Origin of the sequence: Streptomyces montanus (assembly GCF_005786655.1) — a bacterium.
GTDB classification, from domain to species: domain Bacteria; phylum Actinomycetota; class Actinomycetes; order Streptomycetales; family Streptomycetaceae; genus Streptomyces; species Streptomyces sporangiiformans.
Genome location: NZ_VBZC01000013.1, coordinates 1 through 57,671 on the forward strand (window position 1 = coordinate 1; position 57,671 = coordinate 57,671).

49 protein-coding genes and 1 tRNA gene (1 of these 50 running past the window's edge) are annotated in these 57,671 nt (G+C 69.4%); 26 read left to right on the plus strand and 24 right to left on the minus strand.

Going from position 1 to position 57,671, the window contains the following annotated elements:
- The 10 genes from FE633_RS13720 to FE633_RS13765 all read right to left on the minus strand — a co-directional run.
- Positions 1–1,426 (minus strand): sensor histidine kinase (locus FE633_RS13720; RefSeq protein WP_138045417.1); only part of this gene is annotated, 1,426 nt, incomplete at its 3' end.
- A 496-nt stretch (positions 1,427–1,922) separates the two neighbouring features.
- On the minus strand, positions 1,923–2,654 hold the full coding sequence (locus FE633_RS13725; protein WP_138045418.1) for a phosphotransferase family protein: 732 nt from the start codon (positions 2,652–2,654) through the stop codon (positions 1,923–1,925).
- A gap of 157 nt (positions 2,655–2,811) precedes the next feature.
- Positions 2,812–3,741: a carbohydrate ABC transporter permease gene (locus FE633_RS13730; RefSeq protein ID WP_138045419.1), complete on the minus strand. Its 930-nt coding sequence runs from the start codon at positions 3,739–3,741 to the stop codon at positions 2,812–2,814.
- Entirely contained in the window at positions 3,738–5,114 is a 1,377-nt protein-coding gene (locus FE633_RS13735; RefSeq protein ID WP_138045420.1) for a carbohydrate ABC transporter permease, read from the minus strand. The genes FE633_RS13730 and FE633_RS13735 overlap by 4 nt, the downstream gene beginning before the upstream one ends.
- A 10-nt stretch (positions 5,115–5,124) precedes the next feature.
- Positions 5,125–6,480, minus strand: a complete 1,356-nt coding sequence (locus FE633_RS13740) for an ABC transporter substrate-binding protein (protein WP_138045421.1) — start codon at positions 6,478–6,480, stop codon at positions 5,125–5,127.
- Between the two features lie 86 nt (positions 6,481–6,566).
- A complete protein-coding gene (locus FE633_RS13745) occupies positions 6,567–8,165 on the minus strand; it encodes a glycoside hydrolase family 13 protein (RefSeq protein ID WP_246113610.1) in 1,599 nt (532 codons plus the stop codon).
- 406 nt (positions 8,166–8,571) lie between these two features.
- Positions 8,572–9,543 carry an ROK family protein gene (locus FE633_RS13750; RefSeq protein WP_138045423.1) on the minus strand — a complete coding sequence of 324 codons (972 nt, stop codon included), beginning with the start codon at positions 9,541–9,543 and terminating at the stop codon, positions 8,572–8,574.
- Positions 9,544–9,710: 167 nt separating this feature from the next.
- Positions 9,711–11,063, minus strand: coding sequence for an FAD-dependent oxidoreductase (locus tag FE633_RS13755; RefSeq protein ID WP_212747215.1), 1,353 nt, complete (start codon positions 11,061–11,063; stop codon positions 9,711–9,713).
- Complete coding sequence (locus tag FE633_RS13760) at positions 11,060–11,752, minus strand: SDR family oxidoreductase (RefSeq protein WP_138045424.1); 693 nt, start codon at positions 11,750–11,752, stop codon at positions 11,060–11,062. Before FE633_RS13760 ends, FE633_RS13755 begins: the two co-directional genes overlap by 4 nt.
- On the minus strand, positions 11,749–12,528 hold the full coding sequence (locus FE633_RS13765; protein ID WP_212747216.1) for a sugar isomerase domain-containing protein: 780 nt from the start codon (positions 12,526–12,528) through the stop codon (positions 11,749–11,751). Before FE633_RS13765 ends, FE633_RS13760 begins: the two co-directional genes overlap by 4 nt.
- A 234-nt stretch (positions 12,529–12,762) precedes the next feature.
- Between FE633_RS13765 and FE633_RS13770 the strand changes: the two genes are divergently transcribed.
- The gene (locus FE633_RS13770; protein ID WP_171059941.1) at positions 12,763–13,467 is read left to right on the plus strand and encodes a GntR family transcriptional regulator; all 705 of its coding nucleotides are present in this window, start codon (positions 12,763–12,765) and stop codon (positions 13,465–13,467) included.
- Between the two features lie 36 nt (positions 13,468–13,503).
- Positions 13,504–14,454, plus strand: coding sequence for a phosphotriesterase family protein (locus tag FE633_RS13775; RefSeq protein ID WP_138045427.1), 951 nt, complete (start codon positions 13,504–13,506; stop codon positions 14,452–14,454).
- 95 nt (positions 14,455–14,549) lie between these two features.
- Here the strand turns inward: FE633_RS13775 and FE633_RS13780 are convergent.
- Positions 14,550–14,634, minus strand: a tRNA-Leu gene (locus tag FE633_RS13780).
- Between the two features lie 190 nt (positions 14,635–14,824).
- On the opposite strand from FE633_RS13780, the gene FE633_RS13785 reads away from it, so the two are divergent.
- The 3 genes from FE633_RS13785 to FE633_RS13795 all read left to right on the plus strand — a co-directional run bounded on the left by FE633_RS13785 (position 14,825) and on the right by FE633_RS13795 (position 17,460).
- Entirely contained in the window at positions 14,825–16,150 is a 1,326-nt protein-coding gene (locus FE633_RS13785; protein ID WP_138045428.1) for a M20/M25/M40 family metallo-hydrolase, read from the plus strand.
- A gap of 172 nt (positions 16,151–16,322) precedes the next feature.
- Positions 16,323–16,556 (plus strand): chaplin ChpH, encoded by a 234-nt coding sequence (gene chpH / locus FE633_RS13790; protein WP_138045429.1) that lies wholly within the window; start codon positions 16,323–16,325, stop codon positions 16,554–16,556.
- 151 nt (positions 16,557–16,707) lie between these two features.
- On the plus strand, positions 16,708–17,460 hold the full coding sequence (locus FE633_RS13795) for a chaplin (RefSeq protein WP_138045430.1): 753 nt from the start codon (positions 16,708–16,710) through the stop codon (positions 17,458–17,460).
- 73 nt (positions 17,461–17,533) lie between these two features.
- Here FE633_RS13795 and FE633_RS13800 read toward each other — a convergent pair whose 3' ends face one another.
- Complete coding sequence (locus FE633_RS13800; protein WP_033323315.1) at positions 17,534–17,722, minus strand: DUF5703 family protein; 189 nt, start codon at positions 17,720–17,722, stop codon at positions 17,534–17,536.
- Between the two features lie 47 nt (positions 17,723–17,769).
- On the opposite strand from FE633_RS13800, the gene FE633_RS13805 reads away from it, so the two are divergent.
- Positions 17,770–18,489 (plus strand): hypothetical protein, encoded by a 720-nt coding sequence (locus tag FE633_RS13805; RefSeq protein WP_138045431.1) that lies wholly within the window; start codon positions 17,770–17,772, stop codon positions 18,487–18,489.
- Positions 18,490–18,554: 65 nt separating this feature from the next.
- On the opposite strand, the gene FE633_RS13810 is transcribed toward FE633_RS13805, so the two are convergent.
- Together FE633_RS13810 and FE633_RS13815 are read right to left on the minus strand one after the other, a co-directional pair.
- Positions 18,555–20,831: a helix-hairpin-helix domain-containing protein gene (locus tag FE633_RS13810; protein ID WP_138045432.1), complete on the minus strand. Its 2,277-nt coding sequence runs from the start codon at positions 20,829–20,831 to the stop codon at positions 18,555–18,557.
- The gene (locus FE633_RS13815; protein WP_138045433.1) at positions 20,828–21,811 is read right to left on the minus strand and encodes an aldo/keto reductase; all 984 of its coding nucleotides are present in this window, start codon (positions 21,809–21,811) and stop codon (positions 20,828–20,830) included. The genes FE633_RS13810 and FE633_RS13815 overlap by 4 nt, the downstream gene beginning before the upstream one ends.
- A 153-nt stretch (positions 21,812–21,964) precedes the next feature.
- On the opposite strand from FE633_RS13815, the gene FE633_RS13820 reads away from it, so the two are divergent.
- Both FE633_RS13820 and FE633_RS13825 read left to right on the plus strand, forming a co-directional pair.
- Positions 21,965–23,029: an LLM class F420-dependent oxidoreductase gene (locus FE633_RS13820; protein ID WP_138045434.1), complete on the plus strand. Its 1,065-nt coding sequence runs from the start codon at positions 21,965–21,967 to the stop codon at positions 23,027–23,029.
- A gap of 223 nt (positions 23,030–23,252) precedes the next feature.
- Positions 23,253–24,041, plus strand: a complete 789-nt coding sequence (locus FE633_RS13825; RefSeq protein WP_138045435.1) for a ferritin-like domain-containing protein — start codon at positions 23,253–23,255, stop codon at positions 24,039–24,041.
- A gap of 82 nt (positions 24,042–24,123) precedes the next feature.
- On the opposite strand, the gene corA is transcribed toward FE633_RS13825, so the two are convergent.
- On the minus strand, positions 24,124–25,122 hold the full coding sequence (gene corA, locus FE633_RS13830) for a magnesium/cobalt transporter CorA (protein WP_171059942.1): 999 nt from the start codon (positions 25,120–25,122) through the stop codon (positions 24,124–24,126).
- 62 nt (positions 25,123–25,184) lie between these two features.
- Between corA and FE633_RS13835 the strand changes: the two genes are divergently transcribed.
- From FE633_RS13835 to FE633_RS13855, 5 genes are all read left to right on the plus strand, one after another.
- Positions 25,185–25,871 carry a histidine phosphatase family protein gene (locus FE633_RS13835; protein WP_138045437.1) on the plus strand — a complete coding sequence of 229 codons (687 nt, stop codon included), beginning with the start codon at positions 25,185–25,187 and terminating at the stop codon, positions 25,869–25,871.
- Between the two features lie 96 nt (positions 25,872–25,967).
- Positions 25,968–26,558 (plus strand): DUF3090 domain-containing protein, encoded by a 591-nt coding sequence (locus tag FE633_RS13840; protein ID WP_138045438.1) that lies wholly within the window; start codon positions 25,968–25,970, stop codon positions 26,556–26,558.
- Positions 26,522–27,334: an SCO1664 family protein gene (locus tag FE633_RS13845; RefSeq protein ID WP_171059943.1), complete on the plus strand. Its 813-nt coding sequence runs from the start codon at positions 26,522–26,524 to the stop codon at positions 27,332–27,334. Before FE633_RS13840 ends, FE633_RS13845 begins: the two co-directional genes overlap by 37 nt.
- A gap of 97 nt (positions 27,335–27,431) precedes the next feature.
- Positions 27,432–28,661 carry a cysteine--1-D-myo-inosityl 2-amino-2-deoxy-alpha-D-glucopyranoside ligase gene (gene mshC / locus FE633_RS13850; protein WP_138045440.1) on the plus strand — a complete coding sequence of 410 codons (1,230 nt, stop codon included), beginning with the start codon at positions 27,432–27,434 and terminating at the stop codon, positions 28,659–28,661.
- Between the two features lie 250 nt (positions 28,662–28,911).
- Positions 28,912–29,868, plus strand: a complete 957-nt coding sequence (locus FE633_RS13855) for an SMP-30/gluconolactonase/LRE family protein (protein ID WP_138045441.1) — start codon at positions 28,912–28,914, stop codon at positions 29,866–29,868.
- A 112-nt stretch (positions 29,869–29,980) separates the two neighbouring features.
- On the opposite strand, the gene FE633_RS13860 is transcribed toward FE633_RS13855, so the two are convergent.
- From FE633_RS13860 to FE633_RS13885, 6 genes are all read right to left on the minus strand, one after another.
- Entirely contained in the window at positions 29,981–30,985 is a 1,005-nt protein-coding gene (locus tag FE633_RS13860) for a PAC2 family protein (RefSeq protein ID WP_138045442.1), read from the minus strand.
- Between the two features lie 157 nt (positions 30,986–31,142).
- Positions 31,143–31,814, minus strand: coding sequence for a FadR/GntR family transcriptional regulator (locus FE633_RS13865; protein ID WP_138045443.1), 672 nt, complete (start codon positions 31,812–31,814; stop codon positions 31,143–31,145).
- A 187-nt stretch (positions 31,815–32,001) separates the two neighbouring features.
- Positions 32,002–33,636 (minus strand): glycerol-3-phosphate dehydrogenase/oxidase, encoded by a 1,635-nt coding sequence (locus FE633_RS13870; RefSeq protein ID WP_138045444.1) that lies wholly within the window; start codon positions 33,634–33,636, stop codon positions 32,002–32,004.
- A gap of 18 nt (positions 33,637–33,654) precedes the next feature.
- A complete protein-coding gene (glpK, locus tag FE633_RS13875; protein ID WP_138045445.1) occupies positions 33,655–35,193 on the minus strand; it encodes a glycerol kinase GlpK in 1,539 nt (512 codons plus the stop codon).
- Positions 35,194–35,322: 129 nt separating this feature from the next.
- Positions 35,323–36,111 (minus strand): MIP/aquaporin family protein, encoded by a 789-nt coding sequence (locus FE633_RS13880; protein WP_138045446.1) that lies wholly within the window; start codon positions 36,109–36,111, stop codon positions 35,323–35,325.
- Between the two features lie 279 nt (positions 36,112–36,390).
- Positions 36,391–37,155, minus strand: a complete 765-nt coding sequence (locus FE633_RS13885; RefSeq protein WP_138045447.1) for an IclR family transcriptional regulator — start codon at positions 37,153–37,155, stop codon at positions 36,391–36,393.
- A 325-nt stretch (positions 37,156–37,480) separates the two neighbouring features.
- On the opposite strand from FE633_RS13885, the gene metH reads away from it, so the two are divergent.
- The 4 genes from metH to FE633_RS13905 all read left to right on the plus strand — a co-directional run bounded on the left by metH (position 37,481) and on the right by FE633_RS13905 (position 45,599).
- Positions 37,481–40,996 carry a methionine synthase gene (metH, locus tag FE633_RS13890; RefSeq protein WP_138045448.1) on the plus strand — a complete coding sequence of 1,172 codons (3,516 nt, stop codon included), beginning with the start codon at positions 37,481–37,483 and terminating at the stop codon, positions 40,994–40,996.
- Positions 40,997–41,186: 190 nt separating this feature from the next.
- Positions 41,187–41,882 (plus strand): HAD family hydrolase, encoded by a 696-nt coding sequence (locus FE633_RS13895; protein ID WP_138045449.1) that lies wholly within the window; start codon positions 41,187–41,189, stop codon positions 41,880–41,882.
- Between the two features lie 472 nt (positions 41,883–42,354).
- On the plus strand, positions 42,355–43,959 hold the full coding sequence (locus tag FE633_RS13900; RefSeq protein WP_138045450.1) for an ABC transporter substrate-binding protein: 1,605 nt from the start codon (positions 42,355–42,357) through the stop codon (positions 43,957–43,959).
- 56 nt (positions 43,960–44,015) lie between these two features.
- On the plus strand, positions 44,016–45,599 hold the full coding sequence (locus FE633_RS13905; protein WP_138045451.1) for an ABC transporter substrate-binding protein: 1,584 nt from the start codon (positions 44,016–44,018) through the stop codon (positions 45,597–45,599).
- 75 nt (positions 45,600–45,674) lie between these two features.
- Here FE633_RS13905 and FE633_RS13910 read toward each other — a convergent pair whose 3' ends face one another.
- Together FE633_RS13910 and FE633_RS13915 are read right to left on the minus strand one after the other, a co-directional pair.
- A complete protein-coding gene (locus FE633_RS13910; RefSeq protein ID WP_030560260.1) occupies positions 45,675–46,346 on the minus strand; it encodes a response regulator in 672 nt (223 codons plus the stop codon).
- A gap of 14 nt (positions 46,347–46,360) precedes the next feature.
- Complete coding sequence (locus FE633_RS13915; protein ID WP_138045452.1) at positions 46,361–47,281, minus strand: RecB family exonuclease; 921 nt, start codon at positions 47,279–47,281, stop codon at positions 46,361–46,363.
- A gap of 215 nt (positions 47,282–47,496) precedes the next feature.
- On the opposite strand from FE633_RS13915, the gene FE633_RS13920 reads away from it, so the two are divergent.
- From FE633_RS13920 to FE633_RS13930, 3 genes are all read left to right on the plus strand, one after another.
- Complete coding sequence (locus tag FE633_RS13920) at positions 47,497–49,272, plus strand: site-2 protease family protein (RefSeq protein ID WP_138045453.1); 1,776 nt, start codon at positions 47,497–47,499, stop codon at positions 49,270–49,272.
- A 67-nt stretch (positions 49,273–49,339) separates the two neighbouring features.
- Positions 49,340–50,248 carry a tRNA (adenine-N1)-methyltransferase gene (locus FE633_RS13925; RefSeq protein ID WP_119101874.1) on the plus strand — a complete coding sequence of 303 codons (909 nt, stop codon included), beginning with the start codon at positions 49,340–49,342 and terminating at the stop codon, positions 50,246–50,248.
- Between the two features lie 196 nt (positions 50,249–50,444).
- Positions 50,445–51,023: a hypothetical protein gene (locus FE633_RS13930; protein WP_138045454.1), complete on the plus strand. Its 579-nt coding sequence runs from the start codon at positions 50,445–50,447 to the stop codon at positions 51,021–51,023.
- Positions 51,024–51,190: 167 nt separating this feature from the next.
- Here the strand turns inward: FE633_RS13930 and FE633_RS13935 are convergent, their stop codons facing one another.
- Positions 51,191–51,496, minus strand: coding sequence for a ferredoxin (locus tag FE633_RS13935; RefSeq protein ID WP_138045455.1), 306 nt, complete (start codon positions 51,494–51,496; stop codon positions 51,191–51,193).
- Between the two features lie 255 nt (positions 51,497–51,751).
- Here FE633_RS13935 and arc point away from each other — a divergent pair, with 255 nt between their 5' ends.
- From arc to prcA, 6 genes are all read left to right on the plus strand, one after another.
- The gene (gene arc / locus FE633_RS13940; protein WP_138045456.1) at positions 51,752–53,518 is read left to right on the plus strand and encodes a proteasome ATPase; all 1,767 of its coding nucleotides are present in this window, start codon (positions 51,752–51,754) and stop codon (positions 53,516–53,518) included.
- Between the two features lie 234 nt (positions 53,519–53,752).
- Positions 53,753–55,264 (plus strand): depupylase/deamidase Dop, encoded by a 1,512-nt coding sequence (dop, locus tag FE633_RS13945; RefSeq protein ID WP_138045457.1) that lies wholly within the window; start codon positions 53,753–53,755, stop codon positions 55,262–55,264.
- Between the two features lie 166 nt (positions 55,265–55,430).
- Positions 55,431–55,649, plus strand: a complete 219-nt coding sequence (locus FE633_RS13950; protein WP_138045458.1) for a ubiquitin-like protein Pup — start codon at positions 55,431–55,433, stop codon at positions 55,647–55,649.
- A 327-nt stretch (positions 55,650–55,976) separates the two neighbouring features.
- Positions 55,977–56,270 (plus strand): endonuclease VII domain-containing protein, encoded by a 294-nt coding sequence (locus tag FE633_RS49475; RefSeq protein ID WP_425473174.1) that lies wholly within the window; start codon positions 55,977–55,979, stop codon positions 56,268–56,270.
- The gene (gene prcB, locus FE633_RS13960; RefSeq protein ID WP_138045460.1) at positions 56,222–57,067 is read left to right on the plus strand and encodes a proteasome subunit beta; all 846 of its coding nucleotides are present in this window, start codon (positions 56,222–56,224) and stop codon (positions 57,065–57,067) included. The genes FE633_RS49475 and prcB overlap by 49 nt, the downstream gene beginning before the upstream one ends.
- Before the next feature lie 59 nt (positions 57,068–57,126).
- Positions 57,127–57,671, plus strand: partial view of a proteasome subunit alpha gene (gene prcA / locus FE633_RS13965; RefSeq protein ID WP_138045461.1) — the 5' portion only. Its footprint extends 238 nt past the window's final position; 545 of the gene's 783 nt are visible here — the first part of the coding sequence; its start codon is at positions 57,127–57,129; the stop codon falls past the right edge of the window.

The window sequence follows — 57,671 nt, forward strand, 5'->3', positions numbered from 1 at the left end:
GGGGCGACGGGGCGGGCTCGGCGGCGGCCACCGCACGCCCGCGCGGCGGCGCCGACGGCGCGTGGGCCGTCCGGTGAGGAGCCGTGCGCTGCTGGGCGAGCAGTTGGGCCGGCAGATGTACGACGACGCCCGTGCCACCGCGCGAGGAGGGGCGGTAACTGACGGAGATGCCGTACTTGACGGCGAGCCGCCCGACGACCGCCAGCCCCAGCCGAGTCCCCTGGAGGGAGGCGAGGTCGCTCATCGCACCCGAGACCGCCTCCTCGGCGCGACGCAGCGCGGCGTCGGCCATCTTCAGACCGCTGTCCTCGATGGTGACGACGATGCCGGCGGACCGTTCCTCCACGTAGACGTGGACCTGGTCGATCGGTGCGGAGAAGCTGGTCGCGTTGTCCATCAGCTCGGCCAGGAGGTGCATCACGCCCTCGGCCGCGAACCCGGACACCGCCGCGTTGCTGGAGCAGTTGATTCTGACCCTGCGGTACGCGGCGATCCGCCCCACGGCGCCACGCAGGACGCTCTCCATGGGGATCGGCTTGTTCCACGACCGGCTTGCCCGCCCGCCCATGAGCAGCGCCAGCCGGTCGGTGAGCAGGCCGAGCTGGGAGGTGCTGTGGTCCAGCTCGAGCAGGTCGCCCAGGACCGCCTCGCCGTGCCGGTCCTGCATCCCCCGCAAGTCCGCGAGGATGCTCACGGCCTGGGCCTGTACCCGGCTCAGCGCCTTCGCACTGGCGGCCTGGGCAGCCGCGGAACGCCGTTCGCTGACCGCGAGTTCCCGTACACCGGCCTCCACCAGTTCGCGCACATGGGCATTGGCGAACTGGGACAGCCGCATCTCCGCGCGGACCGTCTCCAGCGAGGCCCCCTCGCCCAGTCTCCGCACCGCCGTGGGCAGGGTCTGCGCCATGGCCTTCCGCAGATCGTCGGACATGCTCGCCAGGGCACGCACCGCCTGCCGGCGCTCCCCGTCCACCGCGGCCGCGCGCCGCTGCGCCACGCCCACGGCCTCCTCCACGGCGCGCTGCACGGCCATGAGCTGAGGTTCCGCGGGATGCCACGCACCGGCCGGTCCCCGCACGGCACCGGCCGCTCCCGGCGCGGCGGTCGTGGGGTCCTGCAGCGCCGCGGTCATTTCCGGCACCACCGCGCCGGCCAGGTACGCCGCCTCCGAGCGCTGCCGTGCCGACTCCGCCAGGGTCCTGTCCAGTTGAGCGGTGAGCCTGCGGTGCAGTCGCGCGGCCGCCGAGGCGAGCAGGACGAGACAGCCACCTGCCGCCGCCACGGTGCCCGCCACCCAGGGGCGTGCGGCGTCCGGTGCGGCGAGCACGACAGGCGTGCCGAGCGCAGCGGTCACCACCAGGGTGGCGATCGGCAGATGCCGCCACGCCGACTTCGGGCGCGGGCGGGACGCGTCGGGATGTGCCATTCCGCGATCCTCGATGCTTGTCGGAAGTGGTGTGCTTGCCGCGGACGCGGGGGCCCGCCGGGCTGTCCGGCCGTCCGTGCCTACGGTGGCCCAGGCGCACGCGTGCGCCCCAAGTCGCCTATGAGCAAAGGCGTTTGTCGTGCGAATCATGCTAACCACGCGTTCCTCGCCCGGAGCGCGAACTCCCCATCGCCGACACGCGCCGGAACACGTCGTCGCATAGTGGGCCGCGGTGGCGATGCCTGTGATACGCCCCGAGCTTCGATGAACGGCGGCCGAACCGCTGTCGAACCCCGCCGAACACCCCACAGGAAGGGGTGGAGCAGACGTTTTCGGCATGCCTCGACACCCGCGACAAATAAGCGGAATTCCGAGCGCGGGACGCCGCACGGCTCGGGGCGAATCCACCCACTGACGGGCGAACTTCAGCCATCTTGGCCGACTGAGGAGGAGTGCGTGGATGTGACGTGGGTGTCGCGTGGGTGTCGCTCGGACGTCAGCGCAGGGCGGCGGCGAAGGCATCCCGGTGGGCCTCGGTGTGGGCGTGTTCCCGCTCGGACCAGGCGACGCGGGCGAGGATCTGTCCACGGTCGGCGAGCTGAGGCCCGGGAGCGTCAAGCCGTCCCCGCCACCAACGGGCGTTACGGGCCTGCCGTTCGAGCATCGCGTCGACGATGCCCCGTCGGGTGGTGGCGTCGCTGTCATAGGCGTCGGCGAGGATGCGTACCTGGGCGGCTTGCGCGCGGACGGGCCGGGCGTCGGCCTTGGAGGAGACGCACCAGGTCCAGGCCATGTAGCCGAGGTCTTCCAGCGGGTCGCCCGGGGCAGCGGTGTCGAAGTCGATGAAGGCGACGGGTACGGCGTCGGAGAACACGGTGTTGTTCGGCCCCGGGTCGTGATGGCAGACGACGGGATGCCGGCCGGCCAGGCGGCAGCCACGGGTGGCGTCATGGAAGGCACGGAGCAAGGCGCCGGCGGCGGCGACCTGGGGATCGGTCCAGCGCTGGAAGCGTGCGGGCACCCAGCCGGGCAGGTAGCTGAGCACATCACGGCCGGCCACGTCGAGCCCCAGGTGGCGCGGGGCCCCGGTGAAGCCCTGACGCCCGAGGTGACCGAGCAACTCCGCGACGAACGGCGACGCCTGCGTGACCGGCCGCCGGACGGTACTGCCTACCCTGACCACGCCAGGGGTGATGCGCCCACCGGTCAACGGCACCTCGTTCTCCATGGCACAGGTTCCGTTTACCGCGTGTGGGGTCACCCCCTCAGTGTCCACGGTCACGTCCGCGAAGCAGGCTCGATCCGGTGGTCGTTGGGGTCGTCGTCGGGTGCCGCGGGCACCCCCGGTCGCGTGCCCGCGGCCGGGGGCCGCGCGGGGAGGGCGGCTACTTCAGGGCTCCTGCCATGACGCCGTTGACGAACTGCCGCTGGAAGGCGAAGAAGACCACCAGCGGGATGATCATGGAGAGAAAGGCGCCGGAGGACAGGACGTCGATATTGGTGCCGAACTGGCGGGTCTGCTGTTGCAGGGCCACAGTGAGCGGGGCCGAGTCCGGGTCGGCGAAGATGAGCGCGACGAGCATGTCGTTCCAGACCCACAGGAACTGGAAGATACCGAGCGAGGCTATCGCGGGCCCGCCCAGCGGAACCACCACTCGGAGGAAGAGCCACAACTCGCCCGCCCCGTCGAGACGGGCGGCCTCCAGCAGTTCGCGCGGGATTCCCGCGAAGAAGTTCCTGAGCAGGAAGATCGCGAACGGCAGGCCGAAAGCGACGTGGAAGAGGACGACGCTGACGATGCTGCCGAAGATCCCGATCTCCCCGAACAGACTGGTGATGGGCACCAGCGCGACCTGCAGGGGCACCACGAGCAGGCCGACGATGAGCAGGAACACCCAGTCCCGGCCCGGGAATTCGACCCACGCGAAGACATACCCGGCGAGAGAGCCGACGACCACGACCAACAGCGTGGCAGGAACAGTGATCAGCAGACTGTTCAGGAACGAATGTGTGATCGTCGAGTTGTCCAGCAGGCTGGTGTAGTTGTGCAGGGTCAGCTGCGCGGGCTTGGTGAGGACCGTCCACCAGCCGGACGCCTGGATGTCCAGTGGCCCGCGCAGTGAGGAGAGCAGCAGGCCGACGGTGGGCACAAGCCAGAACAGGGCGACGGCCAGCAGAACCAGCCGTGTGGATCCGCCGGCGAGCCGACGTGCCGCGCGGGCGGCGGCGCCTCGTCCCGTGCGGGCGGAGGCGGTCCGGGCGGTTGCGGCGGCCTGGGGGAACGGGGCGTCCTGAGCGGTCTGAAGGGTTGTCACCGTGACTTCTCCTTTCGGAACCGCTTGATGTTGAGGAACATGACCGGCGCGACCAGGGCGAGCAGGAGCACGGCGAGCGCGCTGCCGGTGCCCTGGTCGTTGCCGCCGCCGAAGGAGGACAGGTAGAGCTGCAGGGCCAGTACGTTGGCGTCCTGCTCGCTGGCCCCGGGGGCGATGACGTACACCAGGTCGAAGATCTTCAGCACGTTGATCACCAGCGTGACCAGGACCACGCCCAGCACCGGAGCCAGGAGCGGCACGGTGATGCGGCGGAAGACCTGCCACTCCCTCGCGCCGTCGACACGTGCGGCCTCCAGCAGTTCCCGGGGGATCCCGGCCAGCCCGGCAGCGATCAGGACCATGGCGAAGCCGGTCCACATCCAGACGTAGGCACCGATGATCGACCAGGTGACCAGGGTCGGGCCGAGCCAGTTGACACCCGCGTACTGGGAGGTGAAGTTCGTCGCGGGCAGACGCAGTTGCACCGGCGAGGCGCCGATCCGGGACGCGGGCAGGGCGAACGTGCCGTCCTTCGCCGCGGTGGCCGTGGCGACGACGCGCCCGCCACGTACAGCCTCGACCCGGATGTCTGCCAGTGCCTTCTCGCCCCGGTCGATCTTCCCGGGGGTGCCGCCGCCCGGCTGGAAGTCCAGCCAGACCGTGCCGCACAACGACCCCTGCGGGCAGGCACTCGGCGAAGCGGCCTGCGTCGCGTCGGTCAGGGTAGTGGGCTGCACTCCGACCAGAGCCAGCGCGGCCGGGCCGCCACCGGGACTGACAGGCTTGCTGGTGTAGGGGCCGCCGACCGGCCCGGCCAGAGTGCCGCTGCCCGCACCCGCGACCCGGGGGTGCGCCCCGGGATACGCCGATGCCTTGAAGAAGGTGTCATGGACGCCGGTCACCACCGCGTTGGCCACGCCCTTGCCGGGGTCCTGGTCGTACACCAGCCGGAAGATGATCCCGGCGGCCAGCATGGAGATGGCCATGGGCATGAAGACGACCAGTTTGAATGCCGTGCCCCAGCGGATCCGCTCGGTGAGCACGGCGAAGATCAGGCCCAGCCCGGTGGCCACGACGGGTGCGACCACGACCCAGATCGCGTTGTTCTTGAGGGCGACGAGGGTCTGATGGTCGGTGAAGACACCGGTGTAGTTGGACAGCCCGACGAAGTCCGTGAAGCCGTCGGGGCCGAAGAGGCTGCGTATCGCCGACCACACGATCGGATACACCACGAGCGCGCCCAGCAGGATCAGCGCGGGCAGCAGGAAGAACGCCGCGATCCACCCGCGACGCCGCGGCGTCCTACCGCGGCGGGCGGGTGCCCCCGCCGCCGCGGGGGCGGCGGGGGACGGAGGGGTAAGGGTCTGTGACATGACGGCTGCCTCAGCCCGCCTTGGCGAACGCCTTCGCGGCGTCGGCTTCGAGCTGCTTCTGCGCGCCGGCGACGTCTGAGGGCTTGGCGAGGAAGTCCTGCAGGTCCTTCCACTCTCCCTGCCCCTTGGTTCCGCCGAAGGCGGCCGGTGCCTGATCGGACATGTCGAACCGGATGTTGTCGCCGGCCTTGATCAGGTTCTTCGCGATGCCCCGCACGGTGTCGTCGCGGTAGTTGGAGAAGGCGACCGCCTTGTTCGGAGACAGGAAACCGCCCTGCTGCACGGCGATTCCCCCCGCCTCCGGGGAGGCCAGGAACCGCATCAGCGCCCGCGCGCCCTCGCCGTCCTTGAGCGCGACCGCGACGTCGCCGCTGCTCAGCACTGGTGCCTCACCGCCGTCCACGGCGGGGAAGGGGAAGACCTTGGCGTCGGTGCCGACCTTGGCCGTGGTCTCCTGGGTGATGTTCGTCGCGATGAACTCGCCCTCGTAGACCAGCGCGGCCTTGGGCGGCTTGGCGAAGACCTGGCCGACCGAGGTGGGGAAGTCGGTCTGCAGCGCTCCCCGCGTGCCTCCGGCTATCAGATCGGGCCTGCCGAAGAGCTGGCCCAGTGTGGTCAGTGCCTTGGTCACCGAGGGGTCGGTCCACTTGATCTGATGCTTCGTCAACTTGTCGTACATGGCCGGGCCGGCCTGGCTGAGGTAGATGTTCTCGAACCAGTCGGTCACGAGCCAGCCGTCGGCGCCGCCTATGGAGAACGGAGGGGTGCCGGAGTCGGCGAGGGTCTGACCGTCCTTGAGCAGCTGTTCCCAGGTGGTGGGGGTGGTGGTCAGTCCGGCCTGCTCCCAGGCCGCGGTGTTGTACCAGAACAGGGATTTGTTGGTGACCTTGAAGAACACGCCGTACTGCTTGTCCTTGTACGTGCCGAGGTCACGCCAGACCTTGCTGTAGTTCTGGTCCAGTTCCTTGGTCACGGCCGGCTGGAGCGGCTTGAGCCATCCGGCTTTGGCGAACTGCTGGAGCACGCCGGGCTGGGGGAGAAGAGCGACGTCCGGCGGAGAGCCGCCCTGGATCTTGCTGCCGACGAAGGTCGACACATTGTCGCCGGTGGGCACGAAGGTGGTCTTCGCTCCGGTCAGCTTGTCGAAGCGGGCCAGCACCTTGAGGAAGTTCTTCTGCTCGGCGCCCGTCCAGACGCCGGCCACCTGCAGATCCTGCCCGTCGAGCCGGGGCAGGTTCAGCGTGGATGCGTCTTTGGCACCGGTGGCCGCCGGGTTGCCGGAGGCGTCCTTGTCCGAGGAGCCGCACCCGGCGGCCCCGATCATCAGGACGGCGACGGCCGTCAGTGCTGCCGCTCTGCCATTCATTCGTCACTCCTTTGTGAAAGACGGGCGGAACATGAAGCGAGGGCGAAACGTGAAGCGGGACGGAACTGGAGGTGGCGGATGCCGGGTCAGCCTGTGAGGCCGTCGGACGCCCACCAGGCGGCGGTGCTGCCGGGAAGGGTCCCGGGAGGGCAGGGACCGCTCGCGAGCAGCGGCGTGCCGGGGACCGGCGCGGGACAAGGGACGTCGCCGAAGTTGACGGCGCACACCAGCCCGTCACCGCGGACGAAGGCCAGGACCTGTGGCGGAGACTCAAGCCAGCGGAGCGTCCCGTTACCGAGCGACGGCAGGCTCGCGCGCAACCGCAGCGCGTCGTGGTACAGGTGCCAGAAGGAACCGGGGTCGGCCATGAGCCGTTCGGTGGTGTGCGCGGCGAACCAGTCGGGCTGTGGCAGCCACGGCTTGACGATGCCGTCGCCCGAGGTGAAACCGAACGGGGACATGTGCCCCGACCACGGCAGTGGCACGCGGCAGCCGTCGCGGATTCCGACGCGGCTGCCGCTGCGATGGAAGATCGGGTCGGTGAGTACCTCGTCCGGCAGGTCGACGACCTCCGGCAGGCCGAGCTCCTCGCCCTGGTAGACATAGGCGGCGCCAGGCAGCGAGAGCATCAGCAGCGCGGCGGCGCGAGCGCGGGCGGCGGCCGCGTACCGCGTGACGGTACGGACCTGGTCGTGATTGTTGAGCACCCAGGTGATGGTCGAGCCGGTGCCCGCTATGTCCCGCAGAGCGTCCTGGATGACCCGGCGGAAGGTGGCGGCGTCCCAAGGGGCCGTCAGCATGTGGAAGAAGAACGCCTGATGGAGTTCGTCCGGGCGGACATAGGCGGCCTGCTCGGCCGGGGTGCGTACGGACACCTCTCCGACGAGCAGCCGGTCGATGCCGTCCCTGGCGGTGTACTCCTCGCAGACGGCCCGCCAAGTGCGCCACACACCATGTGTCTCGGGCTGGTTCCACGCCAGGGGGTTGACCGTGTCGCGGGCCCGCGCGTCGGCCGCCGGGTCCGGGGAGTCCGGCAGCCCGATGCGCTTGAAGAGGCCGGTGGCCACGTCGACGCGGAACCCGTCGACGCCGCGGTCCAGCCAGAACCGCAGCACCTGCTCGAAGTAGCCGCCGACCTCGGGGTTGCGCCAGTTCAGGTCGGGCTGCTCCGGCCCGAACAGGTGCAGGTACCACTGGCCCGGCGTGCCGTCGGGCTCGGAGACCCGGGTCCAGGCGGGTCCGCCGAACATGGAGTGCCAGTTGTTGGGCGGCAGTTCGCCACCCGTGCCACGGCCCTCGGCGAAGTGGAAGCGGGATCGGGCCGGGCCGTCCGGGCCTTCCGCCAGGGCCCGCAGGAACCACGGGTGCTTGCTGGAGCAGTGGTTGGGGACGATGTCGATGAGCACCTTGAACCCCAGGCGGTGCGCGTCGTCCACCAGGCCGCCGAACTCCGCCAGGTCTCCGTAGACCGGGTCCACGTCGCAGTAGTCGGCGACGTCGTAGCCGTGGTCGTACTGCGGAGAGGGATAGAACGGGTTGAGCCAGATGCCGTCGACACCGAGCCGCTTGAGGTACGGCAGGCCCGCGCGGACACCGGCGAGGTCGCCGATGCCGTCCCCGGTGCTGTCGAGGAAGCTGCGGACGTACACCTCGTAGATGACGGCGGTGCGCCACCACTGCTGCATTGCCGTGTGCTCGGACCGCTCAGAGGGGCCCGGTTCGTTCGGTACCGGGCCGTCTTCGACGAACGCGTCGATCATCGGGAAACCGTCCTGGGATGGGCGTGTTGGAAACCGGCCGCCGAGCGGGGAGAGCGACGGCCGGTGGTACAGGGCGCCGGATCCTGCGCCAGGGAAGGCGCGTTGGGAGGCGGCGGGAGGCGGCTTGTGGAAGGCGGCTTGTGGGAGGCGGCTTCGCAGGAATGGGCGAAGGAGTTGAGGGGCAGGGCACGGATTCTTTCCGCGGGCGGAGCCGGGCCGCCGGGCGTGACCGCGCGCCGGTGGGGACGAAAGGCCGTTCCCCGGGCGCGACGCCCGTCGGCGTGCGAGAGGCCGTTCGCCGGATGTGCCTGCCGACGGGTGCGAAAGGCCGTCAGATCGCGGATAACTGAGGGCGTGCCGAAGGCACGGCGAGAGGCTGCGCGGTGGCGTTCAGGGCCGCGCCCATCGCGCCGGCGTACGGGCCGAGCGCGGCGGCCAGGATCGTCACTGGCCCGATCAGTCGCCGACGGTCGCCGAGTGCCGGCACGACGGCCGGTCGCATCACTTCGAAGGCGGGCGCGACGCCACCGCCGACGACGACGGTCGAGAGGCCGAGTTGGGCCAGCACGCTCCCCAGGACCGTGCCTACGGCCGTGGCGGCGGTGCCGAGGATCTCCAGGGCCGTGGTGTCGCCCGACCGGGCGGCCCGGACCAGGTCCTCGGGTGTTGCCGACCGGTCCTGAGTCCCTTGCCCGCGAGAGTCGAGGGCCCGGGACCATCGGGCCGCCAGCGCCCGGCCGCCCGCCACCGTCTCCAGGCAGCCACGTGCCCCGCATCCGCAAGGGTCACCGCCGGGCGCCGCGGCCATGTGTCCGATCTCGCCGACCCGGTCGCCGGGCCCTCTCAGGACGGTGCCACCCAGGGCGATCGCACCGCCTATCCCGGTGCCCATGGTCATGAACACCACGTCGGTGTGGGTGCGCGCGGAGCCCAGCGCGAGTTCCGCCGAGGCGAACGCGCGTGCGTCATTCATCAGCAGTACGGGCTTCGCGGTCGCACGCTCGAGCAGGTCCGCCAGCGGGAAGCCCTGCCAGTCGCCGTCGATGTTCGGGATGGTGGTGGTTGATCGCATGTCCGGGCTCAGGTGGCCGGGCAGTGCCACACCGACGGCCTCGACGGTGCGGGCGACCGCGAGCTCGGCGATCGCGGCGACGATCTGCACGGGGCCTGCGGCGGGGGTGGGCAGCGTGCCCTGCTCGACGACGGCCGCCCCGGCCCGGTGCACCCACTTGATGTTCGTGCCCCCGATGTCCACTCCCAGGGCGGAACCTGCGGGGCGAGGACCGCCCCTGGTCGCGACCATGCGATCTCCTGATCAGTATCAGTACTACCTGTATAGACTTAAGTGGAAGCTAGGTCCGGGTAAATCGTCCAGTCAATCAGTCGAGACGTAAAAAATGAGAAACTTCGGCTGATTGAGTCGATGTGACGGGCGGTCAACCAGGTCCCGATTGGCGGAGAGCGACCTGTCTAGCCTTTTGTCAGCGGAGCGAGTCGTCCGGGTGAGATCAGGGCGCCGTCGGCCGCGAGTTGTTCGCGCAGTGTGCCGATGTCCGCATCGCGGGGCCGGTGTCCGGCGGAGACCGTCAGCGCCGCCGCCGTCCCCGCGGCCTGCCCCATCGCCATGCACTGTCCGATGGAACGGACGGAGGCGTGGGCGTCATGGGTGGCCGACAGACACCGGCCCGCGACGAGCAGACCGTCGACGCCGCGAGGGAGCAGGCATCGATAGGGCACCCCGTAGGTGCGGCCGGTGGGCGTCTCGTCACCGGAGCCGACGTACTGCCAGATCGTCCTGTGTCCGGCGGCATGGTCCTCGATCGGAGCGCCGCAGAGCGCGACGGCGTCCTCGAACTGACGCGCACTCAGCACGTCTTCCCTGCCCAGGACGTACTCCCCGATCAGGCGGCGACTCTCCCGCACGCCGATGCGCGGCGCGGACGCGATCAGGAAAGCCCGCTCATACCCCGGAACTTGCTCTCGGAGGAACCGCGTGTACTCGACGACCTGGCGGCGCCCCTCCTGCTCGGCTGCCGAAAGCTGCCATGGGTCGGTCGGGTCGATGCCACTCACGCGGGTCACATTGGTGTGGACGACGCCGGGTTCGGTGGTCCGGTGGACGGAACCCTCGCGCCGGGGCAGCTCATACGCTCCCGAGTCCGCGTGCAGAGCCATCAGCCGGTGCAGCTCCGCCGTCGGTGTCACCGCGGCGTCGACGCCGGCGAGCCGGAACGTCTGGGTGAGCGGCTGCACGACACGGTCCTCGGCGGGCCGCTCCAGAGCCGCCCCCGCACGCCACGCCACGTCGGCGTCACCGCTGGCGTCGATGACGACTCCGGCGCGCACGTGCCCAGGGCCGGCAACCGTCTCGACGACCACCCCGAGAACGTTCTGACCCTCCATCACCACACGTGACGCAGCGGCGTGGAACAGGACCCGCACCCCGGCAGAGCCGGTGACTTCGTCCCAGACCAGTTTGAGTGTCTCGGGGTCGTAGGTGATGCCGGTGCCCGCGCCGTAGGTGTTGGGGCGTTCGAAGGCCGCTTCGCGATCGGTGAGCGCCTGGCACACCTCCCATCCGACACCGCCGACCACGCGATCACCTGTGCCGGGCGCGTAGAAACCGTAGAAGGTGTCCAGGACGCTCGCCCCGGTGCCGCCCAGGTGCGCGGCAGCCTCCACGAGCAGGGTGGAAGCGCCCCGGCGGGCTGCCGCGACGGCTGCCGCGCAGCCCGCCGACCCGCCGCCGACGACCACCACATCGCCGTCCCACAGCAGCGGATGGCGACCGGCCTCCGTCTGGCTGACGCGTGTGCTGTTCACCTCAGGTGCCACCCTCCGTCTACGGGGACCACCGCACCGGTCGTGCGGGAGGAGGCGTCCGACAGCAGCCACAAGGCGGTGTCGGCGATCTCTTCGGGACTGCAGGCCCGCGCACCGAGCGGCATCAACCGCGGCATCCGGCCCTGGATCGCGGGATCGGTCATGGCCCGTGCGGCCATCGGTGTGTCCACCAGGCCGGCCGCCACGATGTTGACGCGCACACCCTTGGGGGCTCCGGTGAACGCGGCCGAGCGCACCAGGGGAACCAGAGCGCCCTTCGCGCTGGCGTAGGCCGCGGTGAGGAAGTCTTCGTCGAGTGTGCTCGCCAGGGCCGAGCCGATGACGACGATCGACCCGCCCGCGCCGGCCAACTGCCGTATGCCGGCGCGCAGCAGGTAGAACACGGAGTCGAGGTCGACCCGGTGCACTTCACGCCATGCCTCGTCGCCGCACTCGTCGACCGGCCCGTCGCCGAGACGCCGACCGGACATGCCCACCGCGTGCACGATGCCGTCGAGGCCGTCCAGCGCCTCGGCTGCTCGCGTCACCGCCGCGTCGGCGCCCGCGGACACGGTGATGTCGTACGTATCGCGGTCGGCCTCGAAGACCTGAACACCGGCGGCCCGCGCGGCGTTGACGCACGCGGCACCGATTCCGCCCCGAGCGCCGGCCACCAGCAGGCGCTTCATCGTGCGCCGTCCGCGATGCGCAGAGCGGCGGCGGAGCGGCGGGCGAATTCGAGGTAGGCGCCCTCGAACAGCTCATTGCTGCGGTCCGCGCCGACCAGGCGGGAGCTGGTGATGACCGGCGGCATGGCGCCCCGCTCGGCCAGCAACTCGGCGACCCGGACCTTGATCTCGTTGACCACGGCGATCGCGGTGAAGGTACTCACCGGGCCGACCGGGACGTCCAGGCCGGGGACCCGGCAGATGGCGTCGCCGACCGGCGATCCCAGATCGATCACCACGTCGGCGTGGTCGGCGAGCCGGGATCCGCTCGGATGCCGTGGTTCGGCGGCGTTCGTCTCCCGCAGCGACGTGGCCGCGATGACCGGCAGGCCCGCCTTCTTCGCGCCCATCGCCATCTCGATGGGGACGGCGTTGAGTCCGCTGACACTGAAGATGAACATGCTGTCCGAAGGGCGCAGCCGGAAGTTGGCGAGGATCTGCTCGGCGAGTCCCTCGACGCGTTCGATGAACATCGCCTGCCGCTGTCCGTTGGCCCCCACCACCTGGGTGTGGAACGTCATCGAGAGCTCCACCAGCGGCTGGAAGCCGGGGTAGGAGCCGTAGCGGGGGAAGATCTCCTCCACCGGCATGCGTGAATGACCGGTGCCGAAGGTGTAGACGACGCCGTCGTCGGCGATCGACCTGGCGGCGATCTGCGCCGCCGCCTCGATGGCGTCGGCCTGGGATTGGGCAATCTCCTCGACGATCCCGACTGCGGTACGGATCCACGATGGCACGTGCGGAAACCTCTCGGTGCGAGGGCGGAGACAGGGCTGGGTGCTATGTGGGTGCGATGGGGAGTATGTATAGACAGGTAGTACGGGCCATGAAGCTAGAGCGCCGATCGATACCACGTCAAGAACCCGTGCTGGCTGATCTTTGGTTCCGGCCGAGTGTGCCGGGTGTGGACGCATACCGAAGGGCGGCCTATGCTGCGTGGGGCATACCGGTATAGACAAAGGAGGGAAGCCGTGGCTCGGCGGCCCATGCCGCGACATGAAGCGGTCGAACGGCACATCCGCAGCCGGATCGCGGGGCTGAGCCCTGGGGATCAGATCGAGTCCGACGCGGAACTGTGCGACCTGTTCCAGGTCAGCCGGATGACCGTCAGGCAGGCGACCCAGCGCCTGGTCGCCGAAGGCGTGATCTACCGGATCTCCGGCGTCGGTACCTTCGTCGGGGAGCCTCAGGTCCACCGCCAGATGGGCCAACTGCGCTCCTTCACCGAGGAGATGGCTCTGCGCGGGATGACCGTGTCATCGACCGTCCTGACCAGTGAACTGCGCGCTGGCAGTCAGGAGGAGATCACCGCGCTCAGGCTCGCGCCCCAGTCCAACGTCGTGCACGTACGACGGCTGCGGCTGGCCGACGACCAGCCGATGGCGATCGAGAACGTCGTCCTGCCGCCCTCCTGTGCCTGGCTGTTGGGCGAGGATCTGGCCCGTGGCTCGCTCCATCAGGCGCTCACAGGCAAGGGGTTCGCCCCCACCCGCGCGACGGGAACGCAGATAGCGGCCATCGCCACCGAGGATGACGCCGCCCTCCTGGACCTGCCCATCGGTGCGCCCATCTTCGTCGAGCGCCGACTGGTCACCACCGCCGACGGCGCACCCGTCGAACTCACCGAATCCCGCTACGCGGGTTCCCGGTTCGTGTTCCACATCGAACTCGCCTAGCGCCGGGGAGAGTCGTACCCGGAAGGAGAAGGAGCCTTGCCTGTCGTCGAGACCGTCCTGGGCCCGGTCGCCGCTGACGAACTCGGCGACGTGGATGCCCACGAGCACGTCTTCCTGCGCACCCCGGTCAACCCGGGTGACGAGTTCCTCGACACCGACAAGGCGGCTGACGAACTCCGGCGTGTGGCGGCAAGCGGCATTCGCACGGTCGTCGACCTGACGCCGGTCGGTCTGGGACGCCGCCCCGCTCAACTCGCCGAGGTGTCCCGGACAAGCGGGATCCACGTCGTCGCCGCGACCGGGTTCCACCGCAGCGCGCACTATCCGGCCGCTCACTGGGCCCGCCACGCCGATGACGCGACGCTTCTCGGCGTACTCCTGGACGACCTACAAGTCGGCATGGACCGTTACGACTGGGACTTCCCGCGCCCCCTGCCCAGCCCCCACAAGGCGGGCATCATCAAACTCGGGGCTTCGTACCACCGGATCGACCGCCACGAGGAGCGGTGGTTCGCCGCGGGAGCCGCGGCGGCCCGGGACACGGGAGTGGCCGTGGCGGTGCACACCGAGGTCGGGACCGCCGCACACGCCGTCCTGGACCTTCTGGACAAGCACGGCATCCCGGCCGGACGGGTCCTGCTCGCCCACACCGACCGCAACCCCGACCCGGAACTCCATCTCGATCTGATCGCCCGCGGCGCCCACCTCGTCTACGACACGATCGGGCGGATCAAGTACCGGCCGGACTCGGTCGTCCTCGACCTCATCGAGCGTATGGCCGAGGCGGGCGAACTGGGCCGGATCTGCCTGGGGACCGACGTCGGACGCAAGTCCTCGCTCAGCGCCTACGGCGGCGGTCCGGGCATGGATGTGCTCGGCAGGGACTTCGTCCCGCGGCTGCGCCGCCGCCTGGGCGACGAGGCGGTGGAGACCGTGCTGCGACACGCCCCCCAGGGGCTGCTGGCCAAAGAGGCCTCCGCCGCTTGAACGCCGGCCTGCGGGCTCACCACCTCGACCTCGCGATCAACCCGCACAACGGCAAATCCCCACGGTCGAAGGTCGACCGTGGGGATTTTGGTTTGTGTCCGAGGGGGGACTTGAACCCCCACGCCCGATAAAGGGCACTAGCACCTCAAGCTAGCGCGTCTGCCATTCCGCCACCCGGACCAGGTGTATCGCGTGCGGGGTTTCGCCCGCGGCGACAGAGAAAACATTACCAGGCTTCCGAGGGCTCCCGATCACGGGGCGGCCGGGTGTGAACCCTGTGTGACGGGCCGGGTCCGCCCTTGGGGTCGGGCGGGCCGGAGAGGGAGGATGAGGGGGACCACCACCAGCAGTGACCGTGGGAGGAAGCCCTGTGAGCGAGTCGGACACGGCCAGGAGCATCACCGGTGAGGACGAGGTCGTCGACCTCTGCCGTGAGCTCATCCAGATCGACACCAGCAACTACGGCGACCACTCGGGTCCGGGCGAGCGCAAGGCCGCCGAGTACGTCGCCGAGAAGCTCGCCGAGGTGGGACTCGAACCCCAGATCTTCGAGTCCCACAAGGGCCGCGCCTCCACGGTCGCCCGGATCGAGGGCGAGGACCGCTCGCGGCCCGCGCTGCTCATCCACGGCCACACCGACGTCGTACCGGCCAACGCGGCGGACTGGACCCATCACCCGTTCTCCGGGGAGATCGCGGACGGCTGTGTGTGGGGGCGCGGCGCGGTCGACATGAAGGACATGGACGCGATGACCCTCGCGGTCGTCCGTGACCGCCTGCGCAGCGGGCGCAAGCCGCCCCGGGACATCGTGCTGGCCTTCCTGGCGGACGAGGAGGCGGGCGGCAAGTTCGGTGCGAAGCACCTCGTGAACAAGCACCCGGACCTCTTCGAGGGCGTCACCGAGGCGATCGGCGAGGTCGGCGGGTTCTCCTTCACCGTCAACGAGAAGCTGCGGCTGTACCTCGTCGAGACCGCCCAGAAGGGCATGCACTGGATGAAGCTGACCGTGGACGGCACCGCCGGTCACGGTTCGATGATCCACCGGGACAACGCCATCACCGAACTCTCCGAAGCCGTCGGACGGCTCGGCCGGCACAAGTTCCCGGTGCGGGTCACCAAGACGCTCCGGCACTTCCTCGACGAGCTCGGCGACGCGCTCGGCACTGAGCTCGACCCCGAGAACATGGACGAGACGCTCGCCAGGCTCGGCGGGATCGCCAAGCTCATCGGTGCCTCGCTGCAGAACACCGCCAATCCGACCCAGCTGGGCGCCGGTTACAAGGTCAACGTCATCCCGGGCCAGGCGACCGCGCATGTCGACGGCCGCTATCTGCCGGGCTACGAGGAGGAGTTCCTCGCCGACCTGGACCGGATCCTCGGCCCGCGGGTGCGGCGCGAGGACGTGCACGCCGACAAGGCCCTGGAGACCACCTTCGACGGGGCCCTCGTGGACGCCATGCAGACCGCGCTGTCCGCCGAGGACCCGATCGCCCGCGCCGTGCCGTACATGCTCTCGGCCGGCACCGACGCCAAGTCCTTCGACGACCTCGGCATCCGCTGCTTCGGCTTCGCTCCGCTGAAGCTGCCGCCGGAGCTGGACTTCGCGGGCATGTTCCACGGGATCGACGAGCGCGTGCCGGTTGACGCGCTGAAGTTCGGAGTGCGAGTGCTCGACCGCTTTATCGAGGTGTCCTGAGCGTCGAAGCGTCCCGAATTCACGCGCTGAAACGAAACTCCAATAATCGTCAATGCGTGCGGATTCGACTGAGAAGAGTGAATGCGCTCATAGGCTCGTAGCCCTATTAGTCCCTCCTCGTTACAGGTGGTGAGATCCATGACCAGGGTCGCATTGCCAACAAGGAGGAAAAATGATCAAGAAGGTCGTCGCCGCTGCGGCTGCCACGGGTGGCCTCATTCTCGCGAGTGCGGGAGTCGCGGCTGCCGACGCCGGTGCTCAGGGCGCCGCCGTACACTCGCCCGGCGTGCTTTCGGGCAACGTCGTTCAGGCGCCCGTTCACGTGCCGGTGAATGTTTGCGGCAACACGATCTCCGTGGTCGGGCTGCTGAATCCCACCTTCGGCAATTCCTGCACTAACGTGTAACGTCGTGTCTCACCCCGCGAGGGTTTGAATTCGCGGCCCCGGAGTGCGTGCCATGCGCTCCGGGGTCGTCGATATTCCTACGACATTCCTATTCGATGTGCGCGCATATCCGCGCGTGCATCTTCCTGAAGCAGCAAGGCAGGGAAAAGCTATGCGACAGGTCACACGCAAGGGCCTGATGACCGTGGCGGCCGCGACTGGAGTTCTGGCCGTCACCGGCGGCGCCGCGTACGCCGACGCCGCGGCGGACGGCGCCGCCTCGGATTCTCCGGGAGTCCTCTCGGGGAACACGGTGCAGGTTCCGGTGCACACGTCGGTCGACGTCTGCGGCAACACCGTGAACGTCATCGGTCTGCTCAACCCGGCGGCGGGCAACAACTGCGCCAACCAGGGCGGCGGTTCCGGTTCCGGCACCGAGTCCGACGGCGGGGCGCAGGCCGACGGGAGCACCAGTGACTCGCCCGGCGTTGGCTCCGGCAACAACGTTCAGGTCCCGGTGGACGTGCCCGTCAGCGCCTGCGGCAACAGCGTCAACGTCGTCGGTCTCGGCAACTCGACCGACAGCAGCGGCTGCGGCAACGCATCGGACGGGACCGTGACGACGCCGCCGGTCGAGAACGAGGAGCCGGAGGCTCCGAGCGTGCCTCAGGAGCCGGAGACGCCGGCTGTTCCGGCGCAGCCCGCCGAGCCGCAGACGCCGGAGACGGCGGTGTTCCCCGAGGAGGAGGCCGGAAGCGACGACAGCCGGAGCCACCCGGCCGTCCAGGCCACCACGCCGCTCAAGGAGACCCCGCAGCTCGCACAGACCGGCAGTGAGGTGCCGATCGGCCTCGCGCTGCCGGTGGGCGCGGGCGCGCTGCTGATGGGCGCCGTGCTCTACCGCAAGGCACGCGCCGCGGCGTAAAGGACGTCATACGTGAACGGAGGGGGCCCCGCGGCGGCGACCGCGGGACCCCCTCCGTTTCGGCCACTCCCTGTCACCACGTGGCACGCACCTGGCGGATGATCCGCCGGCGCAACCGCACCCTGCGGCTGCCGTCGGGGTGCAGGCTGAGGCGATCCAGCTCCCAGTGTCCGTACTCCGCATGGTCCGTCAGCAGGCGTGTCGTTTCCTTGCGGGAGACCCCGCGTGGCACATACACGTCGACAAATTCGTATTCCGGCATCGCATCTATTGTGCGGCCAGAGGCCGGTTACGGATAGCGTCTGCACTATGTCTGATGCTGCGCAGCCCACCGCTGCCGAGGTACGCGCCGCCGCCGAGGCGGTCAAGGCTGCGCTCGACCGCCACCTGGCGGCGGTCGAGCGCAGGTCGGGTGAGGACGACCCGGCCGTCTACGAGGCGTTCAACCAGCTGGCCGCGGCCGCCGAGGAGTACGACGAGCTCCTGTACGAACGCCATGACGAGGTCACGCCCTTCGAGATCCCCGGTACGGACGACACTCTGCCGCCGTACACGGGCCCGGAGGAGCCGAACGCCCTCAGCGTGCTGATCCGCCGTGACTACGCCGTGGTGGAGCCGCAGCGACTGTTGGCGCAGGCCCAGCGCGTGGAGGCCGTGGAGGAATCCGGGGCGGCGGGCGCGGGCTTCGACGCGGCCGCCGGTACCGTGCACGGGGCGCTGGGTGTGCTGTTCGGCGAGTTCGAACCGGATGAAATCGCCACCCGGCACAAGGAGTTCGGTCTGGAGGAAGGCGACTCCACGCTCTGGGTCACCGCCGCGGACGAACCGGCCGAGCCCGGCGAATGGCTGGACGCCCCCTTCGACCAGGCCGATCCCCAGCGGATCATCTGCCGCTTCGACGTCAGCGCCGTCTTCGACGACGAGATCGACGACGACCTGGACGACACGACCCGGGACGGCCTGGATCCCGACCTCGACGGCGACCTGGACGACGACGAGGACCTCGAGCCGCTGGACGCGGATCGCTGAAGATCGCTGAAGTACCCACGGTGGCGGCCACCGGGCCGAGAGGCCCGGTGGCCGCCACTGCTTTGTCAGCCGGCTGCCGGGACCTGGGCGGTGAGCAAGGTGGGCAGGCGGGTGGTGCGGGGCTTGGCGGGGAGTTCGGCCACCGCGCGCGGCAGGGCCTGCTCGACGCCATGGACGACGGAGAGGTGGTGTTCGGCCCGGCTGAAGGCCGTGTAGACCCAGGGCCGGGTGAGGGCCTGGACGGCGTCGCCGGGGAGGACCACGACCGCGGCGGGCCAGCGCAGTCCGACGGCCTGGTGCGCGGTGAGTGCCCAGCCGTGGCGCACGGTCTGCTCGACGCGCTCCTTCGGTACGACGACGGGGGCGCCCGCGCACTCCAGATGCAGCCCCTCGGCATCGGCCTTCACCACGCGGCCCGGCACCGTACGACCCGGCGTAGGCGTGTAGGCGATCCGGTCGCCCGGGTCGAAGCCGCCGAAGCGGCCCGGCCCAGGGTTGAGCCGTTCCTTCAGCACGGCGTTCAGCGCCCGTGTGCCCGCCGCGCCGCCGTGCCCCGGAGTGATCACCTGGGTCTGCTCGGCCGGAATCCCGATCGCCCGCGGCACCGAGTCCGCGACCAGTTGCACGGTGCGGTGCACCGCCTCGCCCGCGTCACGCACCGGGACGATCACCACCTCCTTGCCGGGTGCGTCCACCTGGAGCAGCTCGCCCACGCCGATGCCGGAGACCAGCTCACCGATCGGGCCGGGATCCGGCGTCCGCGAGGCGACCTGCGGGCACACCCGCGCCGCGAGCAGATCGGCGAAGACCCGCCCGGGGCCGGCCGACCACAGCCCACCGGGGTCACCACTCAGTACGAGCCGCGCCCCGTCGGGCAGCGACTCCGCCAGCATCGCCGCGCTCTCCACATCCAGCTGCGGCGCGTCGAGCACGACCAGCAGATCGGTCCGCAGCATTCCGTCCGCGTCCCGCCCGGGCCCCTCGGCACCGGACAACAGTCCGGCGACGGTGGTCACGCTCTCCTCGGGCCCGGCGGTCCGGTCCCGAGGCTCGGCCGCCGCGAGCAGCGTGGCGAACCGGCTCCGCCCGTCCACGGTGTGCGTGGCCGCGCACACCCGCAGCCCGAGCGCCCGGGCCGCGGCGACCAGAGCGGCCGGTTCCGCGCGGGACGCCTCGCCGCCGGTGTGGAGGACGAGGCCGTGACCCGCGACGGCGCGGATCAGCTCGGTGGCGGAGCCGGTCGCCGCGGACTCCCAGTCCGTGGCCGAGCCGTCCTCCTTGGGCAGTGAGTTGACCACGCGGGCGAGCCCGTCGGCGAGGCTCTCCTCGGCGAGCGCGTACCGCTCGAGGCCGACGAGGACGCGGACCGGCCGCTCCTGCTCACCCTCCTCGCCCTCCTCGGCCTCGTCGTCGGCCTGCTGCCGGCGGGGCGCGGGGGCTCCGGTGTCGTCCAGCGCGTCCTGGAACACCAGGGCGTCGCCCTCGGCGATGGCACTCTGCACGGCGGCGTCGGGGTCCGGCACCGAGCGCTGCGCGAGCGCGGTGCTGAGTGTCGAGGCCTCCAGAGCGGTGTGCCCGACGAGGGCCGCCTGCTCAAGGAGCCATACGGTGACCGCCCGGCCCCGCCGCTCGTCGTCCGGCCCGCACTCCGCGCCGAGCAGGGCCCGGGCGAACCCGTCCGCCTGCTCGGGCCGCACCCCGGCCACCCGCAGCAACTGCCAGGGGTCCTCGCGCAGCGCTGCGTCCGCGCCCTCCCCGAGGATCTCGGCGGCCTGTGGTGCGAGCGCGTCGGGTGCGCCGCCCTCGACGAGTACGGCCCGTACGGCGTCGACGGTCTCGGCCGCCACCGGTGCGGCGACGGACGAGGTCACGGGCTGCGGCCGCCGCACCGGCTCCGGGGCAGGCCTGCGCGACGAGGGCTCCCGCTCCCGGAAGACGCCCGCCGCGGGCTTCTCCCCGCTCTCCACCGCGCGTACGGCCGCGAGGAGATCGGCCGCCTTCCCGCTCAGCTTCCCGCCGCTCTCGAGGGGCCCCTGCTTCTCGGCCTTCCGCCGCTCGATCCGCTCCAGCAGCTCCCGCTGCGCGGCCATCTCGGCCTCGGCCTCGGACAGCTCCCCGGCGGCGGCATCCCCCTCACCGGCCGAGGTACCCTCCTCACCGGCCGAGGTACCCTCCTCACCGCTTGCCGTGGCCGAGCCCTCACCGCCCGCCGTGGCCGAGCCCTCACTGCCGTCGGCAGCGTCGCCCGTCCCGGTAGCGCCTCCGTGCCCGGCGTCCCCGCCGTCGGCGTCGCCCGGCGTCCCCGGTTCGGATTCCTCCGCGTCAGCGGGATCCGTGGTCACAGCGTGCTCCAGTCGTGATCGGGATAGTGGTGCACCGGCGCCGACACGTCGTCGAGCGCTCGGCAGATCTCGTCAGGAAGACTAAGGCTCTCCACTGACAACGCGGCCGTGAGCTGCAGAGCGTTGCGCGCGCCGATGATGGGGGCGGCGACTCCGGGCCGGTCGCGGACCCATGCGAGGGCCACCTGGAGCGGCGTCGCCGCGAGCCCGTCCGCGGCGGTCGTCACCGCGTCCACGATGCTGCTCGCCGCATCGTCCAGATACGGCGCGACGAACGGCGCCAGATGCTCCGACGCACCCCTGGAGTCCGCGGGCGTCCCGTGCCGGTACTTGCCCGTGAGCACACCCCGTCCCAGCGGAGAGGACGGGAGCAGGCCTATCCCCAGGTCCAGAGCCGCGGGCAGCACCTCGCGCTCGACGCCGCGCTGCAGCAGCGAGTACTCCATCTGCGTACTCGCGAGCCGGGTCCGCACCCCGGGCGCCGCGAGCTGCCACGTCGCCGCCTTGGCCAGCTGCCAGCCGCAGAAGTTGGACACCCCCGCGTACCGTGCCCGACCGCTGCTGACGGCGAGGTCGAGGGCCTGAAGCGTCTCCTCCAGCGGCGTCCGCGGGTCGAAGGCGTGGATCTGCCACAGGTCCACATAATCCGTGCCGAGCCGCGCGAGCGACGCGTCGAGCGCGGCGAGCAGATGTCCGCGCGAACCGTCGAAGCGCCGGTCGGGATCCGGCACGCTGCCCGCCTTCGTCGATATCACCAGATCCCGGCGCGGCACCAGCCCTTCCATGAGCTGTCCGAGCAGATACTCGGCCTCCCCGTCCCCGTACACGTCCGCCGTGTCGACGAGGGTCCCGCCCGCCTCCCAGAACGCCTTCAACAGGTCCGCGGCGTCGTGCTCGTCGGTGTCCCGCCCCCAGGTGAGGGTGCCGAGCCCGATCCTGGACACGCGCAGGCCGGTACTGCCGAGATGCCTCTGCTCCATGTGGGCTGAGATTACTGGCCGTCAGTCAGTGTGTGGTGGGCCTGTGGACAACCCGCCCCACCTCTCCCGGTCCATCCCGTCCCTGCCACTGGAGGCACCGGCACGCTAGGGTGCCGCACAAAGGACGTTACTGATCAGTAAGGGGAATCGGCCATGCAGCTCGGGATCAACCTCGGCTACTGGGGCGCCGGAATGGACGCGGACAATCTCGCCGTGGCCAAGGAGGCCGACCGCCTGGGCTACTCGGTCTGCTGGGCCGCAGAGGCCTACGGCTCCGACGCGGCCACCGTACTCAGCTGGGTCGCCGCGCAGACCGAGCGCATCGACGTCGGCTCCGCCATCTTCCAGATCCCCGCCCGCCAGCCCGCGATGACCGCGATGACCGCGGCGACGCTCGACTCGCTCTCCGGCGGCCGCTTCCGCCTCGGCCTCGGCGTCTCCGGACCGCAGGTCTCCGAGGGCTGGTACGGCGTCAAGTTCGACAAGCCGCTGGCCCGCACCCGCGAGTACGTCGAGATCGTCCGCAAGGCGATGACCCGCGAGCGCCTGACGTACGAGGGCGAGCACTGGACGCTGCCGCTCCCGGACGGCCCGGGCAAGCCGATCAAACTGACCGTGCACCCGCAGCGCGAGCACATCCCGCTCTACATCGCGGCGATCGGCCCGAAGAACCTGGAGCAGACCGGCGAGATCGCCGACGGCGCCCTGTTGATCTTCCCCTCCGCCGACCACCTGGAGGAGACCACGCTCCGGCATCTGCGCGCGGGCCGCGAGAAGGCCGGCGCGACGTTGGACGGCTTCGACGTCTGCCCGACGCTGCCGCTCGCCGTGGGCCCCAAGGACGGGGACAGGGACGTGTCCGCCCTGGCCGACACGTTCCGCCCCTACACCGCGCTCTATGTGGGCGGCATGGGCAGCCCCAAGCAGAACTTCTACAACCAGCTCGCCCAGCGCATGGGATACGAGAAGGAGGCCGCCGAGATCCAGGAGAAGTACCTCTCCGGCGACAAGGCGGGCGCGGCCGCCGCCGTTCCGCAGCAACTCATCGACCAGACCACGCTGCTGGGCTCCGTGGACCGCATCGCGGACCGGATGACGGCCTACGCGGCCGCCGGGGTCACCACGCTCAGCCTGGCGCCCGCCGGCTTCACCCTGGACGAGCGGCTCGCCTCCCTGAGGGCCGGCACCGAAGCCCTGGAGCGCGCCGGTCTCGCGTAACCGGCAGAACGCCGGGCGGAAAGTTCCGCGGCCGTGGTGGGGGCTCGGGGGGTCTTCCCCGCCACGGCCGTCACGGGGAACAACGCGCCACGGCCCAGTCGGTTACGCGCCCCACAGGCCCTGGCGTCCACCGTTCGGCGGAATTGTCCGACACAGATGTTGCCGCACCCCGGACAGCGCATTTGACTCGTTCTTTGCGGAGTCCTGCATGGAGGTGGCAGTGATGCTTTCGGCCAAGAGTCTGTTCCAGGAAATCCTCGACAACGACGAGTCGTTCCGTCTCTTCTGCTCCATCGCCGCCAGCGGAGAAACGCAGGGGGGCTGGGAGAACGCGCGCATCGCGGCTCTCGTGCCGGAGGACGAGCGGGCGCTCGCACCCAAGATCACCCGGCACGGCGCGGACGAGGACAAGCACGGGCGGATCTTCAACGCGCTCATGAAGAAGCGCGGTCTGCGGCCCGTGGAGGTCCCTCCCGAGACCGACTACACGATGCTCCTGGAGAGGCACGGCATCGGTCTCGCCCACGACAAGCTCAAGAGCGACCAGGCGCTCACCGTGCAGGACATTGTCACGTACCTCGCGCACAGCAGAGTCACCGAGCAGCGCGCCTCCGAGCAGATGGAGCTGCTGCGCAAGCACTTCGCCGACCACCCCGACATCGGCCGCGCGGTCAGGATGATCTCGGACGACGAGGACAACCACCTCGCGTACTGCCACGAGGAACTGCTGCGCTTCGCGGCCGCCGGGCACGGCCGGGCCATCCAGCGGACGCTGCGCGAGGCCGCGCTCGCCGAGATCCGCATGTACCGGGACGTCAGCCTCGCCGTGATGGACCACATGGGGCGCATCCTCGGCTGGCCCGGCGCGAAGAGGTGGTTCCTCGCCGCGGCCATCCACGCCGTGTACGTGTACGAACGCCTCGCCGGGTGGCGGCGAATGGTCTCGCTGCAGATGCCGGAGCGGCGCGACGCCCTCGGCGGACCGGCGTCGTCGGCGCCCGAGTTCGCGTAGCGCGCGTGATCCACGCGCGCGTGCGGCTTCGTCGGGAGACACGCGCGCGTGCGGCGCCGTACGAGGCACGCGCGGGTGCGGCTCACAGCCAGCCGCGGTGCTTGAAGAGCCGGAAGAGGGCCACCTCGAGCACCGCCATCAGCAGGATGATCGCCGGATAGGCCCACCCCCAGTGCAGCTCCGGCATGTGCTCGAAGTTCATTCCGTAGATCCCCGCGATCATCGTGGGGACCGCCGCCATCGCGGCCCACGACGAGATCTTCCGCATGTCGTCGTTCTGCCGCACGCTCATCTGCGCGAGGTGCGCCGAAAGGATGTCCGAGACCAGCCGGTCCAGACCCTCCACGGACTCGTTCACGCGCGTCAGATGGTCGTTGACGTCACGGAAGAACGGCTGCGCCTCGTCGTCGACGAACGGCAGCCCCGTACTGGACTGCCCGCTGCCCGCGAGCCGGGTCAGTGGCACGGCCAGCGGACCCGTGGCCCTGCGGAACTCCAGGATCTGCCGCTTGAAGGCGTAGATCCGCGACGCGGTGTGCCGCGTACTGCCGCTGCTCGGCGAGAACACCTCCGTCTCCAGTTCCTCCAGGTCGGTCTGCAGTTCCGTCGCCACGACCAAGTAGTGGTCGACGGTGGCGTCGGCGATCGCGTAGAGCACCGCCGTCGGGCCGTGCCGGAGCAGGTCCGGATCCTCCTCCAGACGGCGCCGCACGGCCCCGAGCGGCGAGCCCTCACCGTGCCGCACGGTCACCACGAAGGAGTCACCGAGGAAGATCATGAGCTCCTCGGAGGAGACGACATCGCTGTCGGGCTCGTACGTCACCGGCTTGAGGACCGCGAACAACGAGTCGTCGTACACCTCCAGCTTGGGCCGCTGATGAGCCTTCAGGGCGTCCTCGACCGCCAGCGGATGCAGCCCGAACTCCTCGGTGACGAGGCCGAACTCGTTCTCCGTGGGCTCGTGCAGCCCGATCCAGACGAACGCCTCACGTGTGGCCCGCGCCGCGTCGAGAGCGTCGGAGAGGTCATCCGGCCCCTCCGTCCGGTGTCCGTCGCGGTAGATGGCACAGTCCACGATCACGCGGCACACCCTCCCGACGCCCCGCCCGGGGCGTACTGGGGCAGAGGCCTAGGCTGGGCCGCATGCCCACGTTGATCCTCGTCCGGCACGGACGTTCCACCGCCAACACCGCGGGACTGCTCGCCGGGTGGACGCCCGGCGTCGCCCTCGACGAGCGTGGCGCCGAACAGGCCGCCGCGCTGCCCGGGCGGCTGGCCGGGCTGCCGATCTCCGAAGTCGTCACCAGCCCCCTGCAGCGTTGCCAGGAGACGATGCGGCCGCTGCTGGACGCCCGGCCCGAGCTGCGGGCGCACACCGAAGAGCGCATCGGGGAGTGCCACTACGGGGACTGGTCCGGCCGCAAGCTCGCCGAGCTGAATGACGAGCCGCTGATGGAGGTCGTACAGGCGCATCCGTCCGCCGCGGCGTTCCCAGGCGGCGAGTCGATGCGGGCGATGCAGACGCGGGCCGCCGAGGCGGTGCGCGAGTGGAACGCGCGCGTGGAGCGCGATCACGGAGCCGACGCCGTCTATCTCATGTGCTCGCACGGCGACATCATCAAATCCCTTGTGGCGGACGCACTCGGACTTCACCTGGACCTCTTCCAGCGGATTTCTGTAGAACCGTGTTCCATCACCGCGATCCGTTACACACGGCTGCGGCCGTTTCTCGTGCGCCTCGGGGACACCGGCGATTTCGCGTCCCTGGCGCCGCGCGAGGAGCCCCCCGGCGGGGACGCCCCGGTCGGTGGTGGTGCGGGCGCACCGTGATCGTCGGCCGCAGTAGGGTGAAGCGGTTGAAGCAGGGCAGCAGTTGCCAGCAAGCGCAGTCGAAGACAGATGCATTCGATCCAATGGAGACAGGACGTGTCCCGTCAGGTGTTCCTCTACGACCCACCGGACCGTTTCGTGGCCGGTACGGTCGGGCTGCCCGGGCGCCGTACCTTCTTCCTGCAGGCCTCGGCCGGACCCCGGGTGACCAGCGTGGCCCTGGAGAAGACGCAGGTGGCGGCGCTCGCCGAGCGCATGGATGAGCTTCTGGACGAGGTCGTACGGCGTACGGGAGGCAGCGCGGCCGTCCCGGCGATGGCCCCGACGGAGGTCTCCGACACCGAGCCGCTCGAGACTCCCGTCGACGAGGAGTTCCGGGTCGGCACCATGGCGCTGGCCTGGGACGGCGACGAACAGCGCATGATCGTCGAGGCGCAGGCGCTCGTGGAGCTGGACGCCGACTCCGAGGAGGACCTGGCCGCCGCCGAGGAACAGCTTCTGCAGGACGAGGAGAACGGTCCGCCGATGCTGCGGGTCCGCCTCACCGGTGCGCAGGCCAGGGCGTTCGCCAAGCGCGCCCTCGACGTCGTCAACGCGGGCCGGCCGCCGTGTCCGCTGTGCAGCCTCCCGCTCGACCCGGAAGGACACGTATGTCCGCGCCAGAACGGATACCGTCGCGAGACGTGACCACGGCCGAGCTGCTCGCCGAGGGCGAGCTGACGGTGCGCGGTCGCGTGCGTGAGGCCTCCAACGCGGTGCTGCTCTGCGACGCGGCGTACGAGGGCCGAACGGCCTCCTGCGTCTACAAGCCGGTCGCCGGCGAGCGCCCGCTGTGGGACTTCCCCGACGGGACGCTGGCGCAGCGGGAGGTCGCGGCGTACGAGGTGTCCGAGGCGACCGGCTGGGGTCTCGTCCCCACGACCGTGCTGCGCGAGGGGCCGTACGGCGAGGGCATGTGCCAGCTGTGGGTCGAGCCGACACCCGGCGCCGAGCTGCTCGCGCTGGTCGACGCGGAGGAGCCCGGCGACGGCTGGAAGGCCGTCGGGTTCGCCGAGGTCGGTGAGGGGCGTACGGCGCTGCTCGTGCACGCCGACGACGAGCGGCTGCGCAGGCTCGCCGTACTCGACGCCGTGATCAACAACGCCGATCGCAAGGGCGGGCATCTGCTGCCCACCCCTGAGGGCCGGCTGTACGGAATCGACCACGGGGTCACCTTCAACGCCGAGAACAAGCTGCGGACGCTGCTGTGGGGCTGGGCGGGGGAGAAGCTCACCCCTGAGGCCCTCGATGTTCTCGGGCGGCTCAGACAGGCTCTGGACGGGGCGCTGGGCCTGCGGCTGGGCGAGCTCATCACGGCGGCCGAACTGGACGCCACACGCGCGCGTGTCGTCGATCTGCTCACCACCGGACGGCACCCGGAGCCCTCGGGGGAGTGGCCCGCGATTCCGTGGCCGCCCGTGTAGGGCGAGCAGATGGCGGCCGCACACGCAAGAACGCCTTCCCGGACAACGGGCCTGGACCGGTTCGTATGCGGAACTTCCGTCCGGTTAGGCTCATGACATGCATGCCTGGCCCGCTTCCGAGGTCCCCGCCCTGTCTGGACAGGGCCGCGACCTGAGGATCCACGACACCGCGACCGAGGGGCTCGTCACCCTCGACCCCGGCCCCGTCGCCCGTATCTACGTCTGCGGCATCACCCCGTACGACGCGACCCACATCGGTCACGCGGCGACCTACAACGCGTTCGACCTCGTGCAGCGCGTGTGGCTCGACACCAAGCGGCAGGTTCACTACGTCCAGAACGTGACGGACGTCGACGATCCGCTTCTCGAGCGGGCGGCGCGGGACGACATCGACTGGGCCGGGCTCGCCGAGAAGGAGACCGCCCTCTTCCGCGAGGACATGACCGCCCTGCGGATGCTGCCCCCGCGGCACTACATCGGCGCCGTCGAGGCGATACCCGGCATCATCCCGCTCGTCGAGCGGCTGCGGGACGCCGGCGCCGCGTACGAACTCGAAGGCGACGTCTACTTCTCCGTCGAGGCCGACCCGCACTTCGGCAAGGTCTCGCGTCTGGACGCCGCGGCGATGCGGCTGCTGTCCGCCGAGCGCGGTGGTGATCCGGAGCGTCCGGGCAAGAAGAACCCGCTCGACCCGATGCTCTGGATGGCCGCCCGGGAGGGCGAGCCGAGCTGGGACGGCGGTTCGCTCGGTCGGGGCCGCCCCGGCTGGCACATCGAGTGCGTCGCCATCGCGCTCGACCACCTGGGCATGGGCTTCGACGTGCAGGGCGGCGGCTCCGACCTCGCCTTCCCGCATCACGAGATGGGCGCCTCCCACGCGCAGGCACTGACCGGCGAGTTCCCCTTCGCCAAGGCGTACGTGCACGCCGGCATGGTCGCGCTCGACGGCGAGAAGATGTCGAAGTCCAAGGGCAACCTGGTCTTCGTGTCGACGTTGCGGCGCGACGGAGTCGACCCGGCCGCCATCCGGCTCGCCCTGCTCGCGCACCACTACCGGGCCGACTGGGAGTGGACCGATCAGGTCCTCGAGGAGGCCCTCGCGCGGCTCGGCCGCTGGCGGGCCGCCGTGTCACGGCCCGACGGGCCGCCCGCCGACGCGCTCGTCGAGGAGATCCGCGAGGCCCTCGCGGAGGACCTGGACGCGCCGACGGCGCTCAGGGCCGTCGACCGCTGGGCCGCCCGCCAGCAGGAACAGGGCGGTACCGACGAGGGCGCCCCCGGCGTCGTATCACGTGCCGTGGACGCGCTCCTCGGCGTGGCCCTGTAAGGCGCTGCGCGCCGTCGGTCGCCGGGTGGGACCTTTCCCGCCCGGCGCCCGCGCGTCCGGGCTGACTCGCCTCGCCTCGCCCCTCCTCGCCTCTCCTCTCCTCTCCTCTCCTCTCCCACCCTTGACTTCGCCGACTGCGTTTGGCAGCAGGCGTATTGGCCTGCGGAGACGACCTTTATGTGATGGGGTGACAAGGTCTGTTGACCGTCTGGCCGGCCCCCGGGTCGGCCCCTTTGCGTAAGGACGCATCATGGACCGTTCCTTCGCACGTCGAAGACTTCTCACCACAGCCGTGGCCGTGGGAGGCGCGTCGCTCCTGGGCGGCACCGCACACGCGGCCGGCACGACCCGCGGAGCCGAACAGCCCTGGCCCACCCGGTTCTTGTTGCCGAACGGCTTCCAGCCCGAGGGCATAGCCATCGGCTCCCGCCCATACGGATACTTCGGATCCCTCGCGAACGGCGACATCTACCGGGCGAGCCTGGCCACTGGGCGCGGCGCTGTCATCAGCAAGGGCCTGGGGGCCGAACACCCCTCCATCGGGCTGAAGATCGACCGGTACGGCAGGCTCTTCGTCGCCGGCGGACCGAGCGGTGAGCTGCGGACCGTCGACGCCCGCAGCGGCGAGCTCGAGAAGGTGTACGCCGTCGGGGGCACCTTTGTGAACGATGTGATCCTCACACCGGATGCCGCCTGGTTCACCGACTCGTTCGCGCCGCGGCTCTACCGGCTCTCGCTGGGCAGGCACGGCAAGCCCGAAGCTGTCACCACCGTGCCGCTGAGCGGCGACTGGGAGCAGGGAACCGACTTCACCGCCAACGGCATCGAGCGCACGCCGGACGGCAGCGCCCTGCTCGTGGTGAACGCCTACGCGGACGGCGGCACTCTGATGCGGGTCGACCCCGGCACCGGGTCCGCCCGCGCGGTCGACCTGGGCGCGGCCAAACTGCCCAACGGGGACGGCCTGTTGCTCCTCGGACGGATCCTCTACGCCGTTCAGCAGCAGCAGAACGCGATCGACGTGTTCCGGCTGAACGACTCCGGGACCAGGGGCACGGCGATCACCAGGATCACCGACCCGCGCTTCAGGATCCCGACGACGGTCGCGGCCTGGAGGGACCGGCTGTATCTGCCGAACGCCCGCTTCGACGTCGAGGCGCCGACCCCGGACACCGAGTACGACGTGGTGGCGGTACGGAAGGTCTGACCGTTCAGAGGTCTGACCGCTGCGGAACCGACCGAGCGGAACCGACGGCGCGGAACCACCGAGCGGAACCGACCGAGGGTGGTGCGCACTCGGCGCACCACCCTCGGTCGGTTCACTCCTCCGACGAACCCTCGGCGGAGCCGTCGTCGGTCGGGTCGCCGGGATCCGGCCGCTGCGGCTTCGGCGGCCGGGTGCGGTCGGTCGGGTTGTCACGGAGGTACGAGGCTGAGTCGCCGCTCTCCGTGGCGTGCCCGCCGGTCTGGCCCGCCGGGCCGCTGCCGTCCCGTCTGCGTAGATATCGCTCGAACTCGCGGGCGATCGCCTCGCCCGACGCCTCGGGCAGCTCGGCGGTGTCCCGGGCCTCCTCCAGCGACTGCACGTACTCGGCGACCTCGCTGTCCTCGGCGGCCAGCTGGTCCACGCCCAGCTGCCACGCCCGTGCGTCCTCGGGCAGCTCGCCCAGCGGAATGCGCAGGTCGATGAGGTCCTCCAGACGGTTGAGGAGGGCCAGCGTCGCCTTCGGGTTCGGCGGCTGCGACACATAGTGAGGCACGGCCGCCCACAACGACACCGCCGGTACGCCCGCGTGCGTGCACGCCTCCTGGAGGATGCCGACGATGCCCGTCGGACCCTCGTACTTGGTCTCCTCCAGCTCCATGGTGCGGGCCAGATCCGCGTCGGACGTGACCCCGCTGACCGGCACGGGACGTGTGTGCGGGGTGTCACCGAGCAGGGCGCCCAGGATCACCACCAGCTCCACGCCCAGCTCATGCGCGAAGCCCAGCAACTCGTTGCAGAACGAGCGCCAGCGCATGGACGGCTCGATACCGCGGACCAGTACCAGGTCCCGCGGCTTGTCGCCGCCGACCCGGACCACCGAGAGCCGGGTCGTGGGCCACGTGATCTTGCGAACGCCGCCGTCCAGCCACACGGTGGGACGGTTCACCTGGAAGTCGTAGTAGTCCTCGGCGTCCAGCGCCGCGAAGACCTCGCCCTTCCACTCCCTGTCGAGATGCGCGACCGCGGTGGAAGCGGCGTCGCCGGCGTCGTTCCAGCCCTCGAACGCGGCCACCATGACCGGGTCGACCAGCTCGGGAACCCCCTCGAGCTCGATCACCCAGCGCCTCCTTCCGACGTGCCCTCGCGTACGCCCCAACCTTACGGCGTACGGATGGTGCTCCCGCATCCCCCTTGCGCGGGGTAGTGAACGCATCACTGCCCCAAGAGCCGGCCCGGAACACCCTTCCCAGTCGTCCGAGCTGTCTCTGACGCCCTCACAAGGTGCTGCGCAGCCACTGCTCCACGCTCGCGATGTGCACCGTCGCCCAGGAGCGGGCCGCCTCGGCGTCCCGGTCGCGCAGGGCCGTGAGGATCGCGCGGTGCTCGTGCAGGGTGCGGCTGACCGCGTCCTCCTGGGTCAGCCCGCGCCAGATGCGGGCCCGCGTGGTCGGACCGGAGAGGCCGTCGAGGAGCGAGCAGAGCACCGAGTTGCCGGAGCTCTGCACGATGCCCCGGTGGAACTCCAGGTCGCAGGCGACGAGCTCCTCCACCGAGGGCTCGGCACCCAGCGCGTCCAACTGTGCGGTGAGCGCGTCCAGTTGCTGTGCGCTGATGCGCGAGGCCGCCATCGCGGTCGCGGCCGGCTCCAGTATGCGGCGTACCGCGAGGAACTCCAGGACCGTGTCGTCGCGGTGGAAGTCCACGACGAAACTCAGCGCCTCCAGCAGGAGCTGCGGGTCCAGACTGGTGACGTACGTGCCGTCACCCTGCCGTACGTCCAGGATGCGGATCAGGGAGAGCGCGCGGACGGCCTCCCGCAGGGAGTTGCGGGACAGGCCCAGATCGGAGGCGAGCTCGCTCTCCTTGGGGAGCCGGTCGCCGGGGCTCAGTGCGCCGGAGACGATCATTCCCTTGATCTTCTCGATCGCCTCATCGGTGACTGCCATGGCGGGCCTCCCTGTCGCTCAGACATCCGATGTCTCATTATGGGGGCTTCGACCGTACAGGTGAGGCCCGTGCGCTGCTCATCTCCGGCATGCCGGAGGGGCGGCTCCACTACGGGGAAGCCGCCCCTCCGGCGAGGCACTCGCCGTGCCCGCGCCCACCTCTTCCTGCGCCTACTGCTTCCTGCGCCTACTTCTTGTCGAGCAGATCCTGCACCTCGGCGCGGACCTCGTCCGTCGCGAGCCCGCGGATCGTCAGCGTCGTACGGCGCCGCAGCACGTCGTCCGCCGTCTCGGCCCACTCGTTGTCCCGGGCGTAGACGACCTGCGCCCAGATCTCCGGGGCGTCCGGGTGGACACGCTCGCCCAGCCGCGGGTCGTCGTTCGCGAGACGCGCGATGTCGAAGGCCAGCGAACCGTAGTGCGTCGCCAGATGCCTGGCGGTGTCGGCGGCCATGCGCGGGCCGGGGGCCGGGCCGTCCACGAGGAGGCGGTGCGCGACCGCACGCGGGTTCGCGACACCGGGCAGCGGCAGCCTCTTGGGCAGCGCGGAGATCGGCTCGAAGTCCTCGCCGAGCGGCCGTCCCGGCAGCGCCTGAAGCTTCTTCATGACCGTACGGCCGATATGACGGAACGTCGTCCACTTGCCGCCCGCGACGGACAGCATGCCGCCCCGGCCTTCCGTGACGACCGTCTCACGCTTGGCCGTCGACGTGTCGCCGGGGCCGCCGGGCAGGACGCGCAGACCCGCGAACGAGTACGTGATCAGATCGCGGGACAGCTGCTGGTCGCGAATCGAGAACGCGGCCTCGTCCAGTATCTGTGCGATGTCCTTCTCGTTGACCGCGACGTCCGCCGGGTCACCCTCGTACTGCTCGTCGGTCGTCCCGAGCAGCAGCATGTCCTCCCAGGGGAGGGCGAAGGTGATGCGGTACTTGTCTATCGGGGTGGCCAGCGCGGCCTTCCACGGCGACGTGCGCTTGAGAACCAGGTGCGCGCCCTTCGACAGGCGGATGGACGGCGCCGCGTTCGCGTCCTCCATCCGGCGCAGGTGGTCGACCCACGGGCCGGTCGCGTTGAGCACCAGCCGCGCCGAGACCCCGAACTCGCTGCCGTCGAGACGGTCGCGCAGCTCCGCACCGGTCACCCGCCCCCGGGTGAAGCGCAGTCCGGTGACCTCGGCGTGGTTGAGTACGACGGCGCCCGACTCGACGGCCGCCCGGACCGTCATCAGGGCCATCCGGGAGTCGTTCATCTGGTCGTCGCCGTACACGGCCACGGCCCTGAGGTTGTCCGTCCGCAGCTCGGGAACGTCCTGCGCGGCCTTCGACGGGCTCAGCAGATGCCCCACACCGTCGCCGAAGGCCGACAGCGCCGAGTACGCGAACACACCGGCGCCCAGCTTCGCCGCGCCGTGCGGCCCGCCCTTGTACACGGGGAGGTAGAAGGTGAGCGGGTTCGCCAGGTGGGGGGCCACCTGGCGGGAGACCGCACGGCGCTCGAAGTGGTTCTCCGCGACCAGCTTCACCGCGCCGGTCTGCAGATAGCGCAGACCGCCGTGGAGGAGCTTCGAGGAGGCGGAGGAGGTGGCACCGGCGAAGTCGCCGGCGTCGACCAGCGCCACCCGCAGCCCGGACTGCGCGGCATGCCAGGCGGTGGAGATGCCCAGGATGCCGCCGCCGATGACGAGAAGGTCGTACGCCGCCTGGGAAAGCTGCTCCCGAGCCTCGGCGCGGCTCGCTGCCCTGGAACGGAACACAGCGGAGCCGGAGGCCGGGTGCGTACCAGGGGCAGGTACGGACTGCAGGGTGGACTGACTGGTCATGCGGGTTCTTACTCCTCGTCAGTTCTCGTCTTCGAGCCAGCCCATGGTCCGCTCCACGGCCTTGAGCCAGCTCTTGTACTCGCGGTCGCGGGCTTCCGCGGCCATGTTGGGAGTCCACTCGGCGGCGCGGCGCCAGTTGGCGCGCAGGTCGTCGGTGGTGGACCAGAAGCCGACGGCGAGACCGGCGGCGTAGGCGGCACCGAGGCATGTGGTCTCGGCGACCATCGGGCGCACCACGGGGGCGTCCAGGAAGTCCGAGAGCGTCTGCATCAGCAGGTTGTTGGAGGTCATGCCGCCGTCGACCTTGAGAGCCGCGAGCTCGACGCCGGAGTCCTTCGTCATGGCGTCGGTGATCTCACGGGTCTGCCAGGCGGTGGCCTCCAGGACGGCGCGCGCGAGGTGCGCCTTCGTGACGTACCGGGTGAGGCCGGCGATCACACCGCGGGCGTCGGAGCGCCAGTACGGGGCGAACAGGCCGGAGAAGGCCGGCACGAAGTAGGCGCCGCCGTTGTCCTCGACCGAGAGCGCCAGCGTCTCGATCTCGGCGGCGGTGCTGATCAGGCCCATCTGGTCACGCATCCACTGCACCAGCGAACCGGTGACGGCGATGGAGCCCTCCAGGGCGTAGACCGGCTTCTCGTCGCCGATCCGGTAGCCGACCGTGGTCAGCAGGCCGTTGTACGAGTTGACCGGCTTCTCACCGGTGTTCATCAGCAGGAAGGTGCCGGTGCCGTACGTCGACTTGGCCTCGCCCTCGGCGAAGCAGGTCTGGCCGAACAGGGCCGCCTGCTGGTCGCCGAGCGCGGACGCGACGGGGATGCCGCCGAGGATGTCGCCGAGCTTGCCGCCCGTGACCGCGCCGTACACCTCGGCGGAGGAGCGGATCTCCGGCAGCATCTGCCGCGGCACGCCGATGGAGTCGCAGATCTTCTCGTCCCACTCCATCGTGTGGAGGTTCATGAGGAGGGTGCGGGAGGCGTTGGTGACGTCCGTGACGTGGTGGCCGCCGTTGACGCCGCCGGTCAGGTTCCAGATGACCCAGGAGTCCATGGTGCCGAAGAGGATGTCGCCCGCCTCGGCGCGCTCCCGCAGCCCCTCGACGTTGTCGAGCAGCCAGCGTGCCTTCGGACCCGCGAAGTACGAGGCGAGGGGCAGGCCCGTCTCACGGCGGAAGCGGTCCTGGCCCACGTTGCGGCCGAGTTCCTTGCAGAGGGAGTCGGTGCGGGTGTCCTGCCAGACGATGGCGTTGTGGACCGGCTCACCGCTGTTCTTGTCCCAGAGCAGCGTGGTCTCACGCTGGTTGGTGATGCCGATGGCCTTGATGTCGTCACGGGTGATGCCGGCCTTCTCGATGGCCCCGGCGACGACCTCCTGGACGTTGGTCCAGATCTCGGCGGCGTTGTGCTCGACCCAGCCCGGCTTCGGGAAGATCTGCTCGTGCTCCTTCTGGTCGACGGAGACGATGCGGCCGTCCCGGTCGAAGACGATGCAGCGGCTGGAGGTGGTGCCCTGGTCAATGGCGGCGATGAACGGCCCGGCGGTGTGCGCGTCGGTCACGGTGTGCTCCTGAAAGTCCGTGGTAAAGGGCCGGCTTACGGCGTGTTGCCTGCGGCTCTGAGCGGGCGTGTGGCTCTGAGTGGGCTTATCGCTCCGAGCGGGCGTATGGCTCCGAGCGGACGTATGGCCTTAAGCAAAAGCGACGTTGTAGATGCCCGCGGCGATCGCTCCGCCGATCAGCGGACCGACGACCGGGACCCAGGCGTAGCCCCAGTCGGAGCCGCCCTTGTTGGGCAGGGGCAGCAGGGCGTGCACGATGCGGGGACCGAGGTCACGGACCGGGTTGATCGCGTAGCCGGTCGGCCCGCCGAGGGAGAGACCGATGCCGGCGACCACGAGGGCGGTGATCAGCGCGCCCAGGGGGCCGAGTCCCTTGCCGCTGTCGTTCAGGCCCTGGGTGAGAATCGCGAGTACCAGCACGAACGTGCCGATGATCTCCGTGGCGAGGTTCTGCACCGCGTTCCGGATCTCCGGGCCGGTGGAGAAGATGCCGAGTACCGGGCCGGCCTGGGCCTCCTGGGCCTCGACGGACTTGGTGTCCTGGGCGCCGGGGCCGCCGACGATCTCGCGGTCGGTGAGGTGGGCCTGGAACTGGCCGTAGTAGGCGATCCAGACCAGGACCGCGCCGATCATGGCGCCGAGTATCTGGCCCGCGAAGTAGACGGGGACGTTGCTCCAGTCACCGTCCTTGAGCGCGATGCCGACGGTGACGGCCGGGTTCAGGTGGGCACCGGAGATCGGCCCTGTCGTGTAGGCCGCCGTGAGCACCGCGAAGCCCCACCCGAAGATGATGGCGACCCACCCGGCGTTGCGTGCCTTCGAGGCCTTCAGCGTGACGGCGGCGCAGACGCCGCCTCCGAGCAGGATGAGTATGGCGGTACCGATGGTCTCGCCGATGAAGATGTCGGAGCTGGACACCCGCGACTCCTTTGTCCTTCGTCCAGGGGAAGGCGAACCCCGGGTCCCTCCGGTGGTCCGCGCCCTCGGTTGAGGGCGATGCCGGCCCGTGGCGTTGCCACACTCTAGCGCTTATTGCCGGTAGGTGTTCGACAATGCCGACCGATGGACGCGAGTCTTGCCCCGAGGTAAGTGGCACGTCAAGGGTCGCGATATCGAAAATACGATCGTTATTGATCGCCGCGAGCTATCGATCTTGAGGCGAGTGAGCGATTCCGGGGCGCGCGGCGCCGCGCTCGCTCAGTACCAACCGGCGCCCAGGTCCCGCGACACGGCGCGGGCACAGTCGCGTACCGCCGCGATCAGCCCGGCACGCAGCTCCCCGTCCGCGCAGACCCGCTCCACGGCCCCTGTGACGGCCACCGCACCGACCGGCATCCGCCGCCGGTCGTGGATGGGCGCGGCGACGGACGCTATGCCCTCCCAGGTCTCCTCCACGTCGGCCGCGTACCCGCGCGCCCGGGTGAGGTCGAGGACGTCCTCGAGCGCGTCCAGCTCGCTGATCGTGCGGGCCGTGAACTCCTTGCGCTCGGCCTCCACGACCTCGCTGTGCGCCACCGGGTCGTAGGCCGACAGCACCTTGCCCAGGGCCGTGGAGTGCAGCGGCTGCATCGCGCCCACCTCCAGCACCTGACGGCTGTCGTCGGGCCGGAAGACGTGGTGCACGATCAGTACGCCGTGCTGGTGAAGGACACCGAGGTAGACGCTCTCGCCGCTGGAGCGGGCCAGGTCGTCGGTCCATACGAGGGCACGCGCGCGCAGCTCGTGGACGTCCAGGTACGTGGTGCCCAGCCGCAGCAGTTCCGCGCCCAGCTGATAGCGGCCGGAAGCGGCGTCCTGCTCGACGAAGCCCTCCTGCTGGAGCGTGCGCAGTATGCCGTGGGCCGTGCCCTTGGCGAGACCGAGCGAGGAGGCGATGTCCGAGAGACCGAGCCGTCGCTCACCGCCGCCGAGCAGCCGCAGCATCGCGGCCGCCCGTTCGAGCGACTGGATGTTCCGTGCCATCGCAGTCCTGCCTCCGTCCCCTCGGCTGTCGACGTACGGGCTCCCGTGGCGCCGTTCGACAATGCTGAACACTATCGGTCGTTGCCGACCTCTCGCTAATACCTGGCCCCCAGGTTTCGGCCTAATATCCACTGGCGCCGCGTCCACCGCGCCCGCCCAACCCCTCCACCGCTTCCACGCAACCCCTCCGCCGCGTCCGCCACACCCGTCCGCCCCGTGGACCCCCCGACCATCCGGCGCCGCTCCCGGCTACCCTGGCGAGGTGCGCCTTCCACCGGAAGAAGACGCATAGCCGACAGCCGTCGCACCCCAGGGAGCTCTCTTCATGGCCTCGTCGCCAACCCCTTCCGCTGACAGCCGGACCCGTGCCGCCGCCCTACGAGATGCGCTCGCCACCCGAGTGGTGGTGGCGGACGGCGCCATGGGCACGATGCTCCAGGCCCAGGACCCGACACTCGAGGATTTCGAGAACCTCGAGGGCTGCAACGAAATCCTGAACCTCACGCGCCCCGACATCGTCCGGTCCGTCCACGAGGAGTACTTCGCCGTGGGTGTCGACTGCGTCGAGACCAACACCTTCGGGGCGAACCACTCCGCGATGGCGGAGTACGACATCCCCGAGCGCGTCCACGAACTCTCCGAGGCGGGCGCCCGGATCGCACGCGAGGTCGCGGACGACTTCACCCGGAAGACCGGGCAGCAGCGCTGGGTGCTGGGCTCCATGGGCCCCGGCACCAAGCTGCCGACCCTCGGCCACGCCCCGTACACGACGCTGCGTGACGCCTACCAGCAGAACGCCGAGGGCATGATCGCCGGCGGCGCCGACGCACTCCTGGTCGAGACCACCCAGGACCTGCTCCAGACCAAGGCCGCCGTCCTCGGCGCCCGGCGTGCCCTCGACGTCTCGGGCCTGGACCTGCCGCTGATCGTCTCGGTGACCGTCGAGACCACCGGCACCATGCTGCTCGGCTCGGAGATCGGTGCGGCGCTGACCGCGCTGGAGCCGCTCGGCATCGACATGATCGGACTGAACTGCGCCACGGGCCCGGCCGAGATGAGCGAACACCTGCGCTATCTCGCCCGCCACTCCCGCGTACCGCTGTCCTGCATGCCGAACGCGGGCCTGCCGGTCCTGGGCAAGAACGGCGCCCACTATCCGCTGACGGCACCCGAACTGGCCGACGCCCAGGAGACCTTCGTACGCGAATATGGCCTCTCCCTGGTGGGCGGCTGCTGCGGTACGACGCCGGAGCATCTGCGCCAGGTCGTCGAGCGCGCACGGGAGCTGACGCCCACCGAGCGGCACCCCCAGCCCGAGCCCGGCGCCGCCTCCCTCTACCAGACTGTCCCGTTCCGCCAGGACACCTCGTACATGGCCATCGGCGAGCGCACCAACGCCAACGGCAGCAAGAAGTTCCGCGAGGCCATGCTGGACGCCCGCTGGGACGACTGCGTCGAGATGGCCCGCGACCAGATCCGCGAAGGCGCGCACATGCTCGACCTGTGCGTCGACTACGTGGGCCGCGACGGCGTCGCCGACATGGAGGAGTTGGCCGGCCGCTTCGCCACCGCCTCCACGCTGCCCATCGTCCTGGACTCCACCGAAGTCGACGTCATCAAGGCGGGGCTGGAGAAGCTGGGCGGCCGGGCGGTCATCAACTCCGTCAACTACGAGGACGGCGACGGCCCCGAGTCGCGGTTCGCGAAGGTCACCCGGCTCGCACAGGAGCACGGCGCCGCGCTGATCGCGCTGACCATCGACGAGGAGGGCCAGGCCCGTACGCCCGAGAAGAAGGTCGAGATCGCCCAGCGGCTCATCGCCGACCTGACGGGCAACTGGGGCATCCACGAGTCCGACATCCTCATCGACACCCTGACCTTCACCATCTGCACGGGCCAGGAGGAGTCCCGCAAGGACGGCATCGCCACCATCGACGCGATCCGCGAACTGAAGCGCCGTCACCCGGACGTACAGACCACGCTCGGCCTGTCCAACATCTCCTTCGGCCTCAACCCGGCCGCCCGCATCCTGCTCAACTCGGTCTTCCTCGACGAGTGCGTCAAGGCGGGCCTCGACTCGGCGATCGTGCACGCGAGCAAGATCCTGCCGATCGCCCGCTTCGACGAGGAGCAGGTCACCACCGCCCTCGACCTCATCTACGACCGTCGCTCCGAGGGTTACGACCCCCTCCAGAAGCTGATGGAGCTCTTCGAGGGCGCGACCACCAAGTCCCTGAAGGCCGGAAGGGCCGAGGAGCTGGCCGCGCTGCCGCTGGAGGAGCGGCTCAAGCGGCGCATCATCGACGGGGAGAAGAACGGGCTCGAAGCCGACCTCGACGACGCGCTGAAGGACCGCCCGGCGCTCGACATCGTCAACGACACCCTCCTCGAGGGCATGAAGGTCGTCGGCGAACTGTTCGGTTCCGGCCAGATGCAACTGCCGTTCGTGCTGCAGTCCGCCGAGGTCATGAAGACCGCGGTGGCCTATCTCGAACCGCACATGGAAAAGGTCGAGGGCGACGAGGGCAAGGGCACCATCGTGCTGGCGACCGTGCGCGGCGACGTGCACGACATCGGCAAGAACCTCGTCGACATCATCCTGTCCAACAACGGCTACAGCGTGGTGAACCTGGGCATCAAGCAGCCCGTCTCCGCGATCCTGGAGGCCGCCGAGGAGCACCGCGCCGACGTCATCGGCATGTCCGGTCTCCTGGTGAAGTCCACCGTGATCATGAAGGAGAACCTGGAGGAGCTCAACCAGCGCAAGCTGGCGGCCGACTTCCCGGTGATCCTCGGCGGCGCGGCCCTGACCCGCGCTTACGTCGAGCAGGACCTGCACGAGATCTACGAGGGCGAAGTCCGCTACGCCCGCGACGCGTTCGAGGGCCTGCGCCTGATGGACGCCCTGATCGCCGTCAAACGCGGGGTACCCGGTGCGACGCTGCCGGAGCTCAAGCAGCGCCGGGTGCGGGCGGCCTCCGCACAGGTCGAGGAACGTCCGCAGGAAGAAGGCGCCGTCCGCTCGGACGTGGCGGTCGACAACCCCGTCCCCGAGCCGCCGTTCTGGGGCACCCGCGTCATCAAGGGCATCCAGCTCAAGGAGTACGCCTCCTGGCTGGACGAGGGTGCGCTGTTCAAGGGCCAGTGGGGTCTGAAGCAGGCACGCACGGGCGACGGACCCACGTACGAGGAACTGGTCGAAACCGATGGCCGCCCCCGGCTGCGCGGACTGCTCGACAAGCTGCAGACCGAGAACCTCCTCGAAGCGGCCGTGGTCTACGGCTACTTCCCCTGCGTGTCCAAGGACGACGACCTGATCCTCCTGGACGAGGCGGGCAACGAGCGCACCCGGTTCACCTTCCCGCGTCAGCGCCGCGGCCGCCGACTGTGTCTCGCCGACTTCTTCAGGCCCGAGGAGTCGGGCGAGACGGACGTCGTCGGGCTGCAGGTCGTCACCGTCGGTTCGCGGATCGGCGAGGAGACGGCGAAGCTCTTCGAGTCCAACGCCTACCGCGACTACCTCGAACTGCACGGCCTGTCCGTGCAGTTGGCCGAGGCACTGGCGGAGTACTGGCACGCACGGGTGCGCACGGAACTCGGCTTCGCCGGTGAGGACCCCGCCGAGATGGAGGACATGTTCGCGCTGAAGTACCGCGGCGCCCGCTTCTCGCTCGGCTACGGAGCCTGCCCGGATCTGGAGGACCGCGCGAAGATCGCCGAGCTCTTGGAGCCCGAGCGGATCGGCGTCCAGCTCTCCGAGGAATTCCAGCTGCACCCGGAGCAGTCCACGGACGCCATCGTGATTCACCACCCCGAGGCGAAGTACTTCAACGCCCGCTAAGGATGAGTTCACACTGAGGCGGCCTTGCGAGGGCACGCTGAGACGGCCCCGTGCCGGACTCTCAGTGTGCCCTCGTGCAAGGCGATTAAACCGAGCACTTCCCCGACGAGCGTCGTAGACTGGTCGGTCCAGCGCAGGCCGGTTCCCTCTGGGGAGCCGGCCTTCTCGTCCCTCTTGGAGGTGTGCCCGGATGACCAGTACGGTCCCCGCACTCGGTACCCGTACGGCCGAAGGCTCAGCCCTGCAGGCCGTGCTCCTCGACATGGACGGAACCCTGGTGGACACCGAGGGCTTCTGGTGGGACGCCGAGGTCGAGGTGTTCGCGCGCCTCGGCCACAGGCTCGACGACTCATGGCGCCATGTCGTGGTCGGCGGTCCCATGACCCGCAGCGCGGGTTTCCTCATCGAGGCCACCGGAGCCGACATCACCCTGGCCGAACTCACCGTGCTGCTGAACGACGGGTTCGAGGACCGTATCGGCCGCGCCCTGCCGCTGATGCCGGGCGCCGCGCGGCTCCTGGCGGAGCTGGCCGCGCACGAGATCCCGACCGCCCTGGTCTCCGCTTCCCACCGCCGCATCATCGACCGCGTACTGACCTCGCTCGGCCCGCGGAACTTCGCCCTGACGATCGCGGGCGACGAGGTCGAGCGCACCAAGCCGCACCCCGATCCCTACCTGCTGGCAGCCGCGGGGCTCGGCGCCGATCCGGTCAGATGCGCGGTCGTCGAGGACACCGCGACAGGTGTCACGGCCGCCGAGGCCGCCGGCTGTCATGTGGTGGCCGTGCCCTCCGTGGCACCGATCGCCCCCGCCCACCGGCGTACCGTCGTGACCTCCCTGGAAGAGGTCGACCTGCCCTTTCTACGCGGTCTGATGGCGGCGTGAAGAGACTCAATGAGGCTTTGCCGAGCGCCTGACGACGGAAAAGCGCTCATCGTTGACCCAGGGTAAACAGTTGAATATGCGAAAAACTGCATGGTCATGCCATCGGAATAATTCGACCCCCGCCGGATGGCTGAATTCCACGACCTCTCCACCCTGTCGACGGTGTGACGTTCACCACCCACCGGCGGGTCGACAGGGAAGGTTTGGTGTGCAGTGAACCCCTTTCCAGGGGTGGTCGGCGTGCCCTTGTGTCCCATTTCGGGGGGCACTGAACGAATCCTTCCGCTGCCGGGTTCCGGTGCGTCCACGCCCGGTTCCAAAGCGTGATGGGAACTCAACTCCGGTGCCTGCAAGACGTTCTGCCGCTGCGGACTAATCTCGTCGCGAGAACATCGCCGTAACCCTGATGATCCGCGAGTGCCACCCCAGCCCGCCGGGTTCTCGGGATCGACAGCTCTGGAGAACTTCGAGCATGAACCGTAAGACTTTGGTGCTGCCGGCCGTGATGGGCCTGCTCGCCCCGGTCCTTGCCGCGTGCGGCGGATCCGGCGGCGGGGCTCAGGGCGACGACGCCATCGTCGTGGGCACCACCGACCGGTTCGCCGCCTCGAAGGAGGCGCCGGCGCCGCTGGACCCGGCGTACGCGTACGACAACGCCCCCTGGAACGTCCTCCGCCAGACCATCCAGACGCTGATGACCATGCCCGACGGCGGTGGTGACCCCGAGCCGGAGGCCGCCGAGAAGTGCGGCTTCACCGACACCGGCAGCGAGCGTTACGCGTGCACCCTGCGCGAGGGCCTCAAGTTCGCGAACGGCGACCCGGTGACCGCCTCCGACGTGAAGTTCTCGATCGACCGCGCACTGCGCCTCAAGGCCGACAGCGGTGTCTTCGCGCTGCTCTCCACCATCGACACCGTCGAGACGCGGGGCGACCGTGAGGTGATCTTCCACCTCAAGACCGCCGACGCCACGTTCCCGTTCAAGCTGTCGACACCGGTCGCGGGCATCGTCAACCCCGACGACTACGACAAGAACAGGCTGCGCGACGGCTTCTCGGTGGACGGCTCCGGACCGTACACCCTCGACGCCAAGGTCAAGAACGACGAAATCGTCAAGGCCGTCTTCACCAAGAACCCGCATTACAAGGGGCAGTTGGACGTCAAGAACGACAAGGTCGAGCTGCGCTACTTCGGCAGCTCGTCCGCGATGGGCACCGCCCTCCAAAAGGGCGACATCAGCATGATGGCCCGCACCATGTCGCCCGAGCAGATCAAGAAGCTCCAGAACGACAAGTCCACGGACATCAACCTGATCGAGCAGCCCGGCCTGGAGATCCGCTACCTGGGCTTCAACACCAACGCCCCACAGGTGAAGACCAGGGCGGTCCGTCAGGCGGTCGCGCAGGTCATCAACCGGGGCGAGATCGTCTCCAAGGTGTACGGCACCGGCGCAGACCCGCTCTACTCGATGGTGCCGGCGAGCCTCACGGGCCACTCCAACTCGTTCTTCAACGAGTACGGCAACCCCAGCACCGACAAGGCCGCAGCCCTCCTGGCCAAGGCGAACATCACCACGCCCGTGAAGGTGACGCTGCACTACACGACCGACCACTACGGTCCGGCCACCAAGGACGAGTTCGAGCTGCTGCAGAAGCAGCTGAACGACAGCGGTCTGTTCGACGCCGACATCAAGGGCGAGAAGTGGACGACGTACCGCCCGAAGGAGCAGAAGGGCGAGTACGGGATCTTCGGCATGGGCTGGTTCCCGGACTTCCCCGACGCCGACAACTACCTCGCGCCGTTCCTCGACAAGAACAACACCATCAACTCGCCCTACGTGAACAAGGAGATCCGCGACGACCTGATCCCCCAGTCCCGCCGTGAGGCCGACCGGCTCAGCGCGTCAAAGAGCATCGAGGAGATCCAGACCATCGTCGCCCAGGACGTTCCCCTGCTGCCGGTGTGGCAGGGCAACCAGTACGTCGCCGCACGCAGCGACATCACCGGCGCCGAACGGGCCCTCAACTCCTCCGCGACCCTGCAGCTGTGGGAGCTCGGCCACGGCGTCCGCAGTTGACCACTGCGGAGCCAGCGACTGACCGGACTTCGAGACCAACGACAAGGCACACGCACGTGAACAAGCGCACCAAGAGGGCTGCTCTGCCCGTCGCGGCGGGGCTGGCCGCCGGCCTGCTGACCGGCTGCGGATCAGGGACGGACGACTCCGGGGAAACCGGCTCGTCCGTCGTCATGGGGATGACCGACGCCGTGCAGGCCACGGACCCCGCATCGGGCTACGACCCTGGTTCCTGGCTTCTCTTCAACAACGTCTTCCAGTCCCTGCTGAGTTTCCCCAAGGGCGGTACGGAGCCGGAGCCGGAGGCCGCCCAGGCCTGCTCCTTCACGGACACTCAGACCAAGGTCTACAAGTGCACCCTGCGCGACGGTCTGAAGTTCAGCAACGGTGACCCGCTCACCTCGGAGGACGTCAAGTTCTCCTTCGACCGCATGATGAAGATCGACGACGCCAACGGCCCCGCGATCATGTTCCCCATGCTGGACAAGGTGGAGACCCCTGACGAGGAGACGGTCGTCTTCAGACTGAAGGTCGCCGACGCCACCTTCCCCAGCAAGATCGCTTCCGGCGCCGGCTCGATCGTGAACCACCGGTCGTACGCGGAGGACGAACTGAACGCGGACGGCAATGCCGTCGGCTCCGGCCCCTACACGCTGGACTCCTTCGACAAGAACAAGGCCGTCTTCTCCGTCAACAAGAACTACAAGGGCACCGCCAAGGTGCAGAACGACGGCGTGACCCTGAAGTTCTTCCACGGCGACCGGAACCGCCTGAAGAAGGCCCTCCTCGACAAGGAGATCGACGTCGCCTACCGCGGCCTCGCCGCCCAGGACATCGCGGACATCCAGAAGAACACGACCAACAGCCAGGACATCGACGTCATCGAGGGCTCCAGCGCCGAGGTGCAGCACCTGGTCTTCAACACCAAGGACCCGGTGGCGGGCAAGCTGAGCGTCCGCAAGGCGATCGCCTATCTCCTCGACCGCGAGGCCCTGGTCAACCAGGTCTACGAGTCCACGGCGACGCCGCTGTACTCGATCATCCCGGCCGGCATCACGGCCCACAACACGGCCTTCTTCGACACCTACGGCTCCCGCCCGTCGAGCGACAAGGCCGAGGCCGCGCTGCGCGCCGACGGCATCACCGACAAGGTGAAGCTCACCCTCTGGTCGACACCGGCGCGCTACGGCCCGTCCACGGACCAGGAGTTCGAGGCGATAGCCAAGCAGCTCAACGCCAGCGGTCTGTTCGACGCCACCGTGAAGTCCGTCGCCTACGGCCAGTACGAGAAGGACATCGCGGCCGGCAAGTACGGCGTGTACGTGAAGGGTTGGGTACCCGACTACCCGGATCCGGACAACTTCACGGCCCCGTTCTTCGGCAAGGGCAACGTGCTGGGCAACAACTACACCAACAGCACCGTCACCGGGCAGCTCATCCCCGAGACCGCCGCCCAGAGCGACCGCTCGTCGACCGAGCAGCAGTACGGACGACTCCAGGACATCGTCGCCGACCAGCTCCCGGTCCTCCCGATCTGGCAGGCCAAGCAGTACGCGGTCGTCCACGACAACGTGTACGGCCTGGAGAACTGCCTCGACCCGTCGACCGTGTTCCGGTTCTGGGAGATCAGCAAGGACTGATCACCGCGCGCATACGGCGATGGCCGCCCCCCTTCGAAAGGGGAGCGGCCATCGCCGTATGACAGGTGCGCGCGCCTACTGCGCGCCAGGCCGCACCAGACCGCTCTCGTACGCGTACACCGCCGCCTGCACGCGGTCGCGCAGACCCAGCTTGGTGAGGACGTGCCCCACGTGCGTCTTGACCGTGGTCTCGCTGACGAAGAGGTCCGCGGCGATCTCCGCGTTCGACAGTCCGCGTGCCACCAGCTTCAGCACCTCGACCTCGCGCTCGGTCAGCGTGTGCAGCGTGTCCGGCACCGGCTCGTCGCCCGAGGGCAGATGGCCCGCGTACTTGTCGAGCAGCCGGCGCGTGATGCTCGGCGCGAGCATCGCCTCACCCCCGGCGACCACACGGATCGCCTGCACCAACTCGTTGGCCGGGGCGTCCTTGAGGAGGAAACCGCTGGCGCCCGCCCGCAGCGCCTCCACCACATACTCGTCGAGGTCGAAGGTGGTCAGCACCAGGACCTTCGCCGGACCGTCCCGACCGGGTCCGGTGATCTGCCGGGTCGCCTCCACACCGTCCATCCGCGGCATACGGATGTCCATCAGCACCACATCGGGCTGCAGCGCACGTACCTGGTCGAGTGCCTGCAGGCCGTCTCCGGCCTCGCCGACGACCGCGATGTCCTGCTCCGCCTCCAGGATCATCCGGAAGCCGGTACGCAGCAGCGGCTGGTCGTCGACCAGTAGGACACGGATGGCCACGTAAGTCTCCTTCGCTAGTCCGGCCCCATTCTGCCCTGCGCGGCACCGCCCGACTCCGGCGCCCTCACCGGTAGGGGATATGGCGGGGGAGTACCGCCGAATTCCGGACATACCTCCTGGTGATCGCACCAGCCGCAGAGTTTGGTACGTCGCGGCCGCCAGTCGCCGGACTCGGTCGCCCGGCGGATCGCGTCCCACAGCGCGAGCAGCTTGCGCTCGACGCGCTCCAGGTCCGCGATCACCGGGTCGTAGGTCAGCACATCACCGCTGCCGAGATAGACGAGCTGGAGACGGCGGGGGACGACGTTCTTCAGGCGCCACACCACCAGGGCGTAGAACTTCATCTGGAACAGCGCGCCCTCGGCGTACTCCGGACGCGGGGCCTTGCCCGTCTTGTAGTCGACGATCCGCACCTCGCCCGTCGGCGCCACGTCGACCCGGTCGATGATGCCGCGCAGAGTGAGGCCCGAATCGAGCCGGGCCTCCACGAAAAGCTCGCGCTCGGCGGGCTCGAGACGAGTCGGGTCCTCCAGCGTGAACCAGCGCTCGACGAGCTGCTCGGCCTCGGTGAGCCAGCGCGCCAGCCGCTCACCCGCGGCCTCCTCGTCCGAGTCGGCGAACAACTCGGCCAGCTCCGGCTTCGCCTCACGCAGCCGGTCCCACTGCCCGGGGACCAGCGACTTCGCACGCGGCGCCGTGCGCTCCGTGGCCGGCGCGTCGAAGAGCCGCTCCAGCACCGCATGCACCAGCGTGCCGCGCGTCGCCGCCTCGCTCGGCTTCTCGGGGAGCTTGTCGATCACCCGGAAGCGGTACAGCAACGGACACTGCATGAAGTCGCCGGCGCGCGAGGGCGACAGCGAGGCCGGGGGTACGGCGGTCGCGGGCTCGGTGCCGGTGCCGGCCTGCGCGACGCCGTCGTCAGTGCTCGTTTCCATGACGACAGACCTTACGGCCCGCCACTGACACCAAGAGGAGCACGAACACGACACACGGTGACGTACGCGCGGAGCGCGACGGCACGGCCAACTGAGGGGGTGCCGGGGCGAAACACACCGCGACGGCCGCATACCATCGACCACAGGACCTCTCGCTCATCTATGACCGATGACCGATGACCGCGAGCGGGAGACGCGTCGAACGAGAGGAAATCGTGGACGAGAGCGGCGGGAGCGGGCAGCCGCGATCCGGTACGGACGAAGCGACCGAGCACCCCGCGGTGCCGGACGCCACCACCGCACACCCGCGCTCCGACGCGGACCCGGCGGATCGCACCACCCGCCCGGACCCCACCGACTCCGCCACCTCCAACGAGCCTTCGGGCACAGGGAGGCGGGAGAAGCCCACAGCCGCCACACGCCGCTCCGACGCGACCGGCGAGCCCCCCGCATCGCCGCCCGCGGACACCACCGCCACCGAGAGCGCCGACGTCCCTGTGGACACCCCGACGGCCGCACAATCCACGACGGCGGAGACAGCCGACGCGCGCCGCGAGAGCACTGAGGGCCAGAGCCCCGAGAGCCCTGAGAGCCCTGAGAGCCCTGAGGGCCCGGCGGACAGCCCCGTGCGGCAGGAAGCCGCGGACCAGAGAGCCGCGGTCGCCCCTGCCGCCGCCCAGCCGTCCGGCGCTACGGGGCACGGACGCGACAGTGGCGTGGCTCAGGCCTCCTCACGAGGCGATGAACCGGGGGAGAAGCGACGTGACGGCGCCGGCGGCGGCCCCGACGGGCGGGCCCAGACCGGCGGCCGGGGGCCGAGGCCCCCGCGACGTGGCAAGGAGCCCGGCGGCGGGCTCCTCATGGGGCGCCCCTTCGGGGTGCCCGTGTACGTCGCGCCCAGCTGGTTCCTCGTGGCCGCACTCATCACCTGGGTCTTCGGCGGCCAGCTCGACCGCGTACTGCCCGAACTGGGCGCCGCCCGCTACCTCGTCTCCCTCTTCTTCGCGGTCGCCTTCTACGCCTCCGTACTCGTCCACGAACTGGCCCACACCGTCGCGGCCCTCCGCTTCAAACTGCCGGTACGCCGCATCCAGCTGCAGTTCTTCGGCGGCGTGTCCGAGATCGAGAAGGAGTCCGAAACCCCGGGCCGCGAGTTCGTACTCGCGTTCGTCGGCCCCCTGCTCTCCCTCGTCCTCGCCGGCGTCTTCTACCTCGCCCTGATGACCGTCGAGCCCGGCACCGTCCCCGGCGTCCTGCTCGCCGGCCTGATGATCTCCAACCTGATCGTCGCCGTCTTCAACCTCCTCCCCGGCCTGCCCCTCGACGGCGGCCGCATGCTCCGCGCCGTCGTCTGGAAGATCACCGGCAGGCCCATGACCGGCACCATCGCCGCCGCCTGGGTCGGCCGCGCCCTCGCGATCTCCGTACTGATCGGACTGCCCCTGCTCACCCAGTCCGGAGCGCTCGGCACCGACGCCGAGGACATCGGCGGCATGGACACCGTCACGGACGCCCTGCTCGCCGCCATCCTCGCCGCGATCATCTGGACCGGCGCCGGAAACAGCCTCCGCATGGCCCGCCTCCGCGAACACCTCCCCGAGCTGCGCGCCCGCTCCCTCACCCGCCGCGCCGTCCCCGTACAGACCGACACACCGCTCTCCGAGGCCCTGCGCCGCGCCAACGACGTCGGCGCCCGCGCCCTGGTCGTCGTCGACGCCGACGGCGAACCCCTCTCACTCGTCCGCGAGGCCGCCATCGTCGGCGTACCGGAACACCGCCGCCCCTGGGTCGCCGTCAGCGGCCTCGCCCAGGAGCTCACCGACGGCATGCGCGTCTCCGCCGAGCTCGCCGGCGAGGCACTCCTCGACGTCCTGCGGGCCACCCCCGCCACCGAGTACCTGGTCGTCGAGGAATCCGGCGAGATCTACGGCGTCCTCTCGGCCGCCGACGTGGAACGCGCCTTCGTCAAGGCCATGGCCAGGCCCAGCTGAGCTGCACTTATTTGCGCTCGGTTCGCCTGTGGTCCTGGGCTCCCGCCCGGACCGGTAGGCTGGTCACATGTCCGAACCGACCGGTGCAGCCCGCCGACGCGGGCCCTTCAAGGTCGGGGACCAGGTCCAGCTCACTGACCCCAAGGGACGCCACTACACGTTCACGCTCGAAGCCGGGAAGAACTTCCACACCCACAAGGGTTCCTTCCCGCACGACGAGCTGATCGGCGCCCCCGAGGGCAGCGTTGTCCGCACCACGGGGAACGTCGCCTATCTCGCGCTGCGCCCCCTGCTCCCCGACTACGTCCTGTCCATGCCCCGCGGCGCTGCCGTGGTCTACCCCAAGGACGCGGGGCAGATCCTGTCCTTCGCCGACATCTTCCCCGGCGCCCGCGTCGTGGAGGCAGGCGTCGGCTCCGGCTCGCTCAGCAGCTTCCTGCTGCGCGCCATCGGCGACCACGGCATGCTGCACAGCTACGAGCGCCGCGCGGACTTCGCCGAGATCGCGCAGGCGAACGTGGAGCGCTACTTCGGCGGCCCGCACCCCGCCTGGCAGCTCACCGTCGGCGACCTCCAGGACAACCTTTCGGACACCGACGTCGACCGCGTCATCCTCGACATGCTCGCCCCCTGGGAATGCCTGGAAGCCATCTCCAAGGCGCTCGTCCCCGGCGGCATCCTGTGCTGCTACGTCGCGACCACCACCCAGCTCGCCCGGACCGTCGAGTCCATCCGCGAGATCGGCTGCTTCAACGAGCCGACCGCCTGGGAGTCGATGATCCGCAACTGGCACATCGAGGGTTTGGCCGTCCGACCCGACCATCGCATGATCGGACACACCGGCTTCCTGCTCACCGCCCGCCGCCTCGCCGACGGCGTCGAGCCGCCCATGCGCCGTCGCCGTCCCGCCAAGGGCGCGTACGGCGAGGACTACGCCGGTCCGAACGCCGACGGAGGCACCGCCACCAGCCGCTGAGACGGCCCGTGCCGCGTACAACGCGCAAGCGCCGTGGCTGAGTTCCCGAACACCCTCGGGAACTCGGCCACGGCGCTTTTGTGTTGACGCCGTGCCACAACCCGTGACCCCGCCGTTCCCCCTCACTGTGACGTATGGCACGATGCTGGCCACCCCCACCCCCACCGGCACAGGCCTCACAGGAGACACATCTCTCGTGCAGCAATCCGTTGTCCCGGAACTCGCACACACACGCAGCCGCCCGATCCACTGGGTCGCCACGGCCACCGCCCTCGCAGGAGTCGTCGCGGCCGGCTCCTTCCTGCAGCCCGACCAGGCCACCGCCGCCCAGCCGGGCGGCCTCGGGGCGAAATCCGCCGCAGCCGTCACAGCGCCCCCCGATCCCGCCGGCGTCGACTTCCCGATCGAGTGCGGCCCCACCAAGGTCATCGTCCAGAAGAAAGCCTCCGCGGACCTCGACGGCGACGGCCGGCCGGAAACGGTGGCAGTCGTTCGCTGCGACGCGCTCGCCAGTACCCCGCCCAACGGCGTCTACGTCCTCACCCAGGCCGCCGACGCACCCAAACCCCGTGTGGTGGCCACCCTCATCGACCCGAAGGACCGCCTCACCGTGTCGGACTTCGCCGTACGTGACGCCACCGTCACCGCCACCCTCCTCGGCTACTCGTCGCCCGACGTTCCCAGTTGCTGCCCGGACACCACCGAGCGAGCCAAGTGGCAGTGGAAGAACGGCACGTTCGTCCGCTCCACCCCCGCCGGCGCCCAGAGCGTGTGACGAACCAGACATAACGCGACCGGCCCGGTCCACCACGACACGGCGGACCGGGCCCCTGCCCGTGCGAGTTCGGGAAACCTCACCCCCGGAACCCGCGCTCGTGTGGCCGAACTCACGCCCGCGCAGGACCGATCAGCACCAAGAAATGACGTGCCGTGATCGCGGAACTACTCCGCGTCCGGGCCGTACACCTCGGCCTTGTCCGAAACGCGACGTACATGAATGCACTCACCCGGACACTCCTTCACGGAGTCGGTCACATCCCGCAGAAGCGGCAGCGGCACGGGCGTTGCGGCGCCCGGGGCCTGCAACAACTCGTCGTCGGAGCCCTTCACGTACGCCAGCCCGTCGATGTCCAGCTCGAAGACCTCGGGTGCATACTGGGCGCAGATGCCGTCGCCAGTACAGAGGTCCTGATCAATCCAGACCTCCAGGGCCTCGCCGCTGACGCCGGCCTCCTGCTGCACGCTCATATCTCCTGCCGTTTCCTGTGCCGAGCCATCCGAGACGAAAGGCAAGTCGGCCCAGCTCTGACGGGTGTTGAACGCTGCGAGCCTACAACCGTCCGCTTTCCGATGTTGTTGGATGGGTATCCCCCTGGCGTGAGGGAGAGCGCAAGGGTGAAGATCGGACACACCCCGACCGTCTTTGTGATCTAGGGGTTTCAATCGACACCCACCCAGGTAGGGTCTGGAAGCGTCCAGCTCCCCTTGGAGGAGGTGAGGACCGTGGCAGCCCACGACGACGACATGAACCGCGGCATCCGCCCGGGACGAGGGTCCGACGACCCCGCCGGGCAGATTGCCTACCTTGAGCAGGAGATCGCCGTCCTGCGACGCAAGCTCGCCGACTCTCCGCGTCACACGAGGATTCTCGAAGAGCGGATCGTCGAGCTGCAGACCAACCTGGCCGGCGTGTCCGCACAAAACGAGCGACTCGCCAACACGCTCCGTGAGGCCCGAGACCAGATCGTGGCCCTCAAGGAGGAAGTCGACCGGCTCGCACAGCCGCCGGCCGGCTTCGGCGTCTTCCTCGTGGCGAACGAGGACGGCACTGCCGACATCTTCACCGGGGGCCGCAAGCTCCGGGTGAACGTCAGCCCCAGCGTGGAGCTCGACGAGCTCAGGCGCGGCCAGGAAGTGATGCTCAACGAAGCGCTCAACGTGGTCGAGGCCATGGAGTACGAGCGCGTCGGGGACATCGTCACCCTCAAGGAAATCCTCGAGGACGGCGAGCGCGCCCTGGTACTCGGGCACACCGACGAAGAGCGGGTGGTACGGCTCGCCGAGCCACTGCTGGACGTCAACATCCGCCCCGGTGATGCCCTCCTGCTCGAACCCCGTTCCGGCTACGTCTACGAGATCGTTCCGAAGAGCGAGGTCGAGGAACTCGTCCTCGAAGAGGTCCCCGACATCGGCTACGAGCAGATCGGCGGTCTGGGCGGCCAGATCGAGATGATCCGCGACGCGGTCGAGCTCCCGTACCTCTACCCCGACCTCTTCCGCGAGCACGAGCTGCGGCCACCCAAGGGCGTGCTGCTGTACGGGCCCCCCGGATGCGGCAAGACGCTCATCGCCAAGGCCGTCGCCAACTCGCTGGCCAAAAAGGTCGCCGAAGTGACCGGACAGGCCGCAGGCAAGAGCTTCTTCCTCAACATCAAGGGCCCCGAGCTCCTGAACAAGTACGTCGGTGAGACCGAGCGGCAGATCCGCCTCGTCTTCCAGCGCGCACGGGAGAAGGCCAGCGAGGGCACACCCGTCATCGTCTTCTTCGACGAGATGGAATCCCTCTTCCGCACCCGCGGCTCCGGCGTCAGCTCGGACGTGGAGAACACCATCGTCCCGCAGCTGCTCGCCGAGATCGACGGCGTGGAAGGCCTGCAGAACGTGGTCGTCATCGGCGCCTCCAACCGCGAGGACATGATCGACCCCGCCATCCTGCGCCCCGGCCGCCTCGACGTGAAGATCAAGATCGAGCGTCCCGACGCCGAAGCGGCCAAGGACATCTTCCAGAAGTACCTCACCGAGCGCCTCCCGCTCCACGCCGAGGACGTCGCCGAGCACGCGGGCGACAGGGGCTCCACTGTCCAGGGCATGATCCAGACCGCCGTGGAACAGATGTACGCCGAATCCGAGGAAAACCGCTTCCTGGAGGTCACCTACGCCAACGGTGACAAGGAAGTCCTCTACTTCAAGGACTTCAACTCCGGAGCCATGATCGAAAACATCGTCGGCCGCGCCAAGAAGATGGCCATCAAGGACTTCCTGGAGCACAGCCAGAAGGGCCTGCGGGTCTCCCACCTGCTCCAGGCCTGCGTCGACGAATTCAAGGAAAACGAAGACCTACCCAACACGACCAACCCGGACGACTGGGCTCGAATCTCCGGAAAGAAGGGCGAACGGATCGTCTACATCCGCACCCTCATCACCGGAAAACAGGGCGCCGACACCGGACGCTCCATCGACACGGTGGCGAACACCGGTCAGTACCTGTAAAAGACAGGGCGGCTGCGGGTGCCCTCACCGGGTACCCGCAGCCGACTGTTTTCCAGGGCGCAACCGGAGCGGAGCAATGACGCAAATGATCTCCCCACCAGGGCAAAGGCGTTCTAGGCTCTTCCGTACCGCCGAGTCGCGCAGTGCGGGGACGGGCACCGCACACGCACCGGAGCACCAGCGGTACTTGAGCTGCGCCCCCGACCGAGGGCGCCGCCGGGCAAGGAGGGCCGCATGACCGTACGGCGAGTAATGGGCATCGAGACGGAGTACGGGATCTCCGTCCCCGGCCACCCCAACGCCAATGCCATGCTCACCTCGTCCCAGATCGTCAACGCATACGCGGCGGCGATGCACCGGGCGCGCCGCGCCCGGTGGGACTTCGAGGAGGAGAACCCGCTGCGCGACGCGCGAGGCTTCGACCTCGCCCGCGAGGCCGCCGACGCCAGCCAGCTCACAGACGAGGACATTGGCCTGGCCAACGTCATCCTCACCAATGGAGCACGGCTGTACGTGGACCACGCGCATCCGGAGTACAGCGCACCGGAGGTCACCAACCCGCGCGACGCGGTCCTGTGGGACAAGGCAGGCGAGCGCATCATGGCGGAGGCCGCCGAACGCGCGGCCCAGCTCCCCGGCGCCCAGCCGATCCACCTCTACAAGAACAACACCGACAACAAGGGCGCCTCCTACGGCACGCACGAGAACTACCTGATGAAGCGGGAAACCCCCTTCTCGGACATCGTGCGCCACCTCACGCCGTTCTTCGTGTCCCGCCAGGTCGTCACCGGCGCGGGCCGCGTCGGCCTCGGTCAGGACGGCCACGAGCACGGCTTCCAGCTCAGCCAGCGCGCGGACTACTTCGAGGTCGAGGTAGGCCTGGAGACCACCCTCAAGCGGCCCATCATCAACACACGCGACGAGCCGCACGCCGACGCCGAGAAATACCGCCGCCTCCACGTGATCATCGGCGACGCGAACCTCTCGGAGATCTCCACCTACCTCAAGCTCGGCACCACGGCCCTGGTCCTCTCCATGATCGAGGACGGCTTCATCGCCGTGGACCTCGCAGTGGACCAGCCGGTGCGCACGCTGCACCAGGTCTCCCACGACGCCACCCTCAAACGCCTGATCACGCTCCGTAGCGGCCGGACGCTCACCGCGGTCCAGCTGCAGATGGAGTACTTCGAGCTGGCGCGCAAGTACGTCGAGGAGCGCTTCGGCGCGGACGCGGACGAGCAGACCAAGGATGTGCTGACCCGCTGGGAAGACGTCCTGGGCCGCCTGGAGAGCGATCCGATGAGCCTGGCCGGCGAACTCGACTGGGTCGCCAAACGGGAGCTCATGGAGGGCTACCGGCGCCGTGACAGCCTCGACTGGGACGCGGCCCGGCTGCACCTCGTCGACCTCCAGTACGCCGACGTACGCCCCGAGAAGGGCCTCTACAACCGCCTGGCGGCCCGCGGCAAGATGAAGCGCCTGCTGGACGACGAGGACGTCCTGAAGGCCCAGACCAAGCCGCCGGAGGACACACGGGCGTACTTCCGCGGCCGCTGCCTGGAGCAGTACGCCGACGACGTCGCGGCGGCCTCCTGGGACTCGGTGATCTTCGATCTGCCGGGCCGGGACTCGCTGCAGCGCGTGCCAACCCTCGAACCCCTTCGCGGAACGCGTAATCACGTGAAGGAGCTCCTGGACCGCTGCCGCACGGCAGAAGACCTGGTCAGGGTCCTGTCGGGCGGCTGACCGGCCCTGGCCGGGCCCGCGAGCGTGCGGGGACAGGCGGGGTGGAAAAAGGCGGCGTACGGGAATCATCGAGGTGGCCCCCGGACGTTGGAGTAACTGCGGGGCCGATGTCGGACCCTGCTTGTAGGGTCTGATCAAGAACGTCGAACCGAGCGGGGTGAGGGTTATGGCGACCAAGGACACCGGCGGCGGGCAGCAGAAGGCCACGCGTTCCACCGAGGAGGTCGAGGAGACCGCGCAGGACGCGGAGGCCTCGGAGGACCTCAAGGAACGCCAGGAGAAGCTGAGCGATGACGTGGACTCCGTCCTGGACGAAATCGATGATGTGCTCGAAGAGAACGCGGAGGACTTCGTCCGTAGTTTCGTTCAGAAGGGCGGCGAGTAGCCTTCGAATCGAAGGGTGACGGGGGCTCTGAGGTTGGCGAACGAAGAAGGTGTGAAGCGCTGTGTGCGGTGCGGCGAGGACAAGCCGCGCACGGCCTTCGCCCGCAAGCGATCAAACCTCGATGGCTTGCAGCGCCATTGCCAGGACTGCGCGACCAACTATCACTGCCGAGCACCGGAGCCTCCAGTGCTAGGGCCCGACGACAACGTGCCTGAAGGACACAAGCGCTGTCGGAGCTGCGGGGAGGTAAAGCCGCACAGCGAGTGGCATCGAAAAAGCAGCGCTGCCGATGGCCTGGCCGGCCGCTGCAAGGCTTGCCGGGCGGCAGTGGCGCCCGCACAACATCTTCGGCGTAAGTACGGCCTGACCGTGGCCGAGCGTGACGAGATGATCGCCTCCCAGATGGGCTTGTGTGCGATCTGTCTAGAGGCTCCTGCTGTTCATGTGGATCACTGCCACGAGACGGGTAGGGTCCGTGGCGTACTGTGCTTCAACTGCAATTCCGGCCTCGGTCTGTTGAGGGACGACCCCGAAGCTGCGTACCGAGCTGCCGACTACCTGGAAGGAAACGCGTGGAAGCCAACACTCGTAGCACCGGGCGTCTACCAGCTGCCTTCCTGACGCCTGGGTCGTCGTCCTTCATGGACTTCCTGTCCGAGCACCAGCCGGAGATGCTCCCGGGCAAGCGGCAGCTGCCGCCTGTCCAGGGCGTGATCGAGGCGCCGCACGGCACGACGATCGTCGCCGCCACGTTCCCCGGCGGTGTCGTGCTCGCCGGTGACCGGCGAGCCACGATGGGTAACGTCATCGCGCAGCGTGACATCGAGAAGGTGTTCCCGGCCGATGAGTTCTCGGCGGTGGGTATCGCCGGTACGGCGGGGTTGGCCGTGGAGATGGTCAAGCTCTTCCAGCTGGAGCTGGAGCATTTCGAGAAGGTGGAGGGTGCCACGCTCTCGCTGGAGGGCAAGGCGAACCGCCTGTCGACGATGATCCGGTCCAATCTCGCCATGGCCATGCAGGGCTTGGCGGTGGTCCCGCTGTTCGCGGGGTACGACGTGGACCGCGAGAAGGGGCGCATCTTCTCGTACGACGTGACGGGTGGCCGCTCGGAGGAGTCGGGCTTCGCGGCCACGGGCTCCGGTTCGATCTTCGCGCGCGGTGCCATGAAGAAGCTCTACAGCGATGATCTGAACGAGCAGCAGGCGACGACGCTGGTTGTGCAGGCCCTGTATGACGCGGCCGACGACGACTCGGCGACGGGCGGTCCGGATGTCGCCCGCCGGATCTACCCGATCGTCACCGTGATCACCGAGGAGGGTTTCCGCCGGCTCACCGACGAGGAGTCCTCCGAGATCGCCCGCTCGATTCTGGAGCGGCGCCTGGAGCAGCCCGACGGCCCGCGCGCCGCGCTGCTCTGACAGCGGCCCTTCTCTTATCAGGTGGTCCAGTGACTTCGACAGAAAGGGACGGATAACCGGTGTCGACGCCGTTCTATGTCTCACCCCAGCAGGCCATGGCCGACCGGGCGGAGTACGCCCGGAAGGGCATCGCCCGGGGCCGCAGCCTTGTGGTGCTGCAGTTCGCCGACGGGATTGTGTTCGTCGGTGAGAACCCGTCCCGTGCGCTGCACAAGTTCAGCGAGATCTATGACCGGATCGGTTTCGCGGCCGCCGGTAAGTACAACGAGTACGAGAATCTCCGCATTGGTGGTGTCCGGTATGCGGACCTGCGGGGTTATACCTATGACCGTGATGATGTGACTGCCCGCGGTCTCGCCAATGTCTATGCGCAGACGCTCGGCACCATCTTCTCCAGTGCGGCTGAGAAGCCGTATGAGGTGGAGCTTGTGGTGGCCGAGGTGGGTGAGACGCCGGAGGGTGACCAGATTTACCGGTTGCCGCATGACGGGTCGATCGTGGATGAGCACGGTTCGGTGGCGGTCGGCGGCAATGCGGAGCAGATCAGCAGCTATCTGGATCAGCGTCACCGGGAGGGCATGACGCTCGCGGAGGCGCTGAAGCT

Excerpts from the sequence above, each read along its gene's own strand:
- FE633_RS13725 (WP_138045418.1), bottom strand. The coding sequence starts at position 2,654 with ATGGAGAACGAGGTGCCGTTGACCGGTGGGCGCATCACCCCTGGCGTG.
- FE633_RS13735 (WP_138045420.1), bottom strand. The coding sequence starts at position 5,114 with ATGTCACAGACCCTTACCCCTCCGTCCCCCGCCGCCCCCGCGGCGGCG.
- FE633_RS13740 (WP_138045421.1), bottom strand. The coding sequence starts at position 6,480 with ATGAATGGCAGAGCGGCAGCACTGACGGCCGTCGCCGTCCTGATGATC.
- FE633_RS13745 (WP_246113610.1), bottom strand. The coding sequence starts at position 8,165 with ATGCAGCAGTGGTGGCGCACCGCCGTCATCTACGAGGTGTACGTCCGC.
- FE633_RS13750 (WP_138045423.1), bottom strand. The coding sequence starts at position 9,543 with ATGGTCGCGACCAGGGGCGGTCCTCGCCCCGCAGGTTCCGCCCTGGGA.
- FE633_RS13760 (WP_138045424.1), bottom strand. The coding sequence starts at position 11,752 with ATGAAGCGCCTGCTGGTGGCCGGCGCTCGGGGCGGAATCGGTGCCGCG.
- chpH (WP_138045429.1), top strand. The coding sequence starts at position 16,323 with ATGATCAAGAAGGTCGTCGCCGCTGCGGCTGCCACGGGTGGCCTCATT.
- FE633_RS13795 (WP_138045430.1), top strand. The coding sequence starts at position 16,708 with ATGCGACAGGTCACACGCAAGGGCCTGATGACCGTGGCGGCCGCGACT.
- FE633_RS13800 (WP_033323315.1), bottom strand. The coding sequence starts at position 17,722 with ATGCCGGAATACGAATTTGTCGACGTGTATGTGCCACGCGGGGTCTCC.
- FE633_RS13805 (WP_138045431.1), top strand. The coding sequence starts at position 17,770 with ATGTCTGATGCTGCGCAGCCCACCGCTGCCGAGGTACGCGCCGCCGCC.
- FE633_RS13815 (WP_138045433.1), bottom strand. The coding sequence starts at position 21,811 with ATGGAGCAGAGGCATCTCGGCAGTACCGGCCTGCGCGTGTCCAGGATC.
- FE633_RS13820 (WP_138045434.1), top strand. The coding sequence starts at position 21,965 with ATGCAGCTCGGGATCAACCTCGGCTACTGGGGCGCCGGAATGGACGCG.
- FE633_RS13825 (WP_138045435.1), top strand. The coding sequence starts at position 23,253 with ATGCTTTCGGCCAAGAGTCTGTTCCAGGAAATCCTCGACAACGACGAG.
- FE633_RS13835 (WP_138045437.1), top strand. The coding sequence starts at position 25,185 with ATGCCCACGTTGATCCTCGTCCGGCACGGACGTTCCACCGCCAACACC.
- FE633_RS13845 (WP_171059943.1), top strand. The coding sequence starts at position 26,522 with ATGTCCGCGCCAGAACGGATACCGTCGCGAGACGTGACCACGGCCGAG.
- mshC (WP_138045440.1), top strand. The coding sequence starts at position 27,432 with ATGCATGCCTGGCCCGCTTCCGAGGTCCCCGCCCTGTCTGGACAGGGC.
- FE633_RS13855 (WP_138045441.1), top strand. The coding sequence starts at position 28,912 with ATGGACCGTTCCTTCGCACGTCGAAGACTTCTCACCACAGCCGTGGCC.
- FE633_RS13865 (WP_138045443.1), bottom strand. The coding sequence starts at position 31,814 with ATGGCAGTCACCGATGAGGCGATCGAGAAGATCAAGGGAATGATCGTC.
- FE633_RS13870 (WP_138045444.1), bottom strand. The coding sequence starts at position 33,636 with ATGACCAGTCAGTCCACCCTGCAGTCCGTACCTGCCCCTGGTACGCAC.
- FE633_RS13885 (WP_138045447.1), bottom strand. The coding sequence starts at position 37,155 with ATGGCACGGAACATCCAGTCGCTCGAACGGGCGGCCGCGATGCTGCGG.
- metH (WP_138045448.1), top strand. The coding sequence starts at position 37,481 with ATGGCCTCGTCGCCAACCCCTTCCGCTGACAGCCGGACCCGTGCCGCC.
- FE633_RS13895 (WP_138045449.1), top strand. The coding sequence starts at position 41,187 with ATGACCAGTACGGTCCCCGCACTCGGTACCCGTACGGCCGAAGGCTCA.
- FE633_RS13900 (WP_138045450.1), top strand. The coding sequence starts at position 42,355 with ATGAACCGTAAGACTTTGGTGCTGCCGGCCGTGATGGGCCTGCTCGCC.
- FE633_RS13915 (WP_138045452.1), bottom strand. The coding sequence starts at position 47,281 with ATGGAAACGAGCACTGACGACGGCGTCGCGCAGGCCGGCACCGGCACC.
- FE633_RS13925 (WP_119101874.1), top strand. The coding sequence starts at position 49,340 with ATGTCCGAACCGACCGGTGCAGCCCGCCGACGCGGGCCCTTCAAGGTC.
- FE633_RS13935 (WP_138045455.1), bottom strand. The coding sequence starts at position 51,496 with ATGAGCGTGCAGCAGGAGGCCGGCGTCAGCGGCGAGGCCCTGGAGGTC.
- dop (WP_138045457.1), top strand. The coding sequence starts at position 53,753 with ATGACCGTACGGCGAGTAATGGGCATCGAGACGGAGTACGGGATCTCC.
- FE633_RS13950 (WP_138045458.1), top strand. The coding sequence starts at position 55,431 with ATGGCGACCAAGGACACCGGCGGCGGGCAGCAGAAGGCCACGCGTTCC.